Here is a 52,777-nt window from a genome sequence, read left to right on the forward strand (position 1 = left end):
CGCGACTCATGAGTGCTCGGTTATATGCGGGCCAATTGGTTGTGCGGTAGATTTTGTGTGTAGGCTTCTTCATTTGAAAATTATATCGCTGAAAAAGCCTTTACAGATAGGTTTGTGCAACAAAGCCCTTTTATACTAAATTTTACTGAAAGTAATGAAGCTAAAGTTGACTAAATAAATCAGGAATTGTCTTCTTTAAAAATTAATGCAAAAAAATATAGCAATATATGTTTCTTTAAATAAAACCTACATACACTCACATTCCTTGATCTTGAATTATTGTACGCTCATGTCATCTTAATTTTTGAATTTCAGCTATGAGTAAAAATAAAATGTACGATGCTCAGGTTTTACAGCAACAATATGAGCAATGGCATGATTTACATCGACAGATGCGAGAAGCGCAGCAAAAATGGCAAGCTGCAGAAAAGCTCTGGCAAGAATTACAGGCCTATTATCAAAGTGAACAATGGCTTGAGGACTATGAAAATGCGCCTGAACTTAGCTGCCGCGAAGGGGAATATTCTATATTATCGCAAGATACGCTATGGAATGCTTTAGAAGAGCGTCGCCAACAGGCAATTGATTGGATGAAACTGAGTTTAAGTGTGATTGAGAATTAAACTTAATCCAAACTTACATCTAATTTATTTTGATCAATAAAACTATCATCACAGTTTTATTCAGTAAATTTACTGCATATTTAATCAGTTATGTTATTTTGAGTTGGTTTGAAGAAATTAAAAACGAGTATCAACATGAAAAAGTTATATAGTGTTTTGGCTGTTTTAAGTGTGGCAACTTTAGCTGCGTGTAGTAATCAGCCTATCAATGAACAAACTCAGGTGCCACAGACCATGCAAAATTGTGTCCCAGAATCTGCTGCGCAGTTAGTTGGTAAAACAGGTTTGACTGAAACACAAATTAAAGCGCTTACCCGAGCTGAAATTGTGAGAATGGTTACACCAGGTCAGCCTGTAACAATGGATTATCGTATGAATCGAGTCACTGTGGTGGTCGATCCGAAAACTAAAATTATTATACAAGCTTCTTGCGGCTAAAAATTTTAAGAAATTTTCTCAATATTACCCTGAAAATTTGCTCTGATTTTCAGGGTTTTGCGTTTTAATCAGCCAATCACTCAAAATTAAAGGACTACAGTGTTAATATATCGGTTGTCATAAAATTTTAGATCAGGTCAGATAATGCACTTATTTATGTGTTTGAAAAATCAAGGAAATACACATTGATGCAAGCCTTGAATATATCGACACGCTTAGGTGGATTCTACTTTTTCTATAAAACCATTGTGGAAAGTTTATTTTTATAAATCCAATAAAAACAAGTTGTTATGTTGGTAATTTGCAGGTTTTATTGTGTCACTTTTTTACTTGTAGATTATTTGTAGACTGTTGAGAAACATGCTTAAATCAGTACTGTCTAAGGTATCTGGTATTAAATATGAAACTCAACAAGTCCAATGTTGATGCTATTCCATTGACGACGTCAGGTCAAAAAATTTATCGGGATAGTGAGTTAATTGGCTTTGCTGTTCGGGCTACCACCAAATCAAAATCCTATATAATTGAAAGAAGAAATGCAGGGGAACTGTACAGGGTAGTGCTAGGTAAAACTAATGAAATTTCTACCTTGTCTGCTCGTGCAAAAGCACAAACCATTTTGGCTAAAATTGCCAATGGTGAGTATGTAAAGCCATCAAAAAAACAAGTTGTTAATAACCCACTTGATATTACAGTACAAGAAGCATTGGATATTTATCTAAGCAAAAATGATTTCAAGCCAAAAACAGTCAAACAATACAATAAGTACTTCAATTTGTATTTGCGCTGGTCTAATAGAAAATTATTTGAAATCACCAAAAGTGAAGTCCTGGATAAATTTATTGAAGTAACTAAGTTGAGCCCTTCATCTGCGAATGGTGCTGTATCGCTACTGGGTACGTTGTGGAAATATATGCATGTGCTGTACTCAAGTGATGAGGATCCAATACTGCGCACAAATCCTGTTGATGTTATTGCTGTAACCAAGGGGTGGAATAAAATTGAGCGTCGTGAAAGGCACTTGGATAAAGAGGTTATTCACAAATATTACAATGCCGTTCTGAATTACCAGGATGAACTGAATTTAGAAAATACTGCTCGATCTAACACACATCGAGATATACTTTTATTCACAATGTATACGGGTTGCCGACGTCAAGAAGTCTGTAAGCTGAAATGGACTGATATCAATTTTAAAGATGGAACAGTTGTATTTAAGGATACAAAAAACGGTGGTGACCATTGGTTTCCCATAGGTGAACATCTATTATCAATCCTGAAAGACCGTTATTTATTGCGTGAGAACGATTGGGTTTTCCCTGCGACAAAAATACCAACGTCAGCAAACATCCATGCCACCTGTGTTGATCGGATTCTAAGAGTCATAGGTGATCAGGTGGATTTCTATGTTTCAATGCACGATTTCCGACGTACTTTCGCTACGATTTGTAATTTACTTCGATTCAATATTTACGTGACCAAGCGATTACTGAATCATACTGCTAGGCCACGTGTTGATGTGACTGGTGGATATGTTCAAATTCCAATGGAAGAACTCAGGGCTTCAATGAACATGGTTGAAGCTGTTTATCAAGGCAAAATTGACTGTTTTAACTATGAAAGTGTTTGGGATGAGCGATTAAAACAAATAAAGGCAGGATAGACCTGCCTTATGCGTACTGAGCCGTGCACGTTGTTGTGCGGCTTTTTTCGTAGGCCAGCACATCACGTTTTTTATAGGCGATGCGTCGTCCAATTTTTGTATATGGTAACTCAGAACCATCGCAGCGCATTCGTGCCAGTGTCCAAGGGGAGCAACCCAAATATAGCGCCACCACTTCTTGACCAAAATTTTGATCATTTGGAGCAGCTATAAAACTTTCAAGTAATTGCTGTTTTTTACATTCAGCAACTGAGTCCAAGTTTCTTAATGCCATCACAACACCTCTCCCAATGCTTTAACCACACCATACTGGTCATGCTTATTAATATATAAAGCAAGCATGTTGTAGAGCGGATGCACAAAGTGTTTTTGCACACGGATAATGACTCCAGTGCCATTAGCCTTTCTGCTCTTTGTGACATTGATAACCCATTCAACAAAATCAGAATTTAAATGACGCATATCAACCGCTATTTCATAAAGAGCACCTGTTTCACCTGGATCTAACACCAAGTCAAAGGGCAGCATCTTGTGCAACTCACCAGCAATGAAATTCGCCACGCCGACGTTCGTTTGTTGAATTTCAGTCATTCCGATCCACCTTAACTTGAACAACACCACCACAAGAAAAATGTGCATTGCTGGTCATATCTTTAGCACCATCATCTTTCCAGGTGAAGCTATCGAATACACCGTCAGCCACAGGGATTTCAAAAGCCGCCATTTGAGCATGCATCAACTTTAGGCCATCTTTTAACTCATCCAAGCAATCATCAATTCGATCAACAGGGATGTTTAGCAAGTCCTTTAGACTTGTAATTTTGTATTCAGTCATGGCTTTGCTCCCACAGCTTGGCTTTACAATATTCAGCCGCTTTTTCTGCATCATCTTTAGAGCTAAAAAACTCCCAACTACTAACAGCTTGGTTTTCAGCATCCCAAACCTTAGTTGCATAGAGTGTATTGCTTTCTGTGACTATGTATTCCTTATGCTCAACTTCTTGAACATCACCTACATCCATATCACACAACCAGTTATCAGGCTCATCCATCCAAAGATATTCACCCTCATCTAAATACCAGTGTTCTATTGATTTTTTAGCAACTAAAACAAACCCTTCAGGCACCGCTTGGGCTTTGTATTGCTTCGCCAAGCAAATCAAACATGGTTCTTCATCTGGATATTGACTGTTAAAAACGCCAGTAGGTGATTCGCATTTTTTTAAATGTTCATCACAAAGCAGCAACTTAATTTTTTGATCGGCTTGAGTTTTGGCTGCTTGCCATCCAGCTCGAAATGTATCCCAAAGCTCGTTAAACTCGTCTACTTGCAATTCCATTTCGCTATCTAGCGCAATATACTGCTGCAATTCTTCATCAAACTTAAAAGACCAATCTGGATTTACATTGTTTGATTCCTCAAAGCATTTTCTTTGAATATCCATCACGCCACCACTTCTTCACTAAGATTCACACCAACAAGACGACCAGCATCAATACAGAAATTGACTGTGTTTAAACCAAATAAGTCAGACAATAGGACGTACAGCTGATCTTCCGTAATTGTTAAGTGGTTTTTGGTTGTGACCACTGTTTTGATCTGGTCTTTTAGTAAATCGATGACATTAAGATCACTTGGCTGTGGATCCTGAGCAGATGTTTCTACAACAGGCTGCACACTAATCACATTTTCTTCAGCAGCTGGTGCCGCAATAACTTCAGCATTCATTTCTTGGCCATTAGTTTTTAATTGGTATTTGTAGCTGCCGAATTTACCAGTGCGGATAATTTCACCCTCGTTTTTCAGCTTATAAATGCCATTGGTGAATTGCTTGTCATTCAGTTGCAAAGCAGCCATCAATTCAGGCTTTGTTAAACCTGCGGGAAAGTCATGCAAATATTGCAAAATTTCTTCATGAGCTTTTGCCTGCACTCTGGTTGAAACCTGTTTAGGTTGTTCAGCTTTTGGTTGCTCTGCTGGCAGTGGCTGTGGCTCAGCTTTTATTTCTGCTCTAGCTACACCTGACAGGAAATAAACACCATGCTCTTCTTGCACATCGATCGTTGCTAGGATGTTTTTCACGGTCTTAATACTAAGGCGGCAAACAGTCATTAATTGGTTTGCAGATAAGCCAAGCGGGTCATTCTTTAAAGCATCAATTACCTTGTCTTTTGCTTTTTGTAGAGCTGTCTGCTCATGAAAGCGTCTCATATCAGCAGCTGAATTCATTATTCTCTCCAGTTCGCTTCTTTGAATTTTGCGTCAAGAATTAGGCTGTCAATTTCACCTAAACTCACGTTGTTAAATATGTGCGTCATCTTGGTCCCGAACACTGTTAGTGTTCGGGTGATGGTTGAATATGAGAAACTCATGAAGTCACCGCACTTACGCCGTTTTCCAACTCAAAGCGACGTTTCTTTATATAGTCCATCAGCTTTGGTTGAATCTCTGGTGCACGAGCTGACACATCAATTTCAAGTGCATCAAGTGTGGTCAAGTCGGGTGCATTTTGGATTTGCACCATTAAAGAAGGTGGCTGCTCAATTTCAGGCTTCGGGTTCAACAGCATTAAGCGCTTACTAATAGCTGTGAGTAGTGGTTTGCGCTGTTCTTCAGTCCATTCTTTTGTGTAGCCGACCAATGCATTTGCTTCTGCAGGTGTGGCAGCAACAGCTGCACGACCGACCAAGTCATTAAGCAAAGCTTGATATTTATCTTCTGTCGATTCTTCTGCAGGTTTGTTGCATAACTGTTCGGCTTCTTGTTGAAGTTTCTGCAAGTTAGCAACAGACAGATCATTATCTTGCTTGTTTGCGATAGGCCCTAAAACTTGCTCAATTTCATTTACTGGCTCAGGCTCAGCAACATTAATTTCAGGTTTGGCCACAACTGTTTCTGCAGGTGATTCAAGACTTCCACCGCTCACAGCAATTAATGCTTTGGCATGCGTTTCAGCATGTTCTTGCACTAAATGCACCAAGCCACGGTTTAAAAGCACCAAGTCATTTGCGCTGTTTTTCCACTTAAAGCCCTTGCTCAATTCCTCAGTCAGAACTGATGGGGTGAAGCATTGAATACCCTTGGCAGGCACTTCTTTGACTGCTTCTGGTACCTGTATTTCACCAATAGTCATAAACACGATCGCAATGCGGAATTCATGGTCAGTATCAAAAAATACAGTGGCAGGGAAGTTTCCAATAGCATCAAATACAGTCGCGTCTTTATGACGGCATTCGATTGATTGACCTGCAGCCATGGCCGCAAAAGCTTCATTACCCGTTAAAATACTCATGCTGCAAACTCCTGTGTTGGCTTCACATTTCGGCATAATTTCAGCTCAACCGAATCCACTAATAAATTGTCATCAAAAACTATTTGTTCTGCTTGGCTGAAAGTAGGTGCTTCAACCTGCCCAGTGATGTAGCCACGGCCACCTTGCACTTTTGCTTTGTAGGTCCAAACATAATTTTTCTTCATGTTGTTATCCCTTTAATGCTTTGCGTAGGTACGGGTCCACGTCATCCTGACGTAGTAACCAAGCTTTGTAGTCACTCGGCAGGTCATCAATGTAAGTACCTTTGTATTTGCCGAAAGTGATTTTTTTCGGAATACGTGCTGTTTCAGACATCATGTAAAGCGAGTTCATATCTTTGATGCCCAGCTCGCCAACCAACACCTCAAGCAATACACCAGTGAAGTAAATGTCATATTTCGCGTTATGAGCATTGCGTAAATGCTTACGAGCCTTTTCTTTGTCTTCACTGATTTGGTAATACAAGGCGCCAAGTGAGTGACTTGCGTCTGGCCATAACATGCGCGATAAAGCCAAAGTACAAATTGCTTTCACTTCAATTTTTGGGTCGCACTTTTTAACTGCTGCAACGTCATAATCAATATTGTGACCGATCATGTATTTGACTGTGGTAGGCAAGCGGAATGTTTCATAGCTTGGCTTGCCTGCAATGTCGGATTCCAAAATGTGGTGCACTGCCATCGCACCAAAAGAGATGCGTTCTGGGCATGAAAAGTATTCATCAAAATTCAATTCATGCCCCACGTGCAAAGCGCCATCTATAAAGTCGCAAGGCGAATACGAAATCTCAATCGGGTATCCGTTCATGTCGTGAGTTTCGGTGTCTAAAATTACTGCGTTCATGCAATAGCGGCCTCTTTAAAGTTATTCATGATGTGTGCTTTTACTGTCTGGAAGTCAGCGGCATTGATTGCTAAAAGGCTGTCAATTCCTTGTTCTTCGCAGAACGTCATAACATCAACATTGTTTTGGGCAAGTAAGTTTTGGAGTTCATCTCGCTGTTCATCCGTGATGCCTAAAAACTCTTTTGGCCCAATCCATTTGTTCAATTCTTTGTTGAATGTGCATTTCAGTCGCTCTGCATGGTGAATTAGAGTTTTGCGCATAACTTCGTAGTAACGATGCTCTTTAACCAAAGAAGCGGTCAGTTCGTTAATATCGCCAGCATGCTTTGCTTCATTGCAGCTCTGCTCCCAGTTACCCAAGTCTTGCTGAGCCTTTTGCTCCTCAAGCTGTGCAGGGGTTAGTGTGTTGATATGGCCCTTGGCTTGATTAATTAGGTCAGCCAAAAAGCGCGGGTGCTCTTTCAGATCAGGTACCCAAACCTCGCCCGTTTCACCCCCTAAAGCACCTGAGTTTTTAGCGTGGTGAGTAGGGGACGGCTTAAAGCTAATTACACGTGCACTTTTACCTTCACTGGTAGTGACAGTGGTCAAATAACCCATGATGTCTGCAATGCGATAAAGCATATTTCTGTTTTTACCGCCTAAGTCTGGACGGTAAATAACTTGGTCGCCCGAGTTGTCTTCTGATGCGTGGGCAATAAATACAACGTCTTTACCCGAGCTGACCAAGTTGTTCACATATTGAGTAAAAATGTTGTTGGCCAAACCCTGCGCCTTAAGCTTAAGTGAACCATCCTTTTGACGGTTTTCACGGTTGCCAAGTAGGTGGGTTTTAATGCTTTCAAGCATTGCACCCACGGTATCAATCACAACAGTGTTATACGGTGCTAAATCCTGCAGGGTGATATTTGCAACATCAGACCATTGCTGAACAGGAACCACGGCACCACGACGTAGCTCACCAGTACGATGTGCGCCTTTGTCAAAGTCAAAAGATATGGCTTTGTCACCTGTAAAACCCATAGAAGTTTTGCCAAGACCAGGATCCGCATAGATGTAGGTAATGATCGCCTGAACAATTAACGGCTGGTCAGCTGTAATAATCGGTAATGCCATGATTACATTCCTCCCATGCGGCGGCTTCTACGTTTGTGGTCGCCATATTCTTTACTGGAAAAGAAGCCTGTATCCTGCAGAATTTGGTTATATTCGCGGTTACGATTCGCCTTACGTGCCTTTTCCAATGCACTGAATAGCCAGTCGTTTGGCACTGTTCTGAGAATCTTTTTCAACGTGCCGTCAGTGTTAACTGCAAATACATCAATGTTTGAAAAGTAGTTTTCAGAGCGCACATTACGTTTCAGCTTGAGTGCATAAAAACGTGTTTTTGTTGTGCCCACACGGTAAATTTCAAAGCTGCCCTCATGTCGTACAAAGGCTGAAAAGTACTGTGTGTCAGTAACTTCAATCGGCATGTTTATTTTCGGAAGATCCTCAACACGGAACTTTAAAAAGCCTGAGTACAAGTCTGAAAAGTTAAGCTGTGACTTTTGGTTTAAAGGAGTCCATTCGCTTGAACCATCCTCTGACCAATACACGTCCTTGCCATCACCAAGGGCAGTAAACACTTGTTCTGGAGTTGCAAAATTCATGATTCATCTCCCAAGGTAACTAAACGATGTTTTTCGATGTGTGCTTTGATTAGAGCATTCATGTTTCGGTGATCGATGTGATCGGTGAAGTCGTTATAGCGTTTGCCAGTTGCATCAAAGACCTGAACGTCATCAAGACTGGTGACATCAACAGCGGTAAATTCAGATCCTGGAACACCGTAATTGTCTTCAAATGCTTCAACTTCAAAAGTTGTAGTGATGCGGAAACCATCTAAACGAATTACAGCCTGACCTTTGGTGTTGTCAGTCATACGCAGCTGTAATAGCTCGTATTGAGACGGTGCAGTGTTCGCTGTAAAAGCGGGTGTGTAAGTCGTTGGCTCTGGTGTGTAGGTGACAGCCAAAGCGCCCACTGTGGCAACTGCAGCAGCAATAGCTACAATTGGATACTTGAAAGATTGAGTTGTTGTATTCATAATTACCTCGCAGTTTGGAAAAGCACACATGATTTAGCGGTCGGTGTGCTTTTTTTTGTTTCGATAATTAAAGCATACTTTAATAAATTGGATGTGTAAAGCGCACTTTAATAATTATTTTAAACTTTACTTTAATTTGTGCTTCAATAGACAAAAGAAAACCCACCGCTGGGGTGGGTTGATCTTAAGTTGATACTTTATTTTTTTACTTCAGTAATACTGATCGGCTTATCTTTCTCAAACTCGACAACACCTTCACCGCCTTTGAAGTGAATAGAAACACCATCATCATTCGCTAAGCGAACTCCACTACCAGAAACAGCATGTTTAAGATGATAAACCTTACCCGATCCATCAATCATTTGTGCAGTTTCAAATAGGTCAGATGATTTTAGGAAAAGTTTTAAATCATTAGGGCCTACAAAACTGATAACTTGTGTGTTTTCAGGGGCATTGCGTATCACGTTTTCACGCGTTACTTCTTTATTTGGAGTCGAAGTACAGCCAGTGATCGCTAGAGCTACAAGAGTTGCGCCTAACACGTATTTCATTTTGTTTTCCTTTTTATCTTTTAAATCATTGGGGTAAATATAATAAATGGTATAAAACTGCGTTTAAATCCACTGTTACAGAGTTATTACACAAAAAAACCACCGCTGGGGTGGCTTAAAAAAATTTTAATCTTTAATTAATTGCTAAAATCAAAACCTCATATGGCTCGTACTTTCTTTTGTTCTTATTAAACCGCTCTCTTACCAATATATCAGCTTTAACTTGTACAGTGCCGTGCAATACACTTGGCTGGACATCATCGCCAAGAATAAATTTTACTCTTTTAGTAAATAAACTTGGTATATTGCCTGCCCAGCCTGTCTCTGACCTATCTTTATCACTTGCAAAAATCAACACATCTACATTTGAGTGAGCTTCTTCACGTTCATCAGGAGTTGGAGGCTGGTATGTTTCTGGAACGTTATTAATAAATTGAGGTTCTACATTTAAGTGCTGTAATCCATCTACTTCTATTGTACTGTTTGGGGTTAAACGAGCAGGAGCTAAAGCATTAACAGTTTCTTGAGCGAGTTTTTTGGAGTCTCTTAAGGAGTTCTGATATTCTTTGATTTGTTCTGGTGAGATATTTACATCACCTGCTGCATTTATGATAACGCTATTGTATGCCTCAATAGCTGGTTGTTGAGGGGCGGAAGGGAAAAAATTAGAGTGTAGGGCTTGAGCGCCTACTACCAGTGCAGCACCAACTCCAAGAGCAACTACCGTCCTCACTTTTTCATTATTCCTTACAGTAGATTCGTAAATTTCCTCGGCTTTTTGTTGATTTTCTTCACCTATAACGTATTTTACCAAAAAATCAACAATAAAACTGCCTTCACCTACTTCCTTTACAAATACCTCAGTACTTTCGATATTTATATTTTCCATAGACATAGAAACCAACAATCTTGTCCTTTCCAATAAAGCCTCAAAGCTTTTTAAACTTTTGATAGCAATATCGACTGGTACTGGCTCATCAATCGTGAATCTAGCTCTATATTCTGCAAAAAAAATAGCAGAACCATTTTCATTAATTGTCAGTTCACCTAATTCCACTTTTACCCCCTTCTTAAATAATTACACTGGATACGCCAGTTTCGCTTTGTTACTAATTTTTTAAGTGTATTATTCTTAGCTATATATAGATATAACTAATGAAATTAAAGACTTGAAGCCGCATATAGCGGCTTAAACTCATCGAAATTTACTGGCTGGAGGTACGTTTGAAATTTTCATCATTCATACAATATTCAAGGCTATCTCTTAAAATGCCTACCATTCTGTAGATGTGCTCTGGTTTTTCTATAAAAATCTGCCCATTATTTTGAATTTCTAGGCCAGCACGCTCAAGTTCAGCTTTACGTGTCTCATCAATAGATACATTAAACTGAATAGTAGGGCGTTTACGATTCACGTCATATCTAAACAACCATCTGTTAGTTTTATTTTGATATAAAACAGAATAGTAGCTTTCCGTGTCACGTCCTTCTAACTCAATATCTGGGAATAATTCAGTAACAATGCGCAACAGATCTTGCTCATCCTTTGTTGTGATGATTTTTTCATTGTCAGGATTTACGATAAAGTCGGGTTCTTGTATTACCTGGCTAACTTCAGGCTGATCACCAACTAACTTCTGCTCAACAGGTTGTGCAGTAATAATTGTAGGAGAGGACAAGCCCTTAACAACCGTGTCACTAATCGCTTGCTGTACCGCCTGCTGAACAAAAGGTTGGATGGACTCAAGAAACTTAGTATTAAGTTGGCGTTGAATATTAGCCTGTTGTGCGACATAGCGAACAAAGTCAATATCAACTTCATTTATGCTTCTTTTAATGACAGATTTAAATTGCTGTATATATTGACTTTCTTCAGCAAAGAATCTTAGTTTTTCTGCATGAAAATTATCATGCTTAAATTCTGCCAATTGAGTTAAATCTTCAGGATGTGCTTTCGTAAAATCAATAGTTAAGAAAGGTTTCTCATCCATAACATTTGTGTTTATTAAATCAGTAAAAAATCTCCATTCACGGCCATTTGTAATAGCGCCAATTGTTACGCCAAGACTGCTATTAAAATATCTTGATAGTTGAGGGGCGTGGTTAGTTAGGTTTGCAATATAAGGCTTAGCTTCAATAAACATTACAGGCTGGCCGTTGCAATACAATGCATAATCAACACGTTCTGTTGATTTTACTCCTGGGAAATCTGCTGCAAACTCAGCAAGAACTTTCGTTGGATCGTACGGATTAAATCCCAAAATATCCAATAGAGGCAATATAAGTGCTTGCTTTGTAGTTTCCTCTGTTGTGCAGTGTTCACCCACTTTTTTCACATGTTCTATATGATTTTTAAGTCTTTGTACAAAATTATCCATGGTTTTCCCCCTCTGGATTAGCAGCTGTGTCTTGAGAGACAAGTTATCTTCAATTAATTTTCTATATAGCCAACAATCTTACTCAACCATCTTTTGACCCAACTTTCCCTCATTGCATAGCTGGATCAACTGCTCATTAGTAAGCACAGGGATGAAGTGTAGATCGCCAATTTCTTCTGAGAGAATTTTAACTTCTTCGGGGTTTAGCGTTAGAGGTTCGTTAGCAGCTGAAGCCTTGTTAATACGCTCAATGATTTGATTCATAATTTGTTGTGGATGCATAAGTATTCTCTATTTTTAAATTTACCCCGCCCGCCAAAACTGGCGACCTATTACTTTAAAATTCCTTCCATTTTCTTCACTTACAATTCTGTCTGGAAACTTTTCATTCAAGCTATGAAGCACCAAAGAGCCGTCAGCTTCTTTAAATATTTGCTTCAACATGCCTTCGCCAGCTAAATACACAGCGTAAATTTCACCATCAATAATGTCTGTTTGCGCTAAGTTGATACCAACTAGGTCACCATCCTTAATGAAATCCGCCATGCTTTCGCCTTTGGCTTTAATAATTTTCATGGTTTTTTCAGTAACGCCTTTTTCTTTCATAAACGAAGGCGAAAATGGGATTTTTCCATTAATGGTGTCAAAGTGAAATTCAATTGATTCGCCAGCGCCACATGAAAAGACAGCCTCAACAACATCGATCCAAACAAAATCATCTTTGTGGTCTTCGGTTGCAACCACGGTATCTACAGCAACAAGTGGATCAAACTTAATAGTTGAATCAACATCGTCCAGCATTTTAAATTTTGAATCGCCAGCTAGCCAGTGTGGGTTTACACCCAAGTACTGCGCAGCCTTTGCATTTTTTAAACTATCAAGTGAGTTGGTTTGTCCGTTAATCCATTGACCTATGGCGGCAACTGACACACCACAAAACTTTGCCATTTCACTTCTTTTTAATTTCTTTTCATTTCTGGTTTTCAAGAAATGGCTAATAGCAAGGTTAATCCTATCCTGAAGAGTGTTCATAAAATAAAACCCACTTTAAATTTAAAGCTAGCTTACAACATGAATAATAAAGCTTGCTTGCAAATATTTATTAAAGTATGCTTTAAAAATAAAGCGCACTTTGAGGAATAAAAGTGAAAGTACTGATTAAGACAAGTGATGCTATGAAATTCTTCAAAAATGCATCCCACTTAGCAGATGAGATAGGGGTTACTCCACAAGCTGTAAACCAGTGGGGGGAGTATGTTCCAGACCCATCCGTTGGAAAAATTATGGCTTTGATTCCCAGTATTCATTTTGAAATACGCCGTGATAAGTCAGTTTCATCTATAGCTCCCGCATTAACTGCATAAATCAATTATCAACCAATTGATTTTATTTAAACACGTTCAAAGGAAGCCTAAATGAACATCTTAGATGCGGCATATCACACGGTGCATGACTACCCAGGTGGGGCAAATGCTCTTGCACCTAGACTCGGCATTAAAAGCCCAGCCGTGCTGAATAGCAAAGTGAATCCAAACACGGATACACACCATATTACGCTTGCTGAAGCTTCAAAATTAATGGGAATCACAAACGATTACCGCATTTTGCATGCACTTAATGCAGAGCACGGCAAGGTTGCAATTGATATACCTAAAATTCCCGAATGCCGCGACACAGCATTGACTGAACTGGTGTTAAACATGGGAATCAGTGGCGGTGACATTCAATCTGTATTCAAAGAAATGATGTTGGATGGCCGTATAACTCGTGGTGAAGCGGTGGATATGTCACGAGTCATAAACAAACTGCACAAGATATTGGCTGAACTGGATGCCAAGGTACACGCCTGTGTTGAAGGCAAATAAAAAAGCCCGACTTCGTGGATCGGGCTTTTGCGTTCAATTCAGAGGGAAATTCTTTATGAACACAAATACTTTACCAAAACACCCATGTCAGGGCAAATGTACGGAATTTAAAGAAGAGCAGTGCAGCAACTGCTTAATCTTAGTGCCGCAATGTGATTACTGCGGATCGGACAGCATGGTCAGCCGTACAGAAAACAATGATGGTTTTATTTGTGCTGACTGTTATTGGGAAGACAAACCAGAACATACCGTGGCGTTGTTTGTGAGTGATGAGGGTGTAATGGTTAAATCTCTGTACCTTGTCAGCCCCATGCAAGCCCCTTACAAGGAGCTTAGAAGCCATGCGTGATTATGCAAAAGTATCGCCACATTTTTGGACAGGGTCCACTGGAAAACAGCTGCGTAAATGTCCAGAGGGTCTCGTGGTTGCAATGTATTTAATGACTTGCCCTCATGCCAATATGCTCGGCTTATTTTACGTGCCGCTTCTATATATCGCGCATGAAACAGGCTTGGGCTTAGAAGGTGCTTCAAAGGGGCTTGATAGTGCCTGCGAAGCGGGATTTTGCACTTATGACCATGAATCTGAGGTTGTATGGGTTTATGAAATGGCACGCTATCAGGTTGCTGATTCGCTTAAGTCTACAGACAACCGTTGTAAAGGCGTACAGAATGAGTATAACTCATTGCCCTCAAACCCTTATCTAGCAAGCTTTTTTGACAAATATAGCAAGGCATTTTGCATGACTGAAAAACGTGCAAATTCGACAAAAAAACACACGAAAAATGAAGCCCCTTCAAAGCCCCTTGCAAGCCAAGAACAGGAACAGGAGCAAGAACAAGAGAATATACACACAAACGCGCATGAAAAAATTTTGGAACCTGAAGTTTGGAATCCAGATATCGAGCATCTGAAAGTGATTTTACAAACTTCAAAATTTTCGCAACGTGTTCATGAAATTCTGAGTCTGGAAGAATTTCAATTCCATCTAGGGAATTTTAACGCGCATCACGAAAAGAATTTTCAGCTCACTGACAACCAGCGTCATCACAAATTTGCACAGTGGCTCGTTCAAGAATTTGAAAAACAGCAGCAGCGTATTGAGCGTGAAAAAACCCAGCCAACCCGAAAAACAAACTCTGTCAAACAAAACCGTAACGTCAACGACGCTTGGGGTGATGTGACTCAGTATGCGCCTTGCTCAACTGACGATATCGATTTGGGGGACCTTGTATGAACTCAATTGCAGCAGTAGCAGGATTTAATTTCCAAGTTAGTAGTGACATTTGTCCTATCCACGCTGAACTCAAAATCAAAGCGGGTAGTAGTTTGGTTTGTGGAACCTGTGCAAAAGAGAATGTGATTCAAAGCAATCTTGAACATCAAAAAACAGTTGATGCCATGGTTCGAAAAAAACACTTTGAAGGTGCCAAACTCCCAAGCCGACACGCCAAAAGTGGATTCAACGAGTACATCACTCAAAACGATGGCCAAAGAAATGCCAAAGAGCTTTGCGTGAAATACACCAAGGATTTTATTACGGGCCTTACACGTAATTTGATCATGGTTGGTCGTACTGGTACTGGTAAAACACATCTGTCTTGCGCCGTGGCTAGAAACGCTTTGGACAAGGGCAAATTCGCAAGATACATCACGTCTGAAGACATGTCAGCAGAAATTGCCAATGCATGGACTAAGCCCGATGACAACGAAGCTCAAGCGGTTTACCGATTCACTGAATACGATTTACTAATTTTGGATGAATATGGTTTGCATGATCGGCATGAGAACAGACTGCAGCTGGTGCACAAAGTGCTGTACGCACGTTATGACGAAGGCAAGCCAACGATGCTCATTTCAAATTATACGTTAGAAGAATTGCGCAAAGATTTAGGTGATCGACTGTGGTCTCGTTTTCAACATGATGGGTTAGATGTTGTGGAATGCAACTGGGCAGATCAGCGGGTAGGGGGTGGGGTGTGAGCAAAACAGTTGAAGATTTCTTAAAGAATGGCGTGGATATTAAACCAGTTGAAAGTGTGTTTGATAAAACAAGGAAGCTCACATTTGAAGATCAGTTAAATATTTTGCTTTTCGCATGCTATGCAACTCAGTTGTTCACTGTGAAAGATATTCAAGAAGCCGTTATTGATGCACACAGGGCAACCGTTTATAGCCAACTGCAAAATTTTGTTGAATGGCGATATTTGGAGCGTGTTTCAGGTAGTCACTACAAGGCAACGCAGTACGCCAAAGACATCATGAATGTTCAAAAGGAGTTGAAGGCATGAATTTAACAATCGAACAGATGCGGAAAATTGTGGATGGTGCGCCTGAGTGGGCTAAGGCATACAACACAAAAATGAAAATGTACACGAACGGATTTATCCGATGCTCAAACGATATTTTTCTTGATGAGCTTAAATCCCAAATTGACCAGCACTACTACGGTCGCAGCGAAGCGGAAGAATTGGCTGCCTATGCAGAGCTGAGCCAGGAAAAAATTGAAGGTGGCGCAATGCTGGTCGGGGATTTCAGCAAGGCTCGAGAGCGAATTCAATCTGTGTTTGAAGATGACCGCACGGATTACGTGACTGACATCCGTAATCACATCTCGCCGATGACGATTGTGCAGGGGGATTGAGAGATGAATTTTGAAGAAGCAATGAATAGCTTGGAAGGGGTGGTTATAAATCTTTCAGAAATTCCGTTTACCGCCTTTGAGGTGTGGTTTGAGGATCAGGACTTCTACACGAATATGCGATTCATCCATGGTGACAAGCTGTTTGATAGGGATGGCGATGTTTATCGAGTGTTGCTGGTGCAGATGGCTTATCAGGCTTGGGATTATCGAAAAGCCCAACTCAACAACATGGAGCAGTGCTATATCCAGCTTAAACAAGAACACAATGAGCTAATCGCATTCAACACTGTGCAGGATCGTATGCAGAAAGCTGCTGAAAAAGTTGCTGAGAAATATAAGCGAAAAGTTTCAATGATTGCTGATCTTTTACGTGATTCCACTGACAAGGATATGACATTGAAAGCCATTCAAACAGTCATAGAACGGGTAGGTGAACATGTGTAAATTCTGTGGCCGCATAACAGGCGGTTTGGTTTGTGGGTACTGTGGCTGGGTGCCAAGTTCTGTGATGTATGCATTGCGAGGTGATGGTGACTAGCATCTCGCTTGCTGAATACAGAAAACTTTATGGCGGTGGTCGTAAGACTGCCACCAAGCGTAAGAAAAAGGTTAAAGGCGCAAAGGTGGAAAGTGTGGGTGAGGCAGCATTAATCCAGCAGCTCAGAGCGTTAAAAATTGAATTTGTGCAGGAGTTTCAATTTCACACAGCAAGAAAATGGCGGGCAGATTTTCATATCAAGAATACGAAGCTGCTGATCGAAGTTGAAGGGGGTATCTGGTCAGGCGGCAGGCATACACGGGGTAAAGGTTATTTGGGGGATATGGAAAAATATAACGCAGCAACAATGATGGGATTTCAGGTTTTACGGTTCAGTACAGAGCAAGTGACAAGTGGTTTTGCGATTAAACAGATTGAAGGGTTGGTGAAGGGATGAATGCAGCAGTGGCGGAAAAGTTTGAACAATTTGAATGGCTGACTCATGGCATTACGGCTAAGTCGCCAAATTTTGAACCAAATGTGCGTGGCACTGGAGAGAAGCCTTTGAATTACGAAGATCGTTTAGGTGCGATTGCAGTTATGGAAACACAGCTAGCGAAGTCAGTAACTGCGTTAATTATATTTGAGGGTAAGTGCGAAAGTGATTATGAATATGTGCGAGGGCATCTTGTAAATATCATGCTTAAAAACGCCGTAACGGATAAAAAGCGCGAGCCTGAGCACATCACAATGAATCACTTGGCGTACCTGATTGCGCGTATGGTCATAGACTTTGCATTGGATCCTCAGCTTGAGGCTAATTTCACAGCACAGGGGCGTTTGTATTATGCGGGTATTAATTGCCACCAGATGACGGTTGATAACTATCGAAAAACTTGGAAACCGTATGAAGCAATGATGGAAATCGCTATAGAATCAGCGATAGATGAAGCATCCAAGGCGATTGAAAAGTATAAAAAAAATACTTACAAAGAATTGCGTACTTAAAGATTCCATTTAAACGGAAACTAAGCTATAGTTTTTATAAGATGGTCATATTATGGCTGTCTAGCTTAATTTGTGTGAAAGCAAATGACGATCAGGAAAGACTGGTAATTACCGTAAAGCTCACAGAAATGTGGGCTTTTTTGTTGTTTAATTTCTATATAATTGTACAATCCATGCTCTTAAATTAAACGGGCTGATATTATATGAAAAAATTAAATAAAATTATGCTTTGTGGGTTAATGTTTGTTTCAATTGATGTGTTAGCTGCTGAAAAATTTAAAACACTTTCAACCACATTTCATGCAGATGATTACGAAAATGAGTATCAATCAGATACTTTTAGTTCAATCGCTCCAGTAAGAGTGGATTTTAGTTATGGGATGCATGAGCATACGGATGAAATGATGCTTATCACAATCAAACAGTCAGAATCTCAAATCCCTTTATTAAAGGGTTTAACGGTTGAATATTCTGGTAGTGGTAAAGATATGCATAATGATTTTAAAATCCCATTGAAACCAGCTGAAATAAATTGCTTTTATGAAGGTAGTGCAATGGTTGATTTTGGGCTAATTTCGGTTTTATCCCCATTATTACCAGGTGAATTAACAGCATCAGCAAACATTAAGCATGTATATTCCAGCACTCCCCCAAAGCTGGAGTGTAGATAAATTCAAGCCCTCGCTACCAAGCATTAGTTTGGTAGCACTAGCCGAACGTATTACGGCAAACAAAGCCCCTCGCATTCTAGATGTTGAGGGGTTTTTCTTTTCTTATTGGTGATTACATGACAGACAAAGTACAGGCGAAACAAGACTTAGAATTTTGCAGTGCTGAGCTGTCTAAGTATCAGAACCTCAGTAGATCGGGATTGACGCGGGCAGAGATGCTAGCGATAGACGGCATCATGCGCCGATTGAAAGAGCGAATTAGAAACTTACGGAATGTATTGCTGTGAAACGACCAATGCCGCCTCGAAGCTTACTTGATCTTGATCCTGAAGAACCAGTGGGGTTTGAGCCTGCACATGAGCTAAAGGAATGGATTTTAAAAACATTAATTGATGAGGATGGTGAGCTACACAACCCTGATCACATGCATATATCGCCATGGGATGATGATTTATTTATGGTGCTATGGGCATCAAGTGGATTTAAAAAATCTGAAAAAATTGTTTTAGGTCAGACTGAAAAGTTTGCGCCGATGGCTGGCGGCTGGCGAAAGATGCGTCAAGAAAAACAGATGATCGATTGGTTTGGTTGTGTACCGAATTTCATCATCACGATTGATGCATGGTTTGCACACAATGCCAGTGATACTGATTTTTGCGCATTGATCGAACATGAGCTGTATCATGTTGGTGCTAAAAAAGATGAAGATGGTAACTACCAAATCAGCCCGTCTACAGGTGAGTATAAATATTATTTGCGACCGCATGATGTAGAAGAATTTCACGGTGTCGTTCAGCGTTACGGTGCATCACCAGACGTTCAAAAAATGGTGGAGCTTGTAAATGATGGTCCTGCAGTCGGCAAGGCAAAAATTGCTCATGCATGTGGTACGTGTTTATTGAAGTTGGCTTAAATTTTTTTGCCTGTTTTGCTAGACGTAGCTAGACAAAGGGGTGTTTATGGCAGCATTAAAAGAGCCTGTAAAAATATTTATAGTTCAAGCTCTTGCATGCCGTGATACCCCTCAAGAGGTGGCAGATCAGGTCTTGCAAGAATTTGGTGTAAAGATTGATAGAAAGCAATGCCAACTTTACGATCCAACCAAAGCGGCTGGTAAAAATCTAAGTAAGAAATTTGTCGAGTTATTCAATAAGACACGCGCCGATTTTGATGCTGGCTTAATTGATATCCCGATTGCAAACAAGCATTACCGCTTAAAGCAGTATCAGAAGCAATTAGAGCGCAATGCAAAGAACACAGTGATGTCGCTCAAGATTCTTGAACAGGCTGCAAAGGATTGCGGTGGGCAGTTTACAAATAAACAGGAAATCACAGGCGCAGGTGGTGGACCGATTCAGAACGAAAATACAGTAGTTGTTACTGCCACTGATGAGCAGGTAAGGCAGGCGATAAATGAACTCGAGAGCGAATATTGACCCAGTCAAATTAAAAGCAAAAAGAATCAAATGTGAAGATGAGCATTTATTTTTTACTCGGGCATTTTTCCTGCCACGTATGGGGTTTAAATTCTTGGTGAATTGGCACCATGAATATATTGCTGATGCGATTGATAAAGTTATCAGTGGTGAAATTCCCAACCTTGTGATTAACGTACCACCAGGCAGTGGTAAAACAGAATTACTTACCAACCTGATTGCACGGGGGATTGGGCGTAACCAGCGTTCACGCTTTCTGTATTTATCATTTTCACAGTCTTTGGTTGAGGATGTTTCGGCTACAGCTCGAAATATCGTGAAGTCACCAGACTTTCAAGCCTTATGGCCAGTCAAAATATCAACCAGTACCGATGCAAAGGCATCATGGAAAACCACAGTAGATGGGTATGAGGCGGGGCATGTGTATAGCGCCTCGATGGGTGGTCAGGTTACAGGGCGTCGTGCTGGTACCTTAGCTGATCTTGGGTTTACAGGGGCTATCATTCTTGATGACCCACTTAAACCAGAAGATGCATTCAGTAAGACAGCACGTAACAAAGCAAACCGTAAAATTCTAAACACGGTGAACTCACGTAAAGCCAAGTCATCTACACCGATTATTTTGATCATGCAGCGTTTGCACGTTGAGGATCCGACTAACTTTGTGATGACTGGCAACGTACCAGGTGAATGGCATCAAATTTCAATACCCGCCTTGATTGATGATGATTACATTCAGTCACTACCTGAGCATATTCAAAAGAAGGTACCACGTGACGTTGAGCGAGACGAAAAAGGGCGTCAAAGCTATTGGCCATTGAAAGAATCCTTGCAGTCATTGCTGCAGTTGGAGAAAGGCGGCCAAGACAAAGATGGCGCAACAGTTTCACGTTACACGTTCAGCAGCCAATACATGCAGCGACCTAAGAAATTAGGTGGTGATTTAATCAAGGGCGAGTGGTTTGGTGAATATCACGAATTACCTGAACTGGTTTGGCGTGCTGTATATGTGGATACCGCTCAAAAGGTCAAAGAAGAAAATGACTTCACTGTCTTTCTTTTGGTTGGTATGGGGGTAGATGGCAAGCTTTATTTGATTGATCTTTTGCGCGGCAAATGGGAAGCGCCAGAGATGAATAAGAAAGCGAAAGCATTTATCGATAAACATAAAGCGTATGACTTCACAACAAAGCCACTTCGATACATGAAAGTTGAGGATAAGGCGCATGGAACCCAATTGGTGCAGTCATGGCAGAAATATGGCGGCATCCCAATTATTCCTGTTCAACGTGAAAAGGACAAATTGACCCGCTTTATGGATGTAGCACCACACCTAGAGAACAACTTTGATGTTTACCCTGAAAATCAAAACAGGTTTGTCATGCTGCCTCGAAATGCAACTTGGAAGCAATCCTTCCTAGATGAGTGTGAGGCATTTAACGCCCAAATGACCCATGATCACGACGACCAAGTCGATACCTTAATTGATGCGATTGAAGATTCAGTCGTGATGTTGAATTACAGCCCACCAGCGGCATAAGGTTTTAAATATGGCTAAGAAAAAACGCAATCCCGAAAGTCAAAAGCCTGTGTCGGGTAACTTAAGTGTGCATGAGGCTGAACAGGCGCTACTCAATTATTTGACTAAAATGCCTGATGTAGACGAGGTATTGCGTAAAGCAGGAATTACCCGACATCGCTTAAAAGTCATGATGTATGACGATGAAGTATATCAGGCTATTGAGAAGCGACAGGATAAACTGGAAAGTGCTCCATGGCGGCTAGAGCCAGCAGAAGGTATAGAAACAGAAATCCTGTATGCACATCTTCGTGAATGGTGGTCTGAAATCATTATAGGCGCACAAAACGCGCGATGGTACGGATATTCTGTGCTTGAGGGAATTTACTCCAAACTTGAAAACCCAAGGGTTCATATTCAAGGTGATACTGTCACGCCTTTCATAGGCTTTGAATGGATTGGTGAGAAGCCTCTGCAATGGTATGAGCCAAAGAGTAATGGAAGTTTACTTCTTTTAAAAAACTACAACCACACACATCAGGATCAGGAAGTAGACCAGCGTTTTAAGCATTTCTTAACACGCTGCAAATCTACGTTTGAAAATCCTTATGGAGAGGCACTGCTTAGTCGTTTGTACTGGGTTTGGTTCTTTAAAACGAATGGCTTTAAATTCTGGTCAAAATTTGTTGAAAAGTACGGTATGCCATTGTTGGTGGGCAAGTCATCTACTGGCCACAACCAAGATATGCGGGATGCATTACTAAAAGCACATGCAACTTCTGTTCTAGCCATTTCGAGTATGGACTCTGTAGAACTGCATAGTGCATCGGCTGTGGGTAATGGCTCACAGGCTTATGAAACATTCGACAAGAATTTGGAACGCCGTATTCAAAAGGTGGTTTTAGGTCAGACGCTCACCAGTGGTACAGATGGCGCAGGCAGCCGTGCATTGGGTGATGTGCATCTGGAAGTACAAAATGCGAAATACCGTGCAGACATTCGGATGATTACCCCAACAGTGCAGGCGATTATTAATGCATTGTGCGATCTTAATGGTTGGAAGCGCAGACAGATTATTCTTGGTGAGGAAAAGTCACTTGAACCTGAAAAGGCGGAACGTGATGTGAAGTTAAAGAATGCCGGTGCAGTCTTAACGCCACAATACTTTAAGCGTGAATATGGTCTGGAAGATGGTGATGTGATTGAGCAACCTCAAACTGGCTTTAATCAATTCACCGCATTACCTCGCCAGGCATTTAATTTCAAAGCTAAGCCGAACAAGCTATCCGATGCACAGCAAGAAGTTGAAGAACTGACAGATGGGCAGGATGATTTAACGCTGCTAAATGATGCTGAGATTCGGCAGTTAGCAAGCACGTCAGACAGTCCTGAAGCGTTGGCGTTCAATCTTATGCAGCTTATTCCAAAAGCCACTAAAACCGAGTTTACAGCCAAGTTAGATCAGGCTTTGTATGCTGCGGATATTTTAGGGTATATGGCTGCGAGTAAAGGGGAATAGCATTGCAACCAGTCACATTCCTTGAGGCATTACGCTATGCACGGCAACGCAAGATTGTATTGTCTGATGATTTTTACTCACTGGACTTAAAAACACGGCAAATGGCAACCACGGTGAGCTTTTTGTCGAGTCTTGCGCAGATTGAAACGGTCATTAAGGCGGTGAATAAATCCATTGCAGATGGCGGTACCTTTAAGGATTTTCAGAAGCTGATTGAAGAATCTGAAATCATTTTACCAAAGCACTATCTGGACAACGTATTTCGTACCAATATCCAAAATGCGTATGGTCACGGGCGATGGATTCAACAAAACCGAAATAAGGCTAAACGTCCTTACTTGATGTACTCGGCTATAAATGACAGTCGCGTGCGTCCAAGCCACTTGGCTTTGGATAAAATTGTTTTGCCGTTTGACCATCCATTTTGGCTGACACATTACCCGCCGTTAGGCTTTCGTTGTCGGTGCAGTTGTATAGCTTTAACTGAAAAACAGGCATTGAAATACGGCATTACGCCAGATGACAAATTGCCCGAAGTGGCTGAAGCTTTGGACTGGTCATCACATCCCTTGCAATTTGGTGAGCTTGAATCACTGGTCGATAAAAAGATTGCTGATTCATCACTGGATAAAGAGTTCTTGCTAGAGCAAAAGCAAGTCATTCAAGCCGAGTGGACAGCATCCAAGAAGCTGACAAGTTTATTTGCACCAATGGATGACAAGAGTCGGGATTTATTCAACACGATTGCAGATACGGTGATTCCACTTGATCCGCAAATACGTCCTACTGCAATTCGGACTTTTCTTGATTATGTGCAAGGCAATGACACTGCATTGACCACGTATCTAAATGCGTCTGCGGCTTCACTGGCTGACGATGTGTTGAAACGGTGGCTAAGTGCTGACATGGCAGCGATTCAAGCTGTAGCAAGCAATACGGCCTCAACTGTGGTGGGGACTGCGACTATTCAGCAAGTGGCAGGGTATCAAGTTGGGCAGACAGTACAATTCAATGCGCCGTTGCTCATGGCTGATTCTGCAGGTGACATCGTGATTCAGATTCAAAATGCTAAGGGTTTAGGTATTGATCTGGAAAAGCTAAATGCAGGGCAAGGGGTTTTGATTCCGTTTGGCTTATCGTTTGAAGTGGTTTCGATTGAAACAAGTCAAGGCAAGCTGATCTATACGCTCAAGCCTTTGCTGAACTGATTTATCAATGAATATGACCGCTCCTTATGGGGCGGTTTTTTATGGAGCATGAAAAATGCCAGTAGAGGAAACACAGGACAAATATTGCTTTCGGCTTGGTGATCTGAACGTCAATCAAGCCGAAGACGGCAAGAAAAAACGCACTTTCACAGGCGTGGCATACAGCGGTGAAGTGATTACAGACCATTGGTATTGGGACCGAATTATTTTTGATTTGGACTCAATGAAAATTAAGGGTCGTATTCCCGCATTACTCGATCACTCGCCACGTCAGCGTGCAGGTGTCATCAATGAGCACAGCATTAATCATCAACAAGGTTTAGTCGTTTCAGGCGACTTGATGAGTAACGAGTTCGGCACCGAAGTTGCTCAGGATTCTGACGATGGTTTTCCGTGGCAAATGTCAGTACGCATTGAGCCGTCATCAGTAGAAGAAATTCAGGCTGATGCATCTGTCACAGTCAATGGAAAAGTTCACCAAGGACCAATCACGGTATTTCGTGGTGGTCGTATTCGTGAAGTGTCTTTCTGTGCTTTGGGTGCAGATGACAACACAAACGCTGTGGCAGCCAGCCACAACCCAACACAATCTAGCAAAGAGGACACAGACGTGGACTTAGAACAAGCGAAAGCGAAAATCCAAGAGCAGGAAAAAACCATTTCAGGTTTGCAGGATCAACTTAATAAGTTTGCTGCAGATAAGCGTAATTCAGCCATTGATGCTTTGGCCAAAGATTTAGGCAAGGAATTTACGGCTGAAGAAAAAACCAAGTTTGCGGCTATGCCTGATGATGCATTTGATTTGATGGCCACGACGCTTAAGCAATTTGCAGCGTCAAGTCAGCCACAACCACCAGCTGGTCAACAACAGCAACAAGCACCGTTAGCAAATCCAGCCTTGGCGCACTTATTCAGCCACCAAGCTAATCTGCAAGGTGGACAGGAGCCATCGGGTAACCAAGAACACCAATTATCTGCAGGTGCAAAAGCATTTGCGGCACAACAAAAGGGGAAGTAATCCATGACCACTGTTTCAGTTACACATGAATCACGTCCATTTAATTTGGATGTAGGCAAGACGCGCCGTGTTAATGCCAAGGTCACAACTGCTACGGCATACAAAGAAGGCGATCTGTTGGCACTTTCTGCGGCAAACGTACTCACCCAAGCGGCAGATGAGTCGAATTGGGACGTTATTTGCGGTGCAACACTAACAGCTGCACAAGCTACTGCAGCAGCTGCAAACGGCACAGAAATCCCTGTTTATAACGGTGGGGTGTTTAATATTGAGGCTGTATCAATTGCTGGCACAGCACTCGCAACAAGCAAATACGATGCAGCACGCGCTAAAGCATCTAAAAACAACATTGAATTATCAAAGGTGTAAATCATGCCACAAAGTTTTACTATTGATGGTGCTCCGCTGGAGCTATTGGGCGTTGATGAATTAGCATTAATTCATTCAAATTATGAGCCGATGGATACATGGCTTTTGGACAAGCTATTTCCTCGTCGCAAATCATTCACGACGAATGTGGTGCCTATTGCCGAGCTTGAAACTGAATCAGACATTGCTCCATTGGTTGCCCCACAGGTGCCAGGTAAGCCGTTTGACCGCACCACAGCAATTCAAGTAAGCCACGTACAGCCAGCTTACTTGAAACCAAAGAATCAAGTCACACCTGCTACCGCATGGGATACTGCATTATTGGCGCGCTTGCGTGATGCAGGCATCATCTCAACTGGTAACAATCAGTTGAGCACAGCAGAGCAATACATGATTGCTCAGATCGAAACGATCAAGCGTAACCACGACTCGATTGATAATCGCAAAATCCTGATGGCGACTGAATTAGTCACAACTGGTCAGATTGTGCTTGAGTCAGACGATTACACTAAAAACGTGGTGTCTTTTGGTCGCGATGCATCACTTGCATTTACCCCGACAACCGCTTGGGATCAGGCAGGTGCTACACCGCTTGAAGACATGGATACCATGGCACAACGCATGTTGGATGAAGGTGGTGGTGATGCAACCATGATTCTTACAACTGGCAAAGTGTGGTCAGTGTTGGAAAAGAACGCAGCATTCAAAGCCAAGTTTGTTGAGCCGTATGCAGGTATTAGCGTTCCTTATCGCCCAGGTCTAAACGCCTCACGTTCTGCGAAGTTCAAAGGCTACTTGGGTGATATTGAAATTTGGACGTATGACGCAACGTACCGCCACAAAGGGCAAGTGAAACGCTTCATTCCAGTGGATTACTTTGCGCTTATTTCCGATACCAATGGTTATGTGACGCAATGTAAGATCGAAAACATCCATGCAAATGGCTTGGCTTTAGAATACTTTGATCGTCAATGGTATGAAGAAGATCCAAGCGGCATCTTACTTATGACTGAATCAGCTCCACTGGTTGTGCCATCAAATAAAAATGGCATCTGCGGTGGTACTGGCTTCATCACACTGTAAGGAGTGATGTATGGCTAAATACATTGCAATGCAGTCCGTAGGTCAGTATCTACCGGGCGAAACAGTCGAGGGGCTTAGTGCAGAACGTGCTAAGGCCCTTTTAGTTATGGGTGCGATTAAAGAAGTGGAAGCTGATCAAGAGGAAACTCAGGAAAAGCCTGCACGCCGTACTCGCTCGACAGCTGAGTAAGTCTTATGTATGCAACTGAAGCAAATTTGGTTGCACGATTTGGTCAGGAAATTCAAGAACTGAAGTTGATGCATGCAAGTGCATCAACCGCCATTCAAGATGCCATTCAGGACGCAACAGAAGAAATTAACGGCTACATCGGTGGTCGTTATGCTTTGCCGTTGCCAAATGTGCCAAGTAATTTAGAGCGCATGGCGTGTGATATTGCACGTTATCGCCTCTATTTCCAGCAACCGACTGAGGAAGTGCGACAGCGTTATGACGATGCTATTTCATTTTTAAAGTTGGTGGCTAACAACAAAGCGCATTTGCAAATTCAGGATGCAGTGAGCAACCAAATCGTGGACGACCAGCCAAAGAATAAACCATCCACAATGCCAATCGGTACCAGTTACAAGGGCGGTGTGTTTGGTGATTCCACTTTAGACATGATGCCTAGCATCAAGTGAGGTGTGTGTGGCATTTGCAATCACAATCAAAGCGGACAGCTCGCCTATTGAAGCAATCCTTACTCGCTTAAATCAGTTCGATGTTGATAAGTCAAAACTATTTGATGAAATCGGTTCAGGGCTTGTTTTTAGTGTGCAGGATCGTTTCTTTACTGGGCGTGATGTAGACGGCAATCCGTGGAAAATGTCATGGCGTGCAATGCTGCAAGGCGGTCAAACGCTGCGTGATACAGGGCGCTTGATGAACTCCTACACACACAATGTTTTGTCTAATGGTGTGGAAGTTGGTACCAATGTTGAGTATGCGCCGTATCTTCACTATGGGGCGACAATCCTACCAAAAAACGGTCAGTACATTACGTTTGCAGTAGCTGGTCAATATCGCAAAGTAAAGCAATCTGTTTTACCACCACGAACTCAACTTGGCATTAATGCGAATGATGAGGAAATGGTTTTAGACATCGTGGGAAATTTTATCAATGACTACATTCTTCGCGGTGCGTGATGAAATTGCCAAAAAATTGGAAGAAATTTCAGACTTTCGGAAAATTTATACACCGCTTAATTCGGTAAACGTAACTGAAATGTCGCAGGTCACACCATCTGCCCATGTTAACTTTGTGCGTATCGACCTGAAAGACTCCAAGGGCAACAGCAAGTTGAATCAGGTCGGTCAGCAATGGTCGGTTACGGTTGCATGTCGCAATGCGCAATCACAGTTAAATGATGGTAGTGCTGTAGCAGACGAGGCAGGCGCATTGACTGAAAAAGTCATTCAGCTTTTGGCGGGATGGAAGCCATCATCTTCACGTATTCCATTGCGGTTTTTGTCTGTGCGTGATGGGTATAGCTCAAGCTTTGCATACATCACCATTATTTTTGAATCTGAAAAGTTTATCTAGGAGCCATGCATGGCGAAACAATATGAAGCCTTAAAGCCTGTAGGTCGCTTTCAGGTTGGCGAATTGGTCGGTGGTCTGAATGAAGATCAGATCAAAAAATTAGTTGCTGATGGTGTTATTCAAGAAGTGAAAACCGCAGCAGTCACAAAGAAAATTACAGGGGATGCTAAATAATGAGCACTCAATATATTTCGCTACAAGGTGAGTTTTACTTATCTAAAATCACCAATGGTGTGGCAGGTGCAATGCGTCATCTGGGCAACGTACCAGAGTTTGAATTAGAAATCAGTGCTGAAGTGCTAGAGCATGTTGAATCGATGACAGGCAAGCGTACAACTGACTTCACGATGGTTCAAACTACAGCGGTAAACTTCTCTGGTCAGCTTGAAAAAGTTGATAAAGAAAACCTGAAATACATCGTTTCAGGTGAAACCACAGAAGTGACCACTGAAACCATTACCGACGCAAATATTGGCACTGTAGTGGCAGGTCAAGAAATTAAGCTTGGTGGTTATAACTTATCTACCGTGTCATTTAAAGATTCAACAACTGGAACAGCAGTTACAGTAGACCCATCAAAGTACACAGTGGACTTAAAGTTTGGCACGGTTGTTTTTAACGATGTTGCTGACCTCACTATGCCACTTTTGGCAAGTTACACCACTGGTGCAGTAACGCATACAACACTAGCATCGGACTTTGAAACAGAATACGAGCTGTTTTTCAAAGGTATTAACACGGCTACTAGCGAGCACATGGCGGTTCGTTTATGGCGTACTAAGAAGTCACCTGAAACTACATTTCCATTAATTCATGAAGAATTAGGGCAATACTCTATTTCAGGTCAAGCGTTGTCTGACGTTTCAAAACAAAGCGACGCAGCGCTTGGGTTGTACGGTCATATCGTAACGATTCCATCGGTACCATCACCTTAAAACCAACACAGGCACAAGAAAACTCCACGACGCATAAGCGTCTTTTTTTGTGCCTGTTTTCGAGATTCCATCATGAATGATTTTTTCTTAGCAGATAATCGCACGTTTCAAATTGGCGAAATTGAAGTGAAGCAGATTCAGGTGAAATCACTGGATCTATTCTGCAGACATGCTGAAACAGTCAAAGAGTTTTTAAAAGACAAAGATTATTCAGATGAAATTTTGATTGAGTTGTTTAAGGCTCACACGGTTGAAGTAATTCAAACCTGCGTCATGACCACCAATTTAACAGCAGACCGTATTTTTGATGTGGCAAAAGATCAGGCTTTATTTTTAGACATGCTGCGTGCTGTATTGACTGTGAATACAGCATATTTCAAGCCTGAAAAGCCCAAACGTGGCTGTAAGCCAAGCAATGAGAAAAGCACTTGGTTTGATTCGTTCCAGTATTTAATTGAGTCTGGCCATCGTCACGATGACATTTTGAATATGTCATACGGTGCATATCTGCAGTATGTAAAAGCTGCACAAAGAAGTGAGCTTAGAAAAATGCGCTCACAGGTCAACTTAATGCGCTCAGCACAACATGCTCAAAACCGTGAATTTAAAAAACTTATGGAAGATTTAAAAGTTGTTGATTGATTAACCAATTGTTAAAATGCCTGAAAATTATATAAATTTAGAGGGTGGGTTTGTGAATAAAAGAACATTGATCCTTTTAGGGGTTGCTTGTTTGATTTTTGTTTTAGCTGTTCCATTTATGGACCACGAAGGCAATGAAAGAGTTGCAAGCGAGAAAGCAGCAGAACAAGCACAGCGTGATGCAAAAAAAGCTGAACTATCACATAGAGTTGCAATTCAGACAGATTCACGCATTGCATTAAAAAACTACTTAAAAGACCCAGATAGTGCAGAAATCCGCAACCATAATGGCAACTGTGGTGAGGTCAATAGCAAAAACAGTTTTGGCGGGTATTCAGGTTTTAAGCGGTTTATTGCAAGCCCTGCCATAGTTGCTATTGAGGGCGAGAATATGGACTCAGACGAGTTTCAAAAAGCTTGGGATCAGGCTTGTAAATAATGACTCATGAGCAATCAAAAATAGAGGCAAGCAACCATAGAGAATGGTTTCAATCTACCTTTAATGCTGATGAGATTGAACAATTACACAATATTGGTGTTGAGTGTAATGCTGATAAAAGATTCTACAAGTACGAGATTCTTGATATTTTTGGACATTTAAAAAATAGGAAATTAAAAAAGTGTGAAGCGCTGCACCAAAAATTCATTGAGCGATACATATCATTAGTTCCACTATTTCTGAGAAATCAGATAGACGACGAATTAATAAGGGTTGATGATTATTATGCAGCATGGTTTTTTAATAGACATTGTTTTTTTGAAGAATATAGGCAAGCAAAGAGTAAATCAGCTTGGGGTGGTACGCGTAAGCTATTGTGGTCGCCTGTCATAGATAATCTTACGCCAGATGAGTGTATGCCTTATAGCAATAAGATTTTCAATATAGATGATGAATTTTTGGGGCAAGCGATATTGCATTGGGAAAAACCAAGGCGCGGGTGTCGTTGTGCGCTGTTTGTATTAAGTGAGCACAATGCAAGGAAGCAAATTGAATCTGGTCAATCTACAATGTGGAACATCTAAGCACCTTCGGGTGCTTTTTTAATGCTTAAAATTTGAGGTCAGCATGTCAAAGAATTTAACTTTTAAACTTATCATGGACGCTGACAGCAAAGGTTTTGTTAGCGGTGTAAAACAATCTGAAAGTGTTGCAAAGTCAGTATTTGAAGCAATTAAAACCGAGTCTGATAAGTTAAGACAAAGCTCGGCTGAAGCTGCAAAAGAGCTTGGAAACATCATCCCAAAAGGCACAAGTGAGTTAGCCGCAGGCTTAACTAAATCATTATCCAGTGCCACAGAGATTATTAAAAATGCAGGCGAAAACGCAAAGTCTACTGCGGGTAACTTCACAGATTTTGGCAACAAGTCACACAAGGCTTTAGACCTATTAAAAGCTGACTTAACAAGTGCTAAACAAAAACTGCAAGAGTTTGCTAATTCAAACGCCTCACCTGCGGACATTGAAGTTGCACAACGCCAAGTAGACCAACTTGAAAAAGAAGTTCAACAGGCTGACCAAGCATTTAACGAATTTCAGGCAGAAGTCGGCAGAGCGAATACTCAACTTAAGGAAACAGATTCTGCGGCTGCATCGGCAAAAAAAGGCATAGATGGGGCTAAATTTGCAGTCAATGCGCTTGTTGGTGCTATGGCCGCTTTGGGTGTTGGGCTTGGCTTGCGTGAATTGGCTGAAGCCGCAGATGCATACACTGGACTTTCTGCACGCATTCAGATTGCCACTAAAGAGGGTGGAAACTTTGAATCAGCAATGGCAGGCGTGCATCAGGTTGCTTTAGCTACAAATTCAAGTCTGCAAGCGACTGGTGACCTATTTACCCGTATTGATGCAGTCGGCAAAGAAATGGGCATGACGCAGCAACAAGCGTTAGACCTAACCAAGACTGTTACACAAGCAATTCAGATTGGTGGTGGTTCAGCTCAAGCCAGTGAAGCGGCAATTATCCAGTTTATTCAAGCTATGCAAGGCGGTGTTTTGCGTGGTGAAGAATTTAACTCAATCATGGAAAACGGCTATGGCTTAGCTGAGGCACTAGCTAAAGGCTTAGGAGTCACTACAGGTGAACTCCGAAAAATGGCTGAAAATGGAGAGCTAACTTCAGAGCGTGTGGCAAAAGCACTGCAAAGCCAAGCCGCACAAGTCCAATCGACTTATGACCAATTCCCAACAACGATTGGCAATGCTTTACAGCGCATCCAAACAAGTTGGCAAATCTTGATCGGCACAATGGATCAGGCAAATGGTGCTAGTGCCACTGTAGCCGAATGGCTTGTCGTGATTGCCGACAATATGGGAATTGTTGAAGCCCTTATTGATGATTTAGGCAATGGTTTTGTCTGGGTTGGCGACCAACTTAAAAAGATCGACCCATCTGTTTGGGTAAGCCTTAAAAATGCTTTAAGCATTGCATACGATGCCATTAAAGATGTTGTGGCGATGTTGGCAGATTTAGGTAAAACGGTTGCAGATGTATTAGGCACAAGCCTATCAACCGCATTATCTGTTTTGTCATCATTGACTGGTGAGGTCACAAAGGCAGGCGAGCAAGTAAGCTTTTTAGAACGTGTACTTCAAGGTCTTTCGATAGCATTTGGTTTTATTGCTGATGGTGCAACAGCAATCAAGATTGGCGTCAATCTATTAACTGGCGCTATGTTTGATTTGGCAGGTGCGGCAAATAGCGTACTTGCTGCTTTGACTTGGGGTGACTTAAGCAAACAGTTTGCAGCCAATGCTGATTTAATGAAGCAAAAGGCTAAAGAATACTATGCTGAAGCCGACAAGGATGCACAAGACTTTCACTCTAAAGGCTTACAACGTCTTGATGAAGCAGCTAAAACCCAAACCGAAAAAGATGCTGAGTCGGTTGCGTCATCTAAAGCCAAGCTTGAGAAAATTTTAGCAGATCAGACTGCCGAAGTTGATGGTAAGAAAGCGTCTGAGCAAGAAAAACTGAAAGCCGTTCAGGATTACGCCGAGGCAGCAATTAAAGCCAATGGCGGTGCAATGGATGGCACCATGCAAGCCGATCTAATGACGAAAGGCTATATCGTCACAATGAATGAGGCTGGCAAGGTTAGTGTCAAAGCTTGGGACGCGGCTGCTGAGGGCGCTGAAAGAAATGCGGATGCATCGGTAAAAGCTAGAAAAGCAGCAGAGGCTTTAAAGCTTGATTTGTATGAGCTTAAGAATGGAATAACTGAGTCATTTAACACTGGTGCAAAGGATGTAAGTAACTTTGCTGCAGGTGTTGAAGAGCTTGGTTTTAAGGGTAAGGCAGCAGGTGATGCAGTTTACCAAGCTTGGCTAAAGTGGTTAGAGACCGCAAAAAGCCAAAATGAAGTTGACATGGCAATGTTGAAACTTCAGGAATTTGGTAAAACAGGGCAGCTCTCAACAAAACAAGTTGAAATGGGCATGCTTGCTGTACGAAGTGTTGTGCAAGGATTGCCTGCAGACCTTGATCCAGTTGAGCAAGCTTTTGAGCGATTGGGCATTAAAACCAAAGAGCAGTTAAAACTTGCTGCACAATCAGCCTTAGCAGATTTCAATACGATACAAGCCTCTGGTCAGGCAACCGCCGAGGGAATTAAGCAAGCGTATGATCGAGCTATGCAGGCTGCTGCTGCATCAGGTGATCAAGCTGTTATAGCTGCTACACAAGCAAAAGCAGCATCACTAGGTCTACGCGTCGAAATCGACGAAACAGGCAAAGCCTCTGTTAAAGCGATGGATGAATTAACCGAAGCTAACCACCGTGTACGTGAATCAGCACGCCGTATTGGCGATGGTTATCGTGAAGCGGGGCAGATTGCACGTGAAGAAGCCAATGCAGCACAAATCGCATGGAATAAGGCATCCCAGGAAGCGGCTCAGAAATGGGATGCAGAAATGAAACGCCAATCTAAAGGTTTAAGCGCGGCTATCTCAGGCTATCAATCAATGAGCAAGAACGATGTAATTTCTCAGATTAAAAGCATGGGATACAGTGAAGATCAGGCTAAGAAATTGGCAGGGTCAATCTGGTCACAAGCCATGGCTACAGATCGTGATGCTAAATTTGCTGCATACGGCAAAGGCGGTAACTTGGCGATGAATAAACTCATCGAGCAAGAATTTAATAACGCCGCAGCGAAAGGTTTAACGACACAGCATGGTACCAACAAGATTAATGAATTACTGCGTAATCTTGATGTGAGAAGTACGGGCAGCACGCCAAAGGTCAATGACTATGCACCTAATATTTCTGAACCGAAAATCCGCGATCTGCAGAATGATGCACCAACCAAAAACGTGCGCTTTGAGTTTGTATCAGGCGGCAAACGCTTTGAAATGCAAGGCTCACAGGAAGATGGGGACATGATGGAAAGCATCTTGCGTGAATTTGAAATGCTGAAAAAGGCAATGTGATGAAATTGATACGTTTAGCAACATCCGAAACCGTCTCATTAGAAGACGGTTTTTTATGGTCTGATGAATTTGAATGGAAGCCTATAGAGCAAACCGTGGAACGTGCCATTAGTGGTGCGGCCATTATTCAGGAAGGCATCAAAGTCGGTGCTCGACCTATCACTTTAACACCCGATAGCAACCGTGGTTGGGCAAAGTTAAGTGATGTGCGCAAGCTACAGGAATGGTCGGCTTTAAGCGAGAAATTCCGCTTGCAGTTTGAATGGCCACATGACAATCGGCAATTTGATGTGATTTTTAATCATCAAGATACAGCACTGGAAGCGGTCAGTGTGTGGGGTTCACCTGCAACCAGTTCAGATGAAATGATGCGTTTAACGCTAAGATTTTGGAGCGAATAATGGCAATTGAAACAAAAGACTTGGTGCTCTATAAATCGGAGCGATTAACTGACACAGACGATGGTGGCGGTAAATATTCAGGTCAGGTCATCGTGGATGGCCAGAGTAATAACCTGTTTAACGACGTGTCAGAAATGGATAGAACCATGGGCGATGTGTCTATGCGTAAAATCTTTCCAGCAGTCATCACTGAAGATACAGATTCATTGATGGGTGCAACGGTATTCATCTCTGAAAACCCGCAAGACCCAAACGTGTCGGCTTTGCTATTCAGCACAAAAAATTGGACAGATGAACGCCGTAGCGCCCAAAACCGTGTAGAAAATTACTTGGCTAAAGGTGGGCAGATTGCAGGTACACCATTAGACACGCACTGGCAAGGCATGAAGCAGTTGCAAGTGGCGATGTTTCCACAAGAAGCGGAATCAAGCGTTGGCGATACCATTGTTCTAGTCAGCGATGAAGGCAAGGCGCTTGAATTTGAGCAGTATGTGCGTATCACAAAAGTGGAAACACGCATTGCGATTATGGTGGTTGATGGTAAAAACGTGGAATACAAGATTGCCACGTACACCATCAATGACCCGCTTGAGCGTGATTTTTTCGGACTAACAGCACGGCAGTGGTACAGTGGCAACACACAATCTAAAACCATCATTCGTGAATCTTTAGTGGCTGACACAGGCGAATATTGTGCATCGGTAAAATTAGCATCGGATGCGCAAGTCGGTGAGTTCACCGTGAATGCGTCTAGCATGTTCACACAGTTGATTCCATCTGCACAGACTGAAACCCCGATTGTTGATGTGAATGCTGCAGGTGAGAGCGTTATTTTGGTACCGGGTAACGACGGCACCATTACTGCAAATTTCCCAACCACTGTAGGTGTCAGCCAAAACCTGTATTTAGGTTCGAGCGTGATGCCGTCAAGCATTGCCTTTACCTTGTTTGGTCAGTCTGTTAGCGACCAAGGCGGCTTGCTTAAAAACAGTCAAGGCACACAAGTCGGTACGATTGATTATCAGCGCGGCTTGATTCAATGGACTTCTGCAGCAGGTACAGGCTCGACCACCTTGGGGATTACATTTAAGCCTGCTGCAGCACCAAGACAATATTTCCAGAGCTATGCCATTCCTGTGACACAGAACAGTCAAAGCACCAACTGGACGGGCGTTTTAATTCCGATTCCTGCACCTGGTAGTTTGTCGCTTTCGTATATGTCTCAAGGCAAGTTTTATGAGCTAAAAGACGATGGATCAGGTCAATTAAAAGGTGTTCATAGCTCCTTTGGCTCAGGCATGATTAACTATGAAACGGGTTCATTTTTGCTAACTACAGGTGCATTGCCCGATGTTGATACGCCAATTTTGGCACACTGGGGTACACCGATTGCAACCTTTGTGCGTGCAGGTTTACACGTAGAGAAAGCAGGCTTTGATTTTGATCTTGGACAAACAGGTATTGCCACAGGCATTACTGTGACTTGGGTGTTAGAAGGTGAAACCAAAACAGCATCTAGTAATGCAAAAGGCTTGTTTACAGGTGATGCAGCAGGATATGTCAACTACGCTACAGGCACAGGGCGGATTATTCCAAACAAACTGCCTCAGAAAAATACGCAATTCAACATCACATATAACTACGGCCCACAACTCAATCAATCTAAGTCAGCGATACCTGATGGCAATCAACAATTGACGTTTACTATTGGCACAGGCTCAAGCATTCAACCAAGTAGCGTGGCTTTAGATATTCCAGTAACAGATCAATCAGGTCTAAATACGCTGATTGTGCATCTTAAAGATGACCCAACAGGCGGCAATATGGGTAATTTAATTAACGATGCAGGTGATATTCAGGGCACGATTGACTACAACACAGGTCAATGCATTGTGACACCAACAGCTTCATACAAAACATTTAACTATGTGTATGAGGCACGATTTACAGCAACTTATGGGTCTGCATAAAGGTGGTCTAAATGTCTTTTTATTCTCCAGTTACATCCCGAATTAATAGCACGACACTTCAATTTCGGGCCTATAACGAAACATCCATTTCAGTGAAATACCGCGATAGTTCAGGTGTAAACCAAAGTAGCACCATTGCCGTGGCGGATAAGTTACGGCTTGATCTATCATCAGGTTATGACGAGCAGATTTTGACAGGCTCAGCACGCTTTAGAGTGGGCGCTGATACTTTCTTAGATCGTGATGGTCAGCTTTATCGCAATGTAGACCCATCAAACAACAGTGGTATCGCGTCTGGCTCGATTCAATACGGCACAGGTCAGGTTGAAATTGAGTCATGGACACCAAATGGTGACAATACTGTCAGTTTAGACTCACTGACGACAACAACTGACTTGCCACCGATGAACCAAGTCAGCTTTAGAACTCCTGTTATTCCAATACGCCCGCAGTCTTTAACTGTGGTTGTAGCATCGTTAGAGCATGGGCAATTAACACTGACTACCGATGAAAACGGGGTGATTGAAACAAGCCTTGCACACGGCAAGATCAATCATATTACAGGTTTTGTGGATATTTATTTCTACACCAAAACCAAAATTACTGAAGCTAATCGGGCAGACATTGAAGCGAATGACTGGTATGACCCGCTACTGGAATATCAGGAGGGAGTCGATACTTATATCAATGTGCCTGTGTGGATTGATGGCTCATCGGTGCGTTATAACGCAATTGCCTATACCTACATCCCGCTTGATTCTGAAATTTTGGGGCTGTCTGCTACACGCTTGCCATTGGATGGGCGTGTGCCAATTTTCCGAGTCGGTGATATTGGTATCGTCAGTTCAAGTAAATCGCAGGAATTGCCGAGTCATATTGCTGGTCAAACCTATGATTTAAACGATCAGCGTATCTCATGGTGTGAGCTAGAGGACAGTCAAGGTACCAAAGTGCCGTTTGATATGTATGTAGTCGATTATGACTATGGCAAAGTCACATTAAACGGTGATTTTTCGCTGAATACTTTGGTTGCACCAATTGTGGCTAAGTATCGCTATCAAGACATGGGTTTGATTCGTGATGTGCAGATCAGTGGGCAACTAACCTTTACCAAGCCTTTAACTCATAACTACGATGCAGCAGATACGATTGTGGGTTCAGCCCTAGTAATTGGCGACATGCAATCGCGCTACACACGGAAATTTGTGCAGCAAACATGGAATAACGCATGGGCAGATGAGGCAACAGGTAGCGGCATTTCAGCCAACTATAACGATGCGTTATATCCAATTGCTGTGACGAATAAAGGCGCTATTCAGGAACGCTGGGCACTGATTTTCACAGATAACACGAATTTCCGCTGTGTTGGTGAATATTCGGGTCAGATCGGTACAGGTAGCGTAAATATTGATTTTGCACCAATTAACCCTGTGACTGGCTTGCCATATTTCACAGTGAAAAAGGAAGGTTGGGGGGCGGGTTGGGCAAACGGTAACGTGTTGCGCTTCAATACTGTTGCTGCAAACTTCCCAGTTTGGGTAATCCGCACAGTGAAGCAATCTGAACCAACTGTCATGTCAGATCAATTCCAAATCATGCTACGTGGTGACATTGACCGCATTGTTTAAAAGTTAAATCAAATATGACCGCTTTAAGCGGTCTTTTTTATGAGTAAATGAAAATGGTCGCAAGTACAGATATTAAGTTTTATGTGCATACCAACAATAATGCACCGCAACTGCAAAATGCTTATGGCTCAATGATTAATGTGTTGGATGCATGTTTGATTGATGGCATCCAGATTGGAGCTGTAAATTCACTTACAGCTGTAGGGAGTACGGTAACAGCAACATTCGGGACTGCGCATAATTTAATGCAGTACCAAGTGATTAAAATTACGGGTGCTAACCAACCAGAATTTAATGGTGAGCATCGTATTTTATCCATCCCTGATACAAGCTCATTTACATTTGAATTGGCCGCAGCACCGAGCGTACCAACTGCCACAGGCACTATTAGTGCGTCATTGCCGCCACTAGGTTGGGAGAAACCATTCTCTAGCAGCAATCCAAGTGGTGGAGGTAAAGCCGCCTATCGCTCTACAAATTTACTTTTGCCAAGTCGACCTTTTTTACGTGTCGTAGACGAATTAGACCCTGCATATACGGCCACCTATGCCAAATATGCAAAGGTCGGTATCGCTGAAGATATGACTGATATTGATACGATGCTTGGCGTACAAGCGCCTTTTGATGTGTTAAATCCTGATAAGAACTGGGTGGGTACAGGCTCAGGAACAGCGGTCATCAACGGGTGGTCGCGTTGGTATTATGCGAGAAATGGTGATGCGTCATCAGATGTGAAGGACAATGTATCTCCTCCTAACGGTATAAGACAATATATTTTAATTGGCTCGACTGATTGCTTTTATTTGATTAATTCAACTGGATACCAAATGAATAACTGCCAAGTCTACGGTTTTGGGGCTTATGAGTCATTAATTGAGGGATATGCGTTTAATAATTTTTTATCAACAACCTTATTTGAAGGAACGGTTAATAATTTCAACAAAGTTGGTGATGATACATCAATAGGCGTCAATGGAGGCGCTGAGAATATTTTAACCGAGCGTATGCTCTCAAGACTAGATAAGTTCGGGCAAGCCAAAGCAGTCTCATCGTTATTCAACACTAACAGGCCATCTGGATCATTAAATGCTCATACTTATATCCCAGTAGATAAACCAATATTTTCAATATACTTGTCAGGCGAGGGGATATATGGTCGTTTAAAACACGGTTATCACTTAGTTGAGACAATTCCATACGCTCATAAGCAGGTAATAGTCAAAGATAATAAAGTCTACATTGCAATTAATATTGCAACTTATACTCCACCTAGGTTTGGTCAAATCATTTTTGAAATTGGAGATATTTAGTGAGTGTCGTACCAATCATTAACATTTCCACAATTAATGGAAAATATGTTGGATCAGATTCAGTCTTATCTATACAAGGAACAGCGTCCGAGTTAGGAAAAGCTTTACCATGTAGGATTAGATTGTTTGAAAAAGTCTCTGGCCGTTTGATTAAAGAAACCATTTCTACCAAGGAAGGCTTTTATAAGTTTGAAAACCTTGAGCTGAAAAAATATTTCATTGTCGCTCATCATCCAGAATCAAAATTCAACGCTGTCATTCAAGATAACGTGGTGCCAAAATGAGTAAAACATCAGTCAATGCTCGGCTTGCCATGATTCAAGCCTTTGCAAATTTTATGGATAGCGGTAGCCAAAGTGCTACCGTTATTTTTTATGAAGGTGTGCAGCCTGCAGACACATCTGTGGCGGCAGACTCAAACAATGCATTGGTAACGCTTACTTTTCCTGAGCCTTGCATTAAAGAAACTACAGCCACCTATGTTGAGTTTCATCCAACCGATACAGGTAATGTGATTAAGGCGGGCACTGCAACATGGGCACGGATATATAACGGTGCAGGCGAGGTAGCAGCGGATCTAACCGTTGGTACTGACATATCGCTGGCAAATACCAATTTGGCTTTGGGCGGTACGCTGTTTATCCAGTCCATCAAATTAAGACCGTAACTAAAAAGGGTGCTCATGTGGATTTTAAAAATAAGCTCGGCACCGTTGATGCGCACAACTTAAACTTAAACTTTAAGCCTGAAAATACCGATAGTCATAACATTATTCTCAATTTTGAGCATCTAGCCGATGGCTCGACTAACCTCAATTTTGGGGATGATGTATCTGCAGTTATTGACACGGTTTTAGAGACTGATTTTAGTTTTGAAGTCACTGCAATTTATGCTGACAGTGGTGTAAATACCGCAGTCATAGACACGGTACTAGATACCGAGTTTAGCTTTGAAGTTGTCGCAGTCTTTAAAGAAAACACAGATATTGTCGGGCAGATTGATACCGTCCTAGACACCAGTTTTAGCTTTGAAATTGTTGCAGAATTCGCTGAAAACCTATGCACGATTGATACGGTTTTAGACACCGCATTTCAGTTTCAAGTTGAGGCTGTATTCGACATTAATCACATCGTCGGTGTGTCTTATGCGTTTGATGCGGGTTATCAAAGGGCAATCGCTGCGCTAAGTGTCACGGAAATACCGTGGGCAAAACCAATTTTAAGAGTCTCAAATGAGGCTCTTTTTTATGACCAGGGCTTGGTGCTGAGTCAGCAAGCAATGACAGGTTTTGATCGGTCCGATTCGCTTACACAAGCAGTCAGAATTGAGCATGAGAAAGCCACAGGCTTAAGGGTTAGTGCGGATTTAGTTTGGCAATCAGGTGACAAGCGATTCATTCATCAAAGCTACTTATTTGATGAAACCTTAAAGCTGCGTATCAATCGAATCACAGACTGGCACGAAATGATTCGTAAGCGTCGCAATATCACGTATGCGCATGAAGTGGCACACGTTTTTGAAAAGCATTTCACGTTTGAATGGGACAAAGGCTTAGAGATTGTCACGACTGATGATTTGGCTTGGGAAAAAGCCAAGGCGATCCATTATCGTAAGCATCCAGTGCAACCATGGCCAAAGCCTGAATTGCCGCAATACGAAGGCACAGGCGATTTAAATTTTATCTGCTTATGTCATGAAGTAGATGCGCATAACGTCATTTTAAACTTTGGTGTGGACGACTGTATTCCCGCAATTCCAAATCAAAATTGGTGGTATATCTTGAATAGTTTATCTGTGACACGGCTTGATAATGATGCAGAAATTTTAGTGTATGACGGCAACTATCGTACAGACCGCGGCAGCTGGGCGTGGTCGTATAGCTTAACTGTGCCGCATACTGAAATTTCGAAGTTAGAGCCAATCAATGGACAGCCTGTAATTCTTAAAATTATGGTCAATGGGTATGAGCATCACATGCTGCTTGAGAATCGCACACGTTCACGCAATTTTGGCAATATTACTTATACATTAACAGGTCGCAGTCAAACCGCTTTACTTGATGCACCGTATGCGCCTTTACGCTCTTTTTTACAAGAGAATGAGCGAACATCGGTACAACTTGCTCAAGCTGAATTAGACCGTGTTTTTAGTGATACTGTGCTGAATTGGCAATTGATTGATGACCTAGGCTGGATCGTAGCAAACAACAGTTTAAGTTATTCGAATCTTGCGCCAATCGCAGCGATTAAACTGATTGCAGAAAGTGGCGGTGGTTTTATTTATAGCGAAAAGGGTAGCAATACACTTTCAATTAAACCGCTTTATAAAAAGACATTTTGGGATGCGCTTACGGTTGATGATTATGACCGCCTTGTACCTGATTCATTGGTAACGAGCCAATCCACAGACTATGAGCTTTATCCCGATTACAACGGCATCACACTGACAAACGATAGAACAGGCAAGCAAGCGCAGGTCAAACGCACAGGCACAGCAGCAGACGTGCTATTGCCACCTGAAAACAATCCTTTGTTTGATGTGATGAGTATGAGTGCTTTCGGAAAAGCCAAATTAGCCAAGGCAGGCATGGTTGAAACGCATACACTAACTATGCCAATTTCTGCGGAAGTCGGGGAATGTGAACCGGGTGAAGTTTTTGCATTTAATGCCGAGTGGTGGGGCATTGTTGAAAGTGTCAGCGTGTCATTCAGCCATGCAAAGGTGAACCAAACTGTCAAAGTGGAGCGTGTGAATCGTGAGTAATGCACTGCAGCGGTTGATTGATTTAATGCCCAAAGCGCCTGAATTTGTGGGGCAGATCACGCATGAAAATCATCCGAATTATAAAGTTTTAGTTGTAGATGGGTCAGGCTTGGTGATGTGTACCAGTACGACTCGCTACAACGTCGGTTCAACGGTTTTTATTTCAAACGGGGATATTAAACGCTTGGCGGCAAGCGGTGATGTAGTACAGATTGAAGTGTAAAAATTTAAATTGAATCAAGCGTCCGAAAGGGCGTTTTTTTATGTCTGGAGAAAAGACAATGCAAGAAAACGCATTACCATGGTTTATTAAATTAGTTCCAGCAGTTGTGGGGGCAATCCTTGCTTTAGTGCTAAGTGGGGATATTGATAAAGAAGGAAAAATACAAGTCACATTAGGTGTGATTGGTAAGTTCTTATTTAGTGTGTCGGTCAGCTTATATGGCGGTGCTGCGTTCATTGAATACTACGAATTAAACAATTACTCACACATGGCGCAAGGCTTTGTGATGTTGATTTTCGCTGTGTTTGGCTTACTGGCAATCGGCATTATTTACCAATCAATTGCGCTCATGCACGGGAAGTCGCTTGCAGAAGTAATCGCCGAGGTGAAAGCGGCATTTATTGCGATTGTAGGGGGTGGTAAGTGAATAAGATGCAAATCAAAAAGCTGCAAAAGGCAGTCGGTGTTGCGGATGATGGCATTATTGGTCATGGCACCTTGACTGCTGTATTTCGTAAGCTTGGTGCTTCACAGAGCCGCGCTGAAGAACTCGGTCTTGCTGCCAATGTTCATTTTCGCACGTATGGCATCCTAGACAATTCACTTCGCTTTATTCATTTCTTAGCACAGCTTGCACATGAGTCGGGCAACTTTCGTTATATGGAAGAAATCGCGTCAGGTGCAGCGTATGAAGGTCGAAAGGATTTAGGTAATACCCAGGCGGGGGATGGCAAGCGATTCAAGGGACGTGGACCAATTCAATTGACTGGCCGTGCAAACTACCGCAAATATGGTCAGCAGCTTGGTATCGACTTTGAAAACAATCCTGAAATTGTGGCAATCCCAAGTTTAGGCTTATTGGTCGCTTGCAAGTTTTGGTCTGATAATGGCTTAAATACCCTGGCTGACAAAGACGATGTGTTGACTATTACGCGCCGCATCAATGGCGGTACCAATGGTCTGGCAGATCGTAAAGCCCATCTTGCGAAATTGCGCTTATGGGTTTAAGAATTATTTTGCTGTGCATCCTTTTATCAGGCTGCACAGCTCATTCAATAAGCACAAAAGTTCACGTTACTGTATGTGTGCAGTGTGTGAATTGAAATGTCCTCTAGGCGATGACTTTAAAATATTAACGTCTCGCTAATGTTGAATAATATTTAGATAAATAATCAGGCATATTTAATAAGATTTCTTTATATAACTCTATTAACTCACCTGAGTCTACTTTGGTTTTCACCTTGGGGTATGAATCAATATATCTGAGAACTGGATTAGGCTCAGCAAACACACTATGAAGCTCACCTAATATGCCTTGACTTGCATTTAATCTGTGTAAGTGCTCCCTTTCATGGGTGGTGTCATCTTTAAAATTGAACTCATAAGCTTTTATTAAACCTGCCAAATCATCAATATCATCTAAGATGTTATTCACTAATGTTTGATATTGAAGGGCAAACTCATCACCATTATTTAAGCCAGTATAAAAAGGTTTTCGAGTGCTCATAAATAAACTAAAAGCATCTATATTTCTCTTCATCCGTCTAGTTAGGGTGATGATCTCTTTTTGCTCTGATGCTATTTTTGAAACAAAATGCGGCTCTTTCCAGTCGGTATACAAATACGTTGCAATGATTGCTGCTGCTAAAGTGGATACTGCGCCAAAATAACTTCCAGTTGTGCTAAGCGCATCCTTCATACCACCGGGACTCGAAAATGCAAATATTGCAAAGGTCGCCATTAAAAATACAAATGCTACCGATAGGCTTACAATAAAGCTGAAAGCAATTGGCTTAAATCTATTCAACTACCCACCCCACTCAAAACCACATACTCACTCATACACTCATGTTAATAATCAAAACAACTACGCCGCATGGTCTAGTCCGACAATTTTATAAGGCGCAAACCCTACGCAACTCGGCTTGTTCTGGCTTGCTGTTTTTTCATTTAGTTATCTCAAGCATTTCGCCCCACTTAAATGGGTTTCTGCTCAGTTTATCACGACTCATTGACCAATTGCGGTCTGGTAAGAAGCAGCTGCCTGCAGCAATCTTTTTCTTGCCAAACTTTATCTGAACACTTTCCAGCGCCTGCATTAAATTTTCCTTTCTTTGAATCGCCTCCATATCTGTGAGCAGGTCATAAATATGTGATGACTTTGGCTCAAGACACGTCAAAATAATCCCGCATTTTTTAAACTTCACATCTTTTCTGTATAACAGATTCATCATCTGTACGGCTCTATCAACTAGATCAAGCACACAGTCGGTCGGCTGTGCAAAGGTTGAAGTGAGCGATTTATTGTAGAACGGTACATTTGGATCAAACGGATTTGAGTGTGCGAAAGCGGTAATAGAGCCACACAACAAGTTTTCACTTCTCAGCCGCGAGCATGCATCTTGCGCATACATTGACATGGCTTCTCTTAAGTCATTTATGTCTGTGACTTTCGTGCCGAATGAGCGGCTGGCCACTATCTGTTTCTTACTCGGTGGGGTATGCTCAATTTCAATGCATGATATGCCTTGCAGCTCTGCCACTGTTCTAGCCATAACAATTGAAAATAGTTTTTTAATGTTGCGCGGGTCAGTGCACGCAAGGTCATGCACTGTATTGATATTCATATCATTCAGTCTTTTCGCGTGTTTACGCCCAACGCCCCAAACTTCCGACACATCGATTGTGCCAAAAATCTGTTCCTTATTTATTAGATCCATGTTCACCAAATCGCATACACCTCTGAACTGGGCATTTTTTTTGGCAATATGGTTTGCAATTTTGGCTTCGGTCTTTGTTCTGCCAATACCAACGCAGACAGGCAATCCTAGCCATTTCCAAATGCGCTCACGCATCTGCTGCGCATAGTCACTTAGGTCAAACTTATTACTGTACGCAGTCAACTCAAGAAAGCTTTCATCTATAGAATATATTTCTTGTTCACCCGGTCCCACAAATTCAGACAGTATCGAATGAAAGCGACGTGACATTTCAGCATATAAAGCATAGTTGCTAGACAATACTTGGACATTATTGTGATGAATAATGTCTTTGATCTGAAACACAGGCACACCCATTTTGATGCCTAAGTCTTTGGCTTCTTGGCTACGAGCGACCGCACAACCATCATTGTTTGATAGAACAATAACAGGCTTGTTGTTTAGTGATGGATCGAATACACGCTCACAGCTGACGTAACAGTTATTCACGTCAATGAGCGCAAATACACGATTTGCGTTTTTCATGATTTATTCTTCTTATTGTTTTAGACAGACAGGTTTTTTAAGTTCCAAGTCACAACAGCGACAACTTCAAATGTTTGACCATCTTTTAAATAAATACTGTCATAGTCAGGGCTTTCTGCCTTGAGCCAAGCTTCGGGCAAAGTGGCAGGGTCGTAGTCTTCACCAAAATGCTCAATCAACTCAGCTTTTGACATCTGGGCGGTAATCATTAAGCGCTTAATGGTCAGGTCTTTTTGGTCGATTAATGCAACCACAATGCTGCGGTGTTTGGCTTCTTTACTACGGTCAACAATGACTACATCGCCATATTCAAGCCCAGCATTGACCATTGATGTGGTACGTATCGTATTTAAAAACGTAGCATTAGCATTTGAAATAAGGTGCTCGTTTAGGTCGATGCTTTTATCAATGTAGTCTTGGGCAGGGGATGGGAAACCTGCAGGAATGGATTCAGATGCAATTGGAATGCTTACGCATGTACGCGGTGACACTTGCGTAAAGCCATGACGATCAAGCAGCGTGATTTGTTCGAGAATTGCATTGATTGTAGGGCTAGGTTTCCCCTCAGGACCCATAATTTGTTGAAGTGATGACCAAGCGTCATCCGAGAAATAAATCGGCAGTTTTTTTGACATTATGTGCTCCTACGCTACATGGCGTGTTTGAAGTTTGCGCATATAGAATAGCTATAAATAGATCAGGCTTTCAAGTAGTGTTTGTCTGAATTATTTTGAACAAACGAAAGTTAGGTGATAAATTATTGAAAGCAATAATAATAAAATCGGATAATTAAAATGAGTCTAAGTCACTTGGTTTTAGCCATTCTTGCTTTGCTTATCGCTGGCACTTTACTCACACTTAAAGCAGAAGAGACCCGAAGAATAGACCCTGAGTGCGGGCATGAATACCGCACCGAGCTATGTAATGGGTATCTATATGCCAAGTACAATGACTTACCCTCAGCAGATAATTGCGACGATGAAAAAGACGACCCTGAAATAAATTTTAACGAAGAGTTCCACAAAGGCTGTCTAAGTTTTTTTGATAGGCTTTTGGTGGCTAGGTAGTTGGAATATGCATGGCAGAGTAAAACTTGAAGTGCGACATAAACCACTAATAACCCCATCAATCCATCACCTCACTTAATGCAACGTGCTTTTCATCAAATTTAATCATAAAATTAAGAACATCTGTGTCTTATGCTGCGGTCTACAAAAAATTAGGAAAAATATTTTTTTAAAGTTTGTAGACTGATTTGTAGACAGTTGAACTGCAATTAAGGACAAACTAATGCAATGCTATGCAACCTTAGAATATTTTAAGTTATTGAAAATGCAAGGATATGCAAGCTAATGCAACCTATTCCAATTCAACACAAACTAGGTGGATTCTACTTTTTCTACTACGCAATTGTTGGGACGTTTTTGCCTTTTTGGAGCCTGTATTTAGAAGATCAGGGCTTTAATTATCAGGAAATTGGTGTTTTATCTTCTATTGCCATTTTAACGCGCTTTTTCGCGCCTTTTATTTGGGGATGGATTGCCGATAAATCAGGCAAACGGATGCTTTTGGTGCGCATCGCAACTTGGATGGAAGCCAGTATTTGGTTACTGATTTTTATTGTTCCGAATAGCTTTCAGTCTGTTGCATTACTCATGCTAATTTTTAGCTTTTTCCAAAACGCAATTTTGGCACAATTTGAAGGCGTGACTTTGTTTTGGTTGGGCGAGAAACGTGCGGAACTCTATGGCAAAGTGCGTAAATGGGGCTCTATAGGTTTTATTGTCGGGGTTTTTGGCATAGGTGCTATTTTGGAAATTATACCAATCTCCATGTTACCGATGTTGCTACTCAGTATTTCTTTACTGGCATTTCTATGGTCATTCAGTATTCAAGAACCAAGCTCCGCACCCATTGCACAAAAACAACTTGAACCCTTATTGCCTATTTTAAAGCGCCCAGTAGTCTATTCATTTTTTATAATTGAATTGATTTTACTGTTTTCGCATGCACCATTTTATAGTTTTTATAGTAATTTTTTAAGTCAGGCAGGATTTAGCACAAGTCAGATCGGTTTATTGTGGTCTGTCGGGGTGGTTGCTGAAATCATTATGTTTGCCTATGCGAGTTTGTTTTTAAAGCGTTGGTCTTGGCGTTCACTGGTTGCCGTATGTTTAATTTTAACAGGCTTACGTTGGGTGATAGTTGGTTTATTTCCATCCATATTTTTTGCACATTTTTTTGCACAAAGCATCCATGCCTTTAGTTTTGGATTATTTCATATCATTGCCATGCGGGTGATTTTTCAAAACTTTTCTGCAGGGCAACAAGGTCGTGGGCAAGCACTTTACAGTACCATGTGGGGTTTAGGTGTTGCTCTGGGGAGTATTTTGGCAGGGCATTATTGGGATATTGTTTCAGGCGAATGGATTTTTATTTTTGCAGGATTATCTACACTCGTTGGTCTGTGTTTTATTTGGGGATTGCCAAAGCAATTAGAATCGCAGTCAATGTCGAGTGATACCAAAGCCTAGATTGGTGATTTTGCAGTGATACCGTTCTTTTATCAAAAATAGAAGCAAGCAAAGTTGGATGGGTATAGTTTGCTTGCTTCTTACTAATTGATTGCTACATTAAATACGGATTTTAGCGTATTGATGCCACCACGGTTGAGCCGTTTCAAGTTGTGCAGCCAGTTGTAAAAGCACATCTTCACGTGCAAAAGGCGCAATAAACTGCGAACCCAATGGTAAGTTATCTTTATTCCAATACAAAGGCACAGACATTGCAGGCAGCCCTGTAATATTGGCAAGTTGAGTAAATGGCACCCATTTTAGGTTTTCTTTGACAATGCGGTCGACCAATTTACCTTGCGCTAACCAATGTGCTTTACCTGCATGTAATAGTGTTTTTAAAATTGGTTTTTGCCATGCAGGGGTTTTCACTTCGCCATTTTTCGGTGCAACTGAAGCTGTTGCAGGAATGAGGTATAAATCATAACGCTCAAAGAATTGATTCATTTGTGTGACATATACCCCCCAATTATTCAAATTGCGAATGTAATCTACTGACGTGGTTTTTGCGCCAAAGGCAGCCAAAGCCAAAGAGTCTAGCTCAAAATTATCGGAATGATTTGGCAGGCGAGTTTGAATTTCAGCAATTAAATAAGCAAATTGGCTAAACCATGTGGTAATGAAATCTTTGGCCAATTGCATGCCATCAATAGCAGGACGGTCTTCAACCACTTCATGCCCTAAAGATTCTAAAAGCTGTACGGTTTTTTGAATGGCATTGATGGCATCTTGTGAAACAGCTGTACCAATCGGAGATTGGGTCGAATATGCGATTCTTAATTTTTTTGGCGCTTGCTGAATTGCATCTAAATAACTGCGTTCAGGAGCTTCAATTTTGAAAAGTGAATGACCATCTGCGCCATGCGTTGCATCGAGCATTGCCGCACTGTCACGTACACTTTTACTTAAAATATGTTGCATCGCTGCACCATGCATGGCTTCACTGAGTTGTGGCCCCCACGGGGTGCGTCCACGACTTGGTTTTAAACCAAACAAACCACAGTAAGACGCAGGAATACGAATTGAACCACCGCCATCACTTGCCCCTGCAATCGGCACAATACCTGCCGCAACTGCAGACGCAGAACCACCAGAAGAACCACCACTATTGTGTTTCAAATTCCATGGATTTTTACATGCACCCCAAGCATCTGGCTCGGTTATCCCTTTAATCCCAAATTCAGGCGTGTTGGTACGTCCAAAGGTAACGATTCCGCTATTTTCCCAACGATTTACAATTTCTGCATTTTGTTCTGCAAGATGATGCGCACGTTTTAAACCCTGACAACCAAATGAAGTCGGATAGCCTGCATATTGTTGAAATAAGTCTTTGACTAAAAAGGGCACACCTGCAAATGGGCCTGTTAATTTTGTTTGTGTGCGCTGCCGTGCATGTTCATGCATAGGAATAATAATGGCATTTAATTGTGGATTGGTTTGTTCAGCACGTTGTAACGCAATATCTAATAATTCTGAGGCCTGAACATCCTTTTTGGCAACGAGCTCTGCCAAGCCTAAAGCATCATATTGGAGGTATTCTGCAAGTTTCATTTCAATCCTGAAAATCTGTATTGTCAAATTGATGTTGTATGCTATTTTTGTTTAAGAAGCAAGAATGACCCGATTACGACCTTGCATTTTTGCCTGATATAGCGCCTGATCTGCCTGAATAATTAAATCTTGTAAAGGGAGATTGGTGGGTAAGTGTGTATGTGACACGCCCATGCTTACTGTAAAATGAATGGGTTCAAGGTTTTCTAAATTTAACGCTTGATGTTCAATACACATACGAATACGTTCTGCAATGCGTTGAGTTTTATTTAAGTTATTATTGTTCAGCAAAATAATGAACTCTTCACCACCAATGCGACAAAATAAATCGTGATCACGTAAATTGCTTTTAACGATGTTAGAGAGATGTTGCAAAGCACGGTCACCGACATAATGCCCATATTGATCATTCATTTTTTTAAAATCGTCGATATCTAACATAATTAAAGACAATGAATGATTGTTTTTATGCTTTAAAGCTTTTTCACTTAACTGAGTAAAACTACGGCGGTTCAGTGTTTCGGTTAAACTGTCATGATTTGCCAAATACAATACTTCTCTATACAACTGATTTCGGTTTTGGCTAATCACACATAAAATTAACGTGGCAAGACCTAAAATAATTAAACCCACACGAATAGAAATAATGGTGGTTAAATAACTCGAATTCACTTGATCTATAAACAAGCCTGTGACGCTGTGATACAGAGTTAAACAGACCAAGCTATTAATCAGTGCCAAATTAAAAAGTTGATAGCTGGCAGCTGCCCAAATTAATGCAGCCAATGGATATAATAGTGCGCCTGGCCCATAGAAAATATGGGTGCAGGCGATAGAGATCAGTAATGCAAAAAAGGGCAAGATATCCTGAATTTGAGTTTCTTTAGCATATTGATTATTTATAAGTTTTTTGAATTTAGACCAGCCTGGGGCAGCCAAAATTAAAGGTAAGACAATTACCGCATTTAAAATTTCACCAGACCACCAAGTAAAAAAATCAATCCAACGATTTTCTTTTAACATAAAGGTGTGCGGCAAATTTGGCAGCAGAAGAATGGCAAATAAAGCCCCAAAGAAACAGCCTAAAGTTACAGCAATAATATGTGGATATAGCTCTGACACATTATTATTGCTCGCTGGAAGTTTAGCGCGGGCAAAATTAAAGAAAAACAACCCACTAAAAACAGCTACAAAGTTGGAAAGCGTTAAACCTAGCGTCATCAGGAAAGTATTGTCTGTGACCAAATCGGCGCCCATATAGCCAAAAAAAGCACCCAAAATTCCACCAAAATTTTTTAAAGATGGAAAGCGAATGAGTAGCCCCAACAAGAGGGCGTTGGTTGGCCAAAAAAACGAAAAGTAGCTAAGCGGGCGAGTAAAAATACCCAATAAACAAGCAAAAAATACCACAACGGCAAGCAGCCCAAAGGCAAATATTTGCTTTTGAGTCGAAGATATAGTTTGCGGTATGCTAAAGTTTTGCAAGTACTAAACTCACTTTTGCAATGGGTTGATAATTAAGAAAAAAACTTGAATGAGTGTGACACTCACAACAGAAACGCGATCATATCAAATAACCATTACCTACAAAGTCGATTAAATGTAAACTGAGTCACACTTTTGTTAAATAAAATTGTTGTGTTATGTTTTTGCTTGCAGATTTGGATTAAAAATATGCTAAGTTGTCTAAACGGTTTATATCTTTAAATAAATGTATGAAAAAAATATATCTAACCACAGTTTTAAGCTTATGTTCTGTCTGCGCGATTGCAAATGAAAATACAACAATAGATTCAGCCAAGTTAACGCCAGTAGCAGCAGAAACCACCAATAAATTTCGTGTGGTGACCCGCCCAGAAATTGTGGGGCTGTGGGGTATGCAAATCCCAAATAATCGTAAATGTATTGAATACTACAACTTTAAAAGTAATAGCGATGTGGTGATTAAAAGCGGTCAAGAATGGTCTGCGGGCGTGTATGATTATCAACCTTCACAAGACCCTGCAAATTCTTTACCTGCTTTAATTTTGCAAGTTAAATATGACAATAATGAAGTGGATTGTTCTGGATATCAGGAAGACCAAACAGGGGATATTTCACAATATTTTGTAAAATGGAAAAATGCGCATACCATTAATTTCTGTAGTAATGAAAAAGCAGAACAATGTTTTGCGACGTTGTACCGCGTCCTGCCTTAAACTTATCATTATCTCGTGTATCAGAGTTCTTTCATAAATCCACACCCCTCATCCTCTTGCGGCTATATAGCGCAAGAAAAGGGACTTTCACTATCAATTCGACTTATTGCTTATGATCATTTTCGATTTATGAAAGAAGTTTATCGTTATACTGATTAAACTCACTATGAATGAATAAAAAAACTCCTTCAAGTCACGAGGTCTTGAAGGAGGCTGATAAAAAAGCAAAAACTGTAAATTGAATATTCGTATCAGTTCTTTTAAGCTGAACAAAACTTAAATCTTTGTCCATATTTACTGATCACTTATTGCAAAATCATGCTGACATCTTTGCTACTGCTGCGTTGTTGCATTCCCACAGCAAAGTTTGCACTTGGATCAAATACTAAGACACCCGCATTACGATAAACTGGGTTAGCATCCATCATATATTCTTCGGCACTGTTTTGTGCATAGCCATAACCAAAAGCATTGCTTGAACCAATGTTGGTATATAAACCATATTGATATGTCGTGTCATTAGACCTCTTGCAAAAATCATTTTTTAATCAATTCCATGTTGTAAATTGCAGCAATCAAATTAAGGCGTAAACCCATGCGTTTACGCCGATTGCGATAACGTTCAGCAAGAATTCTAAAGGTCTTTAA

At 41.5% G+C, this 52,777-nt stretch carries 64 protein-coding genes and 2 pseudogenes; 44 read left to right on the forward strand and 22 right to left on the reverse strand.

Translation table 11 applies throughout. The features are described from left to right. The first annotated feature begins 317 nt into the window (after window positions 1–317). The 3 genes and pseudogenes from FTT91_RS10980 to FTT91_RS10990 all read left to right on the forward strand — a co-directional run bounded on the left by FTT91_RS10980 (window position 318) and on the right by FTT91_RS10990 (window position 2,724). Window positions 318–623, forward strand: a complete 306-nt coding sequence (locus FTT91_RS10980) for a DUF4298 domain-containing protein (RefSeq protein WP_096901595.1) — start codon at window positions 318–320, stop codon at window positions 621–623. Window positions 624–860: 237 nt separating this feature from the next. Beyond that, window positions 861–1,061, forward strand: a pseudogene (locus FTT91_RS10985) (I78 family peptidase inhibitor); the annotation flags it as partial. 400 nt (window positions 1,062–1,461) lie between these two features. Beyond that, complete coding sequence (locus FTT91_RS10990) at window positions 1,462–2,724, forward strand: integrase family protein (protein ID WP_180169412.1); 1,263 nt, start codon at window positions 1,462–1,464, stop codon at window positions 2,722–2,724. Window positions 2,725–2,731: 7 nt separating this feature from the next. On the opposite strand, the gene FTT91_RS10995 is transcribed toward FTT91_RS10990, so the two are convergent. The 16 genes from FTT91_RS10995 to FTT91_RS11070 all read right to left on the reverse strand — a co-directional run bounded on the left by FTT91_RS10995 (window position 2,732) and on the right by FTT91_RS11070 (window position 12,933). Next, window positions 2,732–2,998 carry a helix-turn-helix domain-containing protein gene (locus tag FTT91_RS10995; protein WP_180169413.1) on the reverse strand — a complete coding sequence of 89 codons (267 nt, stop codon included), beginning with the start codon at window positions 2,996–2,998 and terminating at the stop codon, window positions 2,732–2,734. Then, on the reverse strand, window positions 2,998–3,315 hold the full coding sequence (locus FTT91_RS11000) for a hypothetical protein (protein WP_180169414.1): 318 nt from the start codon (window positions 3,313–3,315) through the stop codon (window positions 2,998–3,000). Before FTT91_RS11000 ends, FTT91_RS10995 begins: the two co-directional genes overlap by 1 nt. Continuing rightward, window positions 3,308–3,559 (reverse strand): hypothetical protein, encoded by a 252-nt coding sequence (locus tag FTT91_RS11005; protein WP_180169415.1) that lies wholly within the window; start codon window positions 3,557–3,559, stop codon window positions 3,308–3,310. Before FTT91_RS11005 ends, FTT91_RS11000 begins: the two co-directional genes overlap by 8 nt. Further along, window positions 3,552–4,169, reverse strand: a complete 618-nt coding sequence (locus FTT91_RS11010) for a hypothetical protein (RefSeq protein ID WP_180169416.1) — start codon at window positions 4,167–4,169, stop codon at window positions 3,552–3,554. The genes FTT91_RS11005 and FTT91_RS11010 overlap by 8 nt, the downstream gene beginning before the upstream one ends. Then, window positions 4,169–4,954, reverse strand: a complete 786-nt coding sequence (locus FTT91_RS11015) for a hypothetical protein (RefSeq protein WP_180169417.1) — start codon at window positions 4,952–4,954, stop codon at window positions 4,169–4,171. Before FTT91_RS11015 ends, FTT91_RS11010 begins: the two co-directional genes overlap by 1 nt. A 139-nt stretch (window positions 4,955–5,093) precedes the next feature. Then, the gene (locus FTT91_RS11020) at window positions 5,094–6,017 is read right to left on the reverse strand and encodes a hypothetical protein (RefSeq protein WP_180169418.1); all 924 of its coding nucleotides are present in this window, start codon (window positions 6,015–6,017) and stop codon (window positions 5,094–5,096) included. Continuing rightward, window positions 6,014–6,202, reverse strand: a complete 189-nt coding sequence (locus tag FTT91_RS11025) for a hypothetical protein (protein ID WP_180169419.1) — start codon at window positions 6,200–6,202, stop codon at window positions 6,014–6,016. Before FTT91_RS11025 ends, FTT91_RS11020 begins: the two co-directional genes overlap by 4 nt. Before the next feature lie 4 nt (window positions 6,203–6,206). Continuing rightward, complete coding sequence (locus FTT91_RS11030; protein WP_180169420.1) at window positions 6,207–6,881, reverse strand: putative quorum-sensing-regulated virulence factor; 675 nt, start codon at window positions 6,879–6,881, stop codon at window positions 6,207–6,209. After that, window positions 6,878–7,999 (reverse strand): ATP-binding protein, encoded by a 1,122-nt coding sequence (locus FTT91_RS11035; RefSeq protein ID WP_180169421.1) that lies wholly within the window; start codon window positions 7,997–7,999, stop codon window positions 6,878–6,880. The genes FTT91_RS11030 and FTT91_RS11035 overlap by 4 nt, the downstream gene beginning before the upstream one ends. Window positions 8,000–8,001: 2 nt before the next feature. Next, on the reverse strand, window positions 8,002–8,535 hold the full coding sequence (locus FTT91_RS11040) for a hypothetical protein (protein ID WP_180169422.1): 534 nt from the start codon (window positions 8,533–8,535) through the stop codon (window positions 8,002–8,004). Further along, complete coding sequence (locus FTT91_RS11045; protein WP_180169423.1) at window positions 8,532–8,972, reverse strand: hypothetical protein; 441 nt, start codon at window positions 8,970–8,972, stop codon at window positions 8,532–8,534. The genes FTT91_RS11040 and FTT91_RS11045 overlap by 4 nt, the downstream gene beginning before the upstream one ends. 197 nt (window positions 8,973–9,169) lie before the next feature. Next, on the reverse strand, window positions 9,170–9,523 hold the full coding sequence (locus FTT91_RS11050; protein WP_180095565.1) for a hypothetical protein: 354 nt from the start codon (window positions 9,521–9,523) through the stop codon (window positions 9,170–9,172). A gap of 133 nt (window positions 9,524–9,656) precedes the next feature. Continuing rightward, window positions 9,657–10,580, reverse strand: coding sequence for a hypothetical protein (locus tag FTT91_RS11055; RefSeq protein ID WP_180169424.1), 924 nt, complete (start codon window positions 10,578–10,580; stop codon window positions 9,657–9,659). A 148-nt stretch (window positions 10,581–10,728) separates the two neighbouring features. Then, window positions 10,729–11,901 (reverse strand): type I restriction endonuclease, encoded by a 1,173-nt coding sequence (locus tag FTT91_RS11060; RefSeq protein ID WP_180169425.1) that lies wholly within the window; start codon window positions 11,899–11,901, stop codon window positions 10,729–10,731. Window positions 11,902–11,979: 78 nt separating this feature from the next. After that, on the reverse strand, window positions 11,980–12,183 hold the full coding sequence (locus FTT91_RS11065; protein ID WP_180169426.1) for a hypothetical protein: 204 nt from the start codon (window positions 12,181–12,183) through the stop codon (window positions 11,980–11,982). A gap of 21 nt (window positions 12,184–12,204) precedes the next feature. Continuing rightward, a complete protein-coding gene (locus tag FTT91_RS11070) occupies window positions 12,205–12,933 on the reverse strand; it encodes a LexA family transcriptional regulator (RefSeq protein WP_180169427.1) in 729 nt (242 codons plus the stop codon). Between the two features lie 113 nt (window positions 12,934–13,046). On the opposite strand from FTT91_RS11070, the gene FTT91_RS11075 reads away from it, so the two are divergent. From FTT91_RS11075 to FTT91_RS11265, 39 genes are all read left to right on the forward strand, one after another. Then, entirely contained in the window at window positions 13,047–13,265 is a 219-nt protein-coding gene (locus tag FTT91_RS11075) for a Cro/CI family transcriptional regulator (RefSeq protein WP_151805483.1), read from the forward strand. Window positions 13,266–13,316: 51 nt separating this feature from the next. Beyond that, window positions 13,317–13,766 carry a phage regulatory CII family protein gene (locus FTT91_RS11080; RefSeq protein WP_131262059.1) on the forward strand — a complete coding sequence of 150 codons (450 nt, stop codon included), beginning with the start codon at window positions 13,317–13,319 and terminating at the stop codon, window positions 13,764–13,766. Between the two features lie 55 nt (window positions 13,767–13,821). Next, window positions 13,822–14,115, forward strand: coding sequence for a hypothetical protein (locus tag FTT91_RS11085; RefSeq protein ID WP_180169428.1), 294 nt, complete (start codon window positions 13,822–13,824; stop codon window positions 14,113–14,115). Beyond that, a complete protein-coding gene (locus FTT91_RS11090; RefSeq protein WP_180169429.1) occupies window positions 14,108–15,004 on the forward strand; it encodes a hypothetical protein in 897 nt (298 codons plus the stop codon). Before FTT91_RS11085 ends, FTT91_RS11090 begins: the two co-directional genes overlap by 8 nt. Further along, entirely contained in the window at window positions 15,001–15,750 is a 750-nt protein-coding gene (locus FTT91_RS11095) for an ATP-binding protein (RefSeq protein WP_180169430.1), read from the forward strand. The genes FTT91_RS11090 and FTT91_RS11095 overlap by 4 nt, the downstream gene beginning before the upstream one ends. Next, complete coding sequence (locus tag FTT91_RS11100; RefSeq protein WP_180169431.1) at window positions 15,747–16,058, forward strand: hypothetical protein; 312 nt, start codon at window positions 15,747–15,749, stop codon at window positions 16,056–16,058. The genes FTT91_RS11095 and FTT91_RS11100 overlap by 4 nt, the downstream gene beginning before the upstream one ends. Continuing rightward, complete coding sequence (locus FTT91_RS11105) at window positions 16,055–16,411, forward strand: hypothetical protein (protein WP_180169432.1); 357 nt, start codon at window positions 16,055–16,057, stop codon at window positions 16,409–16,411. Before FTT91_RS11100 ends, FTT91_RS11105 begins: the two co-directional genes overlap by 4 nt. A 21-nt stretch (window positions 16,412–16,432) precedes the next feature. After that, window positions 16,433–16,855, forward strand: coding sequence for a hypothetical protein (locus FTT91_RS14815; protein WP_373686117.1), 423 nt, complete (start codon window positions 16,433–16,435; stop codon window positions 16,853–16,855). 86 nt (window positions 16,856–16,941) lie between these two features. Then, on the forward strand, window positions 16,942–17,346 hold the full coding sequence (locus FTT91_RS11115) for a DUF559 domain-containing protein (protein ID WP_180169463.1): 405 nt from the start codon (window positions 16,942–16,944) through the stop codon (window positions 17,344–17,346). Next, entirely contained in the window at window positions 17,343–17,897 is a 555-nt protein-coding gene (locus FTT91_RS11120) for a hypothetical protein (protein ID WP_180169433.1), read from the forward strand. Before FTT91_RS11115 ends, FTT91_RS11120 begins: the two co-directional genes overlap by 4 nt. Before the next feature lie 203 nt (window positions 17,898–18,100). Then, on the forward strand, window positions 18,101–18,568 hold the full coding sequence (locus FTT91_RS11125; RefSeq protein ID WP_180169434.1) for a hypothetical protein: 468 nt from the start codon (window positions 18,101–18,103) through the stop codon (window positions 18,566–18,568). A 295-nt stretch (window positions 18,569–18,863) separates the two neighbouring features. Continuing rightward, window positions 18,864–19,481 (forward strand): putative metallopeptidase, encoded by a 618-nt coding sequence (locus tag FTT91_RS11130; protein ID WP_180169435.1) that lies wholly within the window; start codon window positions 18,864–18,866, stop codon window positions 19,479–19,481. 46 nt (window positions 19,482–19,527) lie between these two features. Further along, complete coding sequence (locus tag FTT91_RS11135) at window positions 19,528–20,004, forward strand: DUF2280 domain-containing protein (RefSeq protein ID WP_180169436.1); 477 nt, start codon at window positions 19,528–19,530, stop codon at window positions 20,002–20,004. After that, window positions 19,982–21,544 (forward strand): phage terminase large subunit, encoded by a 1,563-nt coding sequence (gene terL, locus FTT91_RS11140; RefSeq protein ID WP_180062106.1) that lies wholly within the window; start codon window positions 19,982–19,984, stop codon window positions 21,542–21,544. Before FTT91_RS11135 ends, terL begins: the two co-directional genes overlap by 23 nt. A gap of 10 nt (window positions 21,545–21,554) precedes the next feature. Then, window positions 21,555–23,042, forward strand: coding sequence for a DUF935 family protein (locus FTT91_RS11145; protein ID WP_180169437.1), 1,488 nt, complete (start codon window positions 21,555–21,557; stop codon window positions 23,040–23,042). A 2-nt stretch (window positions 23,043–23,044) separates the two neighbouring features. Next, on the forward strand, window positions 23,045–24,250 hold the full coding sequence (locus FTT91_RS11150) for a phage minor head protein (protein WP_180169438.1): 1,206 nt from the start codon (window positions 23,045–23,047) through the stop codon (window positions 24,248–24,250). Window positions 24,251–24,305: 55 nt separating this feature from the next. Next, window positions 24,306–25,268, forward strand: a complete 963-nt coding sequence (locus FTT91_RS11155) for a hypothetical protein (RefSeq protein ID WP_180169439.1) — start codon at window positions 24,306–24,308, stop codon at window positions 25,266–25,268. A gap of 3 nt (window positions 25,269–25,271) precedes the next feature. Further along, window positions 25,272–25,637: a hypothetical protein gene (locus FTT91_RS11160; RefSeq protein ID WP_180169440.1), complete on the forward strand. Its 366-nt coding sequence runs from the start codon at window positions 25,272–25,274 to the stop codon at window positions 25,635–25,637. 3 nt (window positions 25,638–25,640) lie between these two features. Further along, the gene (locus FTT91_RS11165) at window positions 25,641–26,720 is read left to right on the forward strand and encodes a major capsid protein (protein WP_180158848.1); all 1,080 of its coding nucleotides are present in this window, start codon (window positions 25,641–25,643) and stop codon (window positions 26,718–26,720) included. Between the two features lie 10 nt (window positions 26,721–26,730). Beyond that, the gene (locus FTT91_RS11170; RefSeq protein WP_180169441.1) at window positions 26,731–26,910 is read left to right on the forward strand and encodes a hypothetical protein; all 180 of its coding nucleotides are present in this window, start codon (window positions 26,731–26,733) and stop codon (window positions 26,908–26,910) included. Window positions 26,911–26,915: 5 nt separating this feature from the next. Continuing rightward, entirely contained in the window at window positions 26,916–27,359 is a 444-nt protein-coding gene (locus tag FTT91_RS11175; protein WP_180169442.1) for a gp436 family protein, read from the forward strand. Window positions 27,360–27,366: 7 nt separating this feature from the next. Then, window positions 27,367–27,864: a phage virion morphogenesis protein gene (locus FTT91_RS11180; RefSeq protein ID WP_180169443.1), complete on the forward strand. Its 498-nt coding sequence runs from the start codon at window positions 27,367–27,369 to the stop codon at window positions 27,862–27,864. Next, window positions 27,839–28,261, forward strand: a complete 423-nt coding sequence (locus tag FTT91_RS11185; protein WP_180169444.1) for a hypothetical protein — start codon at window positions 27,839–27,841, stop codon at window positions 28,259–28,261. The genes FTT91_RS11180 and FTT91_RS11185 overlap by 26 nt, the downstream gene beginning before the upstream one ends. 9 nt (window positions 28,262–28,270) lie before the next feature. Further along, window positions 28,271–28,435 carry a hypothetical protein gene (locus tag FTT91_RS11190; RefSeq protein WP_180169445.1) on the forward strand — a complete coding sequence of 55 codons (165 nt, stop codon included), beginning with the start codon at window positions 28,271–28,273 and terminating at the stop codon, window positions 28,433–28,435. Continuing rightward, window positions 28,435–29,196 carry a hypothetical protein gene (locus FTT91_RS11195; RefSeq protein ID WP_180169446.1) on the forward strand — a complete coding sequence of 254 codons (762 nt, stop codon included), beginning with the start codon at window positions 28,435–28,437 and terminating at the stop codon, window positions 29,194–29,196. The genes FTT91_RS11190 and FTT91_RS11195 overlap by 1 nt, the downstream gene beginning before the upstream one ends. A 72-nt stretch (window positions 29,197–29,268) precedes the next feature. Continuing rightward, complete coding sequence (locus tag FTT91_RS11200) at window positions 29,269–29,838, forward strand: hypothetical protein (RefSeq protein ID WP_180169447.1); 570 nt, start codon at window positions 29,269–29,271, stop codon at window positions 29,836–29,838. A gap of 52 nt (window positions 29,839–29,890) precedes the next feature. Continuing rightward, window positions 29,891–30,277 carry a hypothetical protein gene (locus FTT91_RS11205; RefSeq protein ID WP_180169448.1) on the forward strand — a complete coding sequence of 129 codons (387 nt, stop codon included), beginning with the start codon at window positions 29,891–29,893 and terminating at the stop codon, window positions 30,275–30,277. Then, window positions 30,277–30,861 (forward strand): hypothetical protein, encoded by a 585-nt coding sequence (locus FTT91_RS11210; RefSeq protein WP_218952042.1) that lies wholly within the window; start codon window positions 30,277–30,279, stop codon window positions 30,859–30,861. Before FTT91_RS11205 ends, FTT91_RS11210 begins: the two co-directional genes overlap by 1 nt. A gap of 43 nt (window positions 30,862–30,904) precedes the next feature. After that, window positions 30,905–34,267: a tape measure protein gene (locus FTT91_RS11215; RefSeq protein WP_180169449.1), complete on the forward strand. Its 3,363-nt coding sequence runs from the start codon at window positions 30,905–30,907 to the stop codon at window positions 34,265–34,267. Next, window positions 34,267–34,668 (forward strand): hypothetical protein, encoded by a 402-nt coding sequence (locus tag FTT91_RS11220; RefSeq protein WP_180169450.1) that lies wholly within the window; start codon window positions 34,267–34,269, stop codon window positions 34,666–34,668. The genes FTT91_RS11215 and FTT91_RS11220 overlap by 1 nt, the downstream gene beginning before the upstream one ends. Beyond that, the gene (locus tag FTT91_RS11225; RefSeq protein ID WP_180169451.1) at window positions 34,668–36,638 is read left to right on the forward strand and encodes a hypothetical protein; all 1,971 of its coding nucleotides are present in this window, start codon (window positions 34,668–34,670) and stop codon (window positions 36,636–36,638) included. The genes FTT91_RS11220 and FTT91_RS11225 overlap by 1 nt, the downstream gene beginning before the upstream one ends. Before the next feature lie 11 nt (window positions 36,639–36,649). Beyond that, window positions 36,650–38,266, forward strand: coding sequence for a hypothetical protein (locus FTT91_RS11230; protein WP_180169452.1), 1,617 nt, complete (start codon window positions 36,650–36,652; stop codon window positions 38,264–38,266). A gap of 53 nt (window positions 38,267–38,319) precedes the next feature. After that, window positions 38,320–39,576, forward strand: a complete 1,257-nt coding sequence (locus tag FTT91_RS11235; protein ID WP_180169453.1) for a hypothetical protein — start codon at window positions 38,320–38,322, stop codon at window positions 39,574–39,576. Then, window positions 39,576–39,860, forward strand: a complete 285-nt coding sequence (locus FTT91_RS11240; RefSeq protein ID WP_064102003.1) for a hypothetical protein — start codon at window positions 39,576–39,578, stop codon at window positions 39,858–39,860. The genes FTT91_RS11235 and FTT91_RS11240 overlap by 1 nt, the downstream gene beginning before the upstream one ends. After that, the gene (locus tag FTT91_RS11245) at window positions 39,857–40,243 is read left to right on the forward strand and encodes a hypothetical protein (RefSeq protein ID WP_180169454.1); all 387 of its coding nucleotides are present in this window, start codon (window positions 39,857–39,859) and stop codon (window positions 40,241–40,243) included. Before FTT91_RS11240 ends, FTT91_RS11245 begins: the two co-directional genes overlap by 4 nt. A 17-nt stretch (window positions 40,244–40,260) precedes the next feature. Next, window positions 40,261–42,339: a hypothetical protein gene (locus FTT91_RS11250; protein ID WP_180169455.1), complete on the forward strand. Its 2,079-nt coding sequence runs from the start codon at window positions 40,261–40,263 to the stop codon at window positions 42,337–42,339. Next, entirely contained in the window at window positions 42,332–42,562 is a 231-nt protein-coding gene (locus FTT91_RS11255; protein WP_180169456.1) for a hypothetical protein, read from the forward strand. The genes FTT91_RS11250 and FTT91_RS11255 overlap by 8 nt, the downstream gene beginning before the upstream one ends. A gap of 58 nt (window positions 42,563–42,620) precedes the next feature. Beyond that, a complete protein-coding gene (locus FTT91_RS11260; protein ID WP_180169457.1) occupies window positions 42,621–42,989 on the forward strand; it encodes a hypothetical protein in 369 nt (122 codons plus the stop codon). A gap of 5 nt (window positions 42,990–42,994) precedes the next feature. Continuing rightward, on the forward strand, window positions 42,995–43,570 hold the full coding sequence (locus FTT91_RS11265) for a glycoside hydrolase family 19 protein (RefSeq protein WP_180169465.1): 576 nt from the start codon (window positions 42,995–42,997) through the stop codon (window positions 43,568–43,570). 124 nt (window positions 43,571–43,694) lie between these two features. Here the strand turns inward: FTT91_RS11265 and FTT91_RS11270 are convergent, their stop codons facing one another. The 3 genes from FTT91_RS11270 to FTT91_RS11280 form a co-directional block, all read right to left on the reverse strand. Next, window positions 43,695–44,369 carry a hypothetical protein gene (locus tag FTT91_RS11270; RefSeq protein WP_180169458.1) on the reverse strand — a complete coding sequence of 225 codons (675 nt, stop codon included), beginning with the start codon at window positions 44,367–44,369 and terminating at the stop codon, window positions 43,695–43,697. 139 nt (window positions 44,370–44,508) lie between these two features. Beyond that, entirely contained in the window at window positions 44,509–45,807 is a 1,299-nt protein-coding gene (locus FTT91_RS11275) for a Y-family DNA polymerase (protein ID WP_180169459.1), read from the reverse strand. Window positions 45,808–45,827: 20 nt separating this feature from the next. After that, complete coding sequence (locus FTT91_RS11280) at window positions 45,828–46,442, reverse strand: LexA family transcriptional regulator (protein WP_180169460.1); 615 nt, start codon at window positions 46,440–46,442, stop codon at window positions 45,828–45,830. Between the two features lie 717 nt (window positions 46,443–47,159). Between FTT91_RS11280 and FTT91_RS11285 the strand changes: the two genes are divergently transcribed. Beyond that, the gene (locus FTT91_RS11285) at window positions 47,160–48,341 is read left to right on the forward strand and encodes an MFS transporter (protein WP_180169461.1); all 1,182 of its coding nucleotides are present in this window, start codon (window positions 47,160–47,162) and stop codon (window positions 48,339–48,341) included. A 99-nt stretch (window positions 48,342–48,440) separates the two neighbouring features. Here FTT91_RS11285 and FTT91_RS11290 read toward each other — a convergent pair whose 3' ends face one another. Both FTT91_RS11290 and FTT91_RS11295 read right to left on the reverse strand, forming a co-directional pair. Next, window positions 48,441–49,931 carry an amidase gene (locus tag FTT91_RS11290; protein ID WP_180169462.1) on the reverse strand — a complete coding sequence of 497 codons (1,491 nt, stop codon included), beginning with the start codon at window positions 49,929–49,931 and terminating at the stop codon, window positions 48,441–48,443. Between the two features lie 51 nt (window positions 49,932–49,982). Continuing rightward, window positions 49,983–51,416: a diguanylate cyclase gene (locus tag FTT91_RS11295; RefSeq protein ID WP_218952043.1), complete on the reverse strand. Its 1,434-nt coding sequence runs from the start codon at window positions 51,414–51,416 to the stop codon at window positions 49,983–49,985. Between the two features lie 230 nt (window positions 51,417–51,646). Between FTT91_RS11295 and FTT91_RS11300 the strand changes: the two genes are divergently transcribed. Further along, window positions 51,647–52,129 carry a hypothetical protein gene (locus FTT91_RS11300; RefSeq protein ID WP_004973490.1) on the forward strand — a complete coding sequence of 161 codons (483 nt, stop codon included), beginning with the start codon at window positions 51,647–51,649 and terminating at the stop codon, window positions 52,127–52,129. Between the two features lie 537 nt (window positions 52,130–52,666). Here FTT91_RS11300 and FTT91_RS11305 read toward each other — a convergent pair. Then, window positions 52,667–52,777 (reverse strand): annotated as a pseudogene (locus tag FTT91_RS11305) (IS5/IS1182 family transposase); the annotation flags it as partial.

The organism is Acinetobacter sp. YH12021 (genome assembly GCF_013420145.1).
Classification (GTDB): Bacteria; Pseudomonadota; Gammaproteobacteria; order Pseudomonadales; family Moraxellaceae; genus Acinetobacter; species Acinetobacter towneri.

Bases quoted from the DNA above. Each gene is read 5' to 3' on its own strand.
- FTT91_RS11070 (WP_180169427.1), bottom strand. From the start codon at position 12,933: ATGAACACTCTTCAGGATAGGATTAACCTTGCTATTAGCCATTTCTTG.
- FTT91_RS11155 (WP_180169439.1), top strand. From the start codon at position 24,306: ATGCCAGTAGAGGAAACACAGGACAAATATTGCTTTCGGCTTGGTGAT.
- FTT91_RS11045 (WP_180169423.1), bottom strand. From the start codon at position 8,972: ATGAATACAACAACTCAATCTTTCAAGTATCCAATTGTAGCTATTGCT.
- FTT91_RS11120 (WP_180169433.1), top strand. From the start codon at position 17,343: ATGAATGCAGCAGTGGCGGAAAAGTTTGAACAATTTGAATGGCTGACT.
- FTT91_RS11125 (WP_180169434.1), top strand. From the start codon at position 18,101: ATGAAAAAATTAAATAAAATTATGCTTTGTGGGTTAATGTTTGTTTCA.
- FTT91_RS11200 (WP_180169447.1), top strand. From the start codon at position 29,269: ATGAATGATTTTTTCTTAGCAGATAATCGCACGTTTCAAATTGGCGAA.
- FTT91_RS11030 (WP_180169420.1), bottom strand. From the start codon at position 6,881: ATGAACGCAGTAATTTTAGACACCGAAACTCACGACATGAACGGATAC.
- FTT91_RS11000 (WP_180169414.1), bottom strand. From the start codon at position 3,315: ATGACTGAAATTCAACAAACGAACGTCGGCGTGGCGAATTTCATTGCT.
- FTT91_RS11175 (WP_180169442.1), top strand. From the start codon at position 26,916: ATGTATGCAACTGAAGCAAATTTGGTTGCACGATTTGGTCAGGAAATT.
- FTT91_RS11085 (WP_180169428.1), top strand. From the start codon at position 13,822: ATGAACACAAATACTTTACCAAAACACCCATGTCAGGGCAAATGTACG.
- FTT91_RS11025 (WP_180169419.1), bottom strand. From the start codon at position 6,202: ATGAAGAAAAATTATGTTTGGACCTACAAAGCAAAAGTGCAAGGTGGC.
- FTT91_RS11095 (WP_180169430.1), top strand. From the start codon at position 15,001: ATGAACTCAATTGCAGCAGTAGCAGGATTTAATTTCCAAGTTAGTAGT.
- FTT91_RS11130 (WP_180169435.1), top strand. From the start codon at position 18,864: ATGCCGCCTCGAAGCTTACTTGATCTTGATCCTGAAGAACCAGTGGGG.
- FTT91_RS11290 (WP_180169462.1), bottom strand. From the start codon at position 49,931: ATGAAACTTGCAGAATACCTCCAATATGATGCTTTAGGCTTGGCAGAG.
- FTT91_RS11220 (WP_180169450.1), top strand. From the start codon at position 34,267: ATGAAATTGATACGTTTAGCAACATCCGAAACCGTCTCATTAGAAGAC.
- FTT91_RS11245 (WP_180169454.1), top strand. From the start codon at position 39,857: ATGAGTAAAACATCAGTCAATGCTCGGCTTGCCATGATTCAAGCCTTT.
- FTT91_RS11185 (WP_180169444.1), top strand. From the start codon at position 27,839: ATGACTACATTCTTCGCGGTGCGTGATGAAATTGCCAAAAAATTGGAA.
- FTT91_RS11235 (WP_180169453.1), top strand. From the start codon at position 38,320: ATGGTCGCAAGTACAGATATTAAGTTTTATGTGCATACCAACAATAAT.
- FTT91_RS11225 (WP_180169451.1), top strand. From the start codon at position 34,668: ATGGCAATTGAAACAAAAGACTTGGTGCTCTATAAATCGGAGCGATTA.
- FTT91_RS11060 (WP_180169425.1), bottom strand. From the start codon at position 11,901: ATGGATAATTTTGTACAAAGACTTAAAAATCATATAGAACATGTGAAA.
- FTT91_RS11020 (WP_180169418.1), bottom strand. From the start codon at position 6,017: ATGAGTATTTTAACGGGTAATGAAGCTTTTGCGGCCATGGCTGCAGGT.
- FTT91_RS11065 (WP_180169426.1), bottom strand. From the start codon at position 12,183: ATGCATCCACAACAAATTATGAATCAAATCATTGAGCGTATTAACAAG.
- FTT91_RS11260 (WP_180169457.1), top strand. From the start codon at position 42,621: ATGCAAGAAAACGCATTACCATGGTTTATTAAATTAGTTCCAGCAGTT.
- FTT91_RS11170 (WP_180169441.1), top strand. From the start codon at position 26,731: ATGGCTAAATACATTGCAATGCAGTCCGTAGGTCAGTATCTACCGGGC.
- FTT91_RS11195 (WP_180169446.1), top strand. From the start codon at position 28,435: ATGAGCACTCAATATATTTCGCTACAAGGTGAGTTTTACTTATCTAAA.
- terL (WP_180062106.1), top strand. From the start codon at position 19,982: ATGAACTCGAGAGCGAATATTGACCCAGTCAAATTAAAAGCAAAAAGA.
- FTT91_RS11040 (WP_180169422.1), bottom strand. From the start codon at position 8,535: ATGAATTTTGCAACTCCAGAACAAGTGTTTACTGCCCTTGGTGATGGC.
- FTT91_RS11090 (WP_180169429.1), top strand. From the start codon at position 14,108: ATGCGTGATTATGCAAAAGTATCGCCACATTTTTGGACAGGGTCCACT.
- FTT91_RS11265 (WP_180169465.1), top strand. From the start codon at position 42,995: ATGCAAATCAAAAAGCTGCAAAAGGCAGTCGGTGTTGCGGATGATGGC.
- FTT91_RS11215 (WP_180169449.1), top strand. From the start codon at position 30,905: ATGTCAAAGAATTTAACTTTTAAACTTATCATGGACGCTGACAGCAAA.
- FTT91_RS11165 (WP_180158848.1), top strand. From the start codon at position 25,641: ATGCCACAAAGTTTTACTATTGATGGTGCTCCGCTGGAGCTATTGGGC.
- FTT91_RS11280 (WP_180169460.1), bottom strand. From the start codon at position 46,442: ATGTCAAAAAAACTGCCGATTTATTTCTCGGATGACGCTTGGTCATCA.
- FTT91_RS11135 (WP_180169436.1), top strand. From the start codon at position 19,528: ATGGCAGCATTAAAAGAGCCTGTAAAAATATTTATAGTTCAAGCTCTT.
- FTT91_RS11160 (WP_180169440.1), top strand. From the start codon at position 25,272: ATGACCACTGTTTCAGTTACACATGAATCACGTCCATTTAATTTGGAT.
- FTT91_RS11050 (WP_180095565.1), bottom strand. From the start codon at position 9,523: ATGAAATACGTGTTAGGCGCAACTCTTGTAGCTCTAGCGATCACTGGC.
- FTT91_RS11035 (WP_180169421.1), bottom strand. From the start codon at position 7,999: ATGGCATTACCGATTATTACAGCTGACCAGCCGTTAATTGTTCAGGCG.
- FTT91_RS11230 (WP_180169452.1), top strand. From the start codon at position 36,650: ATGTCTTTTTATTCTCCAGTTACATCCCGAATTAATAGCACGACACTT.
- FTT91_RS11010 (WP_180169416.1), bottom strand. From the start codon at position 4,169: ATGGATATTCAAAGAAAATGCTTTGAGGAATCAAACAATGTAAATCCA.
- FTT91_RS11080 (WP_131262059.1), top strand. From the start codon at position 13,317: ATGAACATCTTAGATGCGGCATATCACACGGTGCATGACTACCCAGGT.
- FTT91_RS10995 (WP_180169413.1), bottom strand. From the start codon at position 2,998: ATGGCATTAAGAAACTTGGACTCAGTTGCTGAATGTAAAAAACAGCAA.
- FTT91_RS14815 (WP_373686117.1), top strand. From the start codon at position 16,433: ATGAATAGCTTGGAAGGGGTGGTTATAAATCTTTCAGAAATTCCGTTT.
- FTT91_RS11190 (WP_180169445.1), top strand. From the start codon at position 28,271: ATGGCGAAACAATATGAAGCCTTAAAGCCTGTAGGTCGCTTTCAGGTT.
- FTT91_RS11005 (WP_180169415.1), bottom strand. From the start codon at position 3,559: ATGACTGAATACAAAATTACAAGTCTAAAGGACTTGCTAAACATCCCT.
- FTT91_RS11210 (WP_218952042.1), top strand. From the start codon at position 30,277: ATGACTCATGAGCAATCAAAAATAGAGGCAAGCAACCATAGAGAATGG.
- FTT91_RS10980 (WP_096901595.1), top strand. From the start codon at position 318: ATGAGTAAAAATAAAATGTACGATGCTCAGGTTTTACAGCAACAATAT.
- FTT91_RS11015 (WP_180169417.1), bottom strand. From the start codon at position 4,954: ATGAATTCAGCTGCTGATATGAGACGCTTTCATGAGCAGACAGCTCTA.
- FTT91_RS11300 (WP_004973490.1), top strand. From the start codon at position 51,647: ATGAAAAAAATATATCTAACCACAGTTTTAAGCTTATGTTCTGTCTGC.
- FTT91_RS10990 (WP_180169412.1), top strand. From the start codon at position 1,462: ATGAAACTCAACAAGTCCAATGTTGATGCTATTCCATTGACGACGTCA.
- FTT91_RS11285 (WP_180169461.1), top strand. From the start codon at position 47,160: ATGCAACCTATTCCAATTCAACACAAACTAGGTGGATTCTACTTTTTC.
- FTT91_RS11105 (WP_180169432.1), top strand. From the start codon at position 16,055: ATGAATTTAACAATCGAACAGATGCGGAAAATTGTGGATGGTGCGCCT.
- FTT91_RS11275 (WP_180169459.1), bottom strand. From the start codon at position 45,807: ATGAAAAACGCAAATCGTGTATTTGCGCTCATTGACGTGAATAACTGT.
- FTT91_RS11145 (WP_180169437.1), top strand. From the start codon at position 21,555: ATGGCTAAGAAAAAACGCAATCCCGAAAGTCAAAAGCCTGTGTCGGGT.